Annotated in this window: 60 protein-coding genes, 1 tRNA gene and 1 pseudogene (1 of these 62 cut by a window edge); 20 read left to right on the top strand and 42 right to left on the bottom strand. The window is 63.2% G+C overall.

Annotation, left to right across the window (positions count from 1 at the left end; all coding sequences use genetic code 11):
- Positions 1-263: 263 nt before the first annotated feature.
- The 3 genes from D9V29_RS11565 to D9V29_RS11575 form a co-directional block, all read right to left on the bottom strand.
- On the bottom strand, positions 264-974 hold the full coding sequence (locus tag D9V29_RS11565; protein WP_121673489.1) for a DUF305 domain-containing protein: 711 nt from the start codon (positions 972-974) through the stop codon (positions 264-266).
- A 1-nt stretch (position 975) separates the two neighbouring features.
- A complete protein-coding gene (locus D9V29_RS11570; RefSeq protein WP_121673490.1) occupies positions 976-1,671 on the bottom strand; it encodes a thioredoxin-like domain-containing protein in 696 nt (231 codons plus the stop codon).
- Between the two features lie 434 nt (positions 1,672-2,105).
- Positions 2,106-2,555, bottom strand: coding sequence for a heavy metal-responsive transcriptional regulator (locus D9V29_RS11575; RefSeq protein ID WP_121673491.1), 450 nt, complete (start codon positions 2,553-2,555; stop codon positions 2,106-2,108).
- A gap of 54 nt (positions 2,556-2,609) precedes the next feature.
- Between D9V29_RS11575 and D9V29_RS11580 the strand changes: the two genes are divergently transcribed.
- From D9V29_RS11580 to D9V29_RS11590, 3 genes are all read left to right on the top strand, one after another.
- Positions 2,610-2,909 (top strand): thioredoxin domain-containing protein, encoded by a 300-nt coding sequence (locus D9V29_RS11580; protein ID WP_121673492.1) that lies wholly within the window; start codon positions 2,610-2,612, stop codon positions 2,907-2,909.
- Between the two features lie 112 nt (positions 2,910-3,021).
- Positions 3,022-4,374 carry a dihydrolipoyl dehydrogenase family protein gene (locus tag D9V29_RS11585; protein ID WP_121673493.1) on the top strand — a complete coding sequence of 451 codons (1,353 nt, stop codon included), beginning with the start codon at positions 3,022-3,024 and terminating at the stop codon, positions 4,372-4,374.
- Positions 4,375-4,651: 277 nt separating this feature from the next.
- Positions 4,652-5,089, top strand: coding sequence for a DUF488 domain-containing protein (locus D9V29_RS11590; RefSeq protein ID WP_220699950.1), 438 nt, complete (start codon positions 4,652-4,654; stop codon positions 5,087-5,089).
- On the opposite strand, the gene D9V29_RS11595 is transcribed toward D9V29_RS11590, so the two are convergent.
- The 3 genes and pseudogenes from D9V29_RS11595 to D9V29_RS15245 all read right to left on the bottom strand — a co-directional run.
- On the bottom strand, positions 5,086-5,907 hold the full coding sequence (locus D9V29_RS11595) for a DUF8757 domain-containing protein (RefSeq protein ID WP_121673495.1): 822 nt from the start codon (positions 5,905-5,907) through the stop codon (positions 5,086-5,088). The genes D9V29_RS11590 and D9V29_RS11595 overlap by 4 nt on opposite strands.
- A 217-nt stretch (positions 5,908-6,124) precedes the next feature.
- Positions 6,125-6,424, bottom strand: coding sequence for a hypothetical protein (locus D9V29_RS15150; RefSeq protein ID WP_229790557.1), 300 nt, complete (start codon positions 6,422-6,424; stop codon positions 6,125-6,127).
- Positions 6,425-6,439: 15 nt separating this feature from the next.
- Positions 6,440-6,847 (bottom strand): annotated as a pseudogene (locus D9V29_RS15245) (GNAT family N-acetyltransferase); the annotation flags it as partial.
- Positions 6,848-7,285: 438 nt separating this feature from the next.
- Between D9V29_RS15245 and D9V29_RS11605 the strand changes: the two are divergent.
- From D9V29_RS11605 to D9V29_RS11620, 4 genes are all read left to right on the top strand, one after another.
- Entirely contained in the window at positions 7,286-8,071 is a 786-nt protein-coding gene (locus D9V29_RS11605; protein ID WP_121673497.1) for a hypothetical protein, read from the top strand.
- Positions 8,058-8,624, top strand: coding sequence for a hypothetical protein (locus tag D9V29_RS11610; RefSeq protein WP_121673498.1), 567 nt, complete (start codon positions 8,058-8,060; stop codon positions 8,622-8,624). The genes D9V29_RS11605 and D9V29_RS11610 overlap by 14 nt, the downstream gene beginning before the upstream one ends.
- 376 nt (positions 8,625-9,000) lie before the next feature.
- Positions 9,001-9,624, top strand: a complete 624-nt coding sequence (locus D9V29_RS11615; RefSeq protein WP_121673499.1) for a recombinase family protein — start codon at positions 9,001-9,003, stop codon at positions 9,622-9,624.
- Positions 9,617-10,879 (top strand): PDDEXK nuclease domain-containing protein, encoded by a 1,263-nt coding sequence (locus D9V29_RS11620; RefSeq protein WP_229790556.1) that lies wholly within the window; start codon positions 9,617-9,619, stop codon positions 10,877-10,879. The genes D9V29_RS11615 and D9V29_RS11620 overlap by 8 nt, the downstream gene beginning before the upstream one ends.
- Before the next feature lie 823 nt (positions 10,880-11,702).
- Here D9V29_RS11620 and D9V29_RS14965 read toward each other — a convergent pair.
- From D9V29_RS14965 to D9V29_RS11635, 3 genes are all read right to left on the bottom strand, one after another.
- The gene (locus D9V29_RS14965) at positions 11,703-11,873 is read right to left on the bottom strand and encodes a hypothetical protein (protein ID WP_183084996.1); all 171 of its coding nucleotides are present in this window, start codon (positions 11,871-11,873) and stop codon (positions 11,703-11,705) included.
- Positions 11,870-12,679: a sigma-70 RNA polymerase sigma factor region 4 domain-containing protein gene (locus tag D9V29_RS11630; protein WP_121673501.1), complete on the bottom strand. Its 810-nt coding sequence runs from the start codon at positions 12,677-12,679 to the stop codon at positions 11,870-11,872. Before D9V29_RS11630 ends, D9V29_RS14965 begins: the two co-directional genes overlap by 4 nt.
- Before the next feature lie 353 nt (positions 12,680-13,032).
- Positions 13,033-13,611 carry a hypothetical protein gene (locus D9V29_RS11635; protein ID WP_121673502.1) on the bottom strand — a complete coding sequence of 193 codons (579 nt, stop codon included), beginning with the start codon at positions 13,609-13,611 and terminating at the stop codon, positions 13,033-13,035.
- Between the two features lie 189 nt (positions 13,612-13,800).
- On the opposite strand from D9V29_RS11635, the gene D9V29_RS11640 reads away from it, so the two are divergent.
- Entirely contained in the window at positions 13,801-13,980 is a 180-nt protein-coding gene (locus D9V29_RS11640; protein ID WP_121673503.1) for a hypothetical protein, read from the top strand.
- Here D9V29_RS11640 and D9V29_RS14970 read toward each other — a convergent pair.
- The 5 genes from D9V29_RS14970 to D9V29_RS11660 form a co-directional block, all read right to left on the bottom strand.
- Positions 13,977-14,117 carry a hypothetical protein gene (locus tag D9V29_RS14970; RefSeq protein WP_183084997.1) on the bottom strand — a complete coding sequence of 47 codons (141 nt, stop codon included), beginning with the start codon at positions 14,115-14,117 and terminating at the stop codon, positions 13,977-13,979. The genes D9V29_RS11640 and D9V29_RS14970 overlap by 4 nt on opposite strands.
- A gap of 42 nt (positions 14,118-14,159) precedes the next feature.
- Positions 14,160-14,465: a hypothetical protein gene (locus tag D9V29_RS11645; protein WP_121673504.1), complete on the bottom strand. Its 306-nt coding sequence runs from the start codon at positions 14,463-14,465 to the stop codon at positions 14,160-14,162.
- A gap of 102 nt (positions 14,466-14,567) precedes the next feature.
- The gene (locus D9V29_RS11650) at positions 14,568-15,158 is read right to left on the bottom strand and encodes a single-stranded DNA-binding protein (protein ID WP_121673505.1); all 591 of its coding nucleotides are present in this window, start codon (positions 15,156-15,158) and stop codon (positions 14,568-14,570) included.
- A 28-nt stretch (positions 15,159-15,186) separates the two neighbouring features.
- Complete coding sequence (nrdH, locus tag D9V29_RS11655; protein ID WP_121673506.1) at positions 15,187-15,438, bottom strand: glutaredoxin-like protein NrdH; 252 nt, start codon at positions 15,436-15,438, stop codon at positions 15,187-15,189.
- A 343-nt stretch (positions 15,439-15,781) separates the two neighbouring features.
- Positions 15,782-16,195, bottom strand: a complete 414-nt coding sequence (locus tag D9V29_RS11660; protein WP_121673507.1) for a nitroreductase family deazaflavin-dependent oxidoreductase — start codon at positions 16,193-16,195, stop codon at positions 15,782-15,784.
- A 95-nt stretch (positions 16,196-16,290) separates the two neighbouring features.
- Here D9V29_RS11660 and D9V29_RS11665 point away from each other — a divergent pair, with 95 nt between their 5' ends.
- Positions 16,291-17,838, top strand: coding sequence for an FAD-dependent monooxygenase (locus D9V29_RS11665; protein WP_220699951.1), 1,548 nt, complete (start codon positions 16,291-16,293; stop codon positions 17,836-17,838).
- Positions 17,835-18,344: a GNAT family N-acetyltransferase gene (locus D9V29_RS11670; protein ID WP_121673509.1), complete on the top strand. Its 510-nt coding sequence runs from the start codon at positions 17,835-17,837 to the stop codon at positions 18,342-18,344. Before D9V29_RS11665 ends, D9V29_RS11670 begins: the two co-directional genes overlap by 4 nt.
- A gap of 6 nt (positions 18,345-18,350) precedes the next feature.
- Here the strand turns inward: D9V29_RS11670 and D9V29_RS11675 are convergent, their stop codons facing one another.
- Together D9V29_RS11675 and mca are read right to left on the bottom strand one after the other, a co-directional pair.
- On the bottom strand, positions 18,351-18,665 hold the full coding sequence (locus D9V29_RS11675) for a hypothetical protein (protein ID WP_183084998.1): 315 nt from the start codon (positions 18,663-18,665) through the stop codon (positions 18,351-18,353).
- Complete coding sequence (gene mca / locus D9V29_RS11680) at positions 18,662-19,528, bottom strand: mycothiol conjugate amidase Mca (RefSeq protein WP_229790555.1); 867 nt, start codon at positions 19,526-19,528, stop codon at positions 18,662-18,664. The genes D9V29_RS11675 and mca overlap by 4 nt, the downstream gene beginning before the upstream one ends.
- Before the next feature lie 86 nt (positions 19,529-19,614).
- Between mca and D9V29_RS11685 the strand changes: the two genes are divergently transcribed.
- Complete coding sequence (locus D9V29_RS11685) at positions 19,615-20,034, top strand: DUF4307 domain-containing protein (RefSeq protein ID WP_121673510.1); 420 nt, start codon at positions 19,615-19,617, stop codon at positions 20,032-20,034.
- An 84-nt stretch (positions 20,035-20,118) separates the two neighbouring features.
- Complete coding sequence (greA, locus tag D9V29_RS11690) at positions 20,119-20,610, top strand: transcription elongation factor GreA (protein WP_121673511.1); 492 nt, start codon at positions 20,119-20,121, stop codon at positions 20,608-20,610.
- Positions 20,611-20,668: 58 nt separating this feature from the next.
- Here greA and ilvA read toward each other — a convergent pair whose 3' ends face one another.
- Both ilvA and D9V29_RS11700 read right to left on the bottom strand, forming a co-directional pair.
- The gene (ilvA, locus tag D9V29_RS11695; protein WP_121673512.1) at positions 20,669-21,910 is read right to left on the bottom strand and encodes a threonine ammonia-lyase; all 1,242 of its coding nucleotides are present in this window, start codon (positions 21,908-21,910) and stop codon (positions 20,669-20,671) included.
- Complete coding sequence (locus D9V29_RS11700) at positions 21,903-23,171, bottom strand: AI-2E family transporter (protein ID WP_229790554.1); 1,269 nt, start codon at positions 23,169-23,171, stop codon at positions 21,903-21,905. The genes ilvA and D9V29_RS11700 overlap by 8 nt, the downstream gene beginning before the upstream one ends.
- Before the next feature lie 51 nt (positions 23,172-23,222).
- On the opposite strand from D9V29_RS11700, the gene D9V29_RS11705 reads away from it, so the two are divergent.
- Positions 23,223-24,461, top strand: a complete 1,239-nt coding sequence (locus D9V29_RS11705; RefSeq protein ID WP_121673513.1) for a winged helix-turn-helix domain-containing protein — start codon at positions 23,223-23,225, stop codon at positions 24,459-24,461.
- Between the two features lie 92 nt (positions 24,462-24,553).
- Positions 24,554-26,002, top strand: coding sequence for a zinc ribbon domain-containing protein (locus tag D9V29_RS11710; RefSeq protein WP_121673514.1), 1,449 nt, complete (start codon positions 24,554-24,556; stop codon positions 26,000-26,002).
- An 84-nt stretch (positions 26,003-26,086) separates the two neighbouring features.
- Here D9V29_RS11710 and D9V29_RS11715 read toward each other — a convergent pair whose 3' ends face one another.
- The 4 genes from D9V29_RS11715 to D9V29_RS11730 form a co-directional block, all read right to left on the bottom strand.
- Positions 26,087-26,968 carry a M48 family metalloprotease gene (locus D9V29_RS11715; RefSeq protein ID WP_121673515.1) on the bottom strand — a complete coding sequence of 294 codons (882 nt, stop codon included), beginning with the start codon at positions 26,966-26,968 and terminating at the stop codon, positions 26,087-26,089.
- Positions 26,969-27,038: 70 nt separating this feature from the next.
- Positions 27,039-27,605, bottom strand: a complete 567-nt coding sequence (locus D9V29_RS11720) for a LemA family protein (protein WP_121673516.1) — start codon at positions 27,603-27,605, stop codon at positions 27,039-27,041.
- 112 nt (positions 27,606-27,717) lie between these two features.
- Positions 27,718-29,031: a D-arabinono-1,4-lactone oxidase gene (locus D9V29_RS11725; RefSeq protein WP_121673517.1), complete on the bottom strand. Its 1,314-nt coding sequence runs from the start codon at positions 29,029-29,031 to the stop codon at positions 27,718-27,720.
- Positions 29,028-30,278, bottom strand: a complete 1,251-nt coding sequence (locus tag D9V29_RS11730; protein WP_121673518.1) for an alanine racemase — start codon at positions 30,276-30,278, stop codon at positions 29,028-29,030. Before D9V29_RS11730 ends, D9V29_RS11725 begins: the two co-directional genes overlap by 4 nt.
- Positions 30,279-30,410: 132 nt before the next feature.
- Here D9V29_RS11730 and D9V29_RS11735 point away from each other — a divergent pair, with 132 nt between their 5' ends.
- Positions 30,411-32,525, top strand: a complete 2,115-nt coding sequence (locus tag D9V29_RS11735; protein ID WP_147436270.1) for a hypothetical protein — start codon at positions 30,411-30,413, stop codon at positions 32,523-32,525.
- A gap of 45 nt (positions 32,526-32,570) precedes the next feature.
- On the top strand, positions 32,571-34,235 hold the full coding sequence (locus tag D9V29_RS11740) for a bifunctional 3'-5' exonuclease/DNA polymerase (protein WP_121673520.1): 1,665 nt from the start codon (positions 32,571-32,573) through the stop codon (positions 34,233-34,235).
- 21 nt (positions 34,236-34,256) lie between these two features.
- Here D9V29_RS11740 and D9V29_RS11745 read toward each other — a convergent pair whose 3' ends face one another.
- From D9V29_RS11745 to D9V29_RS14800, 3 genes are all read right to left on the bottom strand, one after another.
- Positions 34,257-35,072 carry a class I SAM-dependent methyltransferase gene (locus D9V29_RS11745; protein ID WP_121673521.1) on the bottom strand — a complete coding sequence of 272 codons (816 nt, stop codon included), beginning with the start codon at positions 35,070-35,072 and terminating at the stop codon, positions 34,257-34,259.
- 531 nt (positions 35,073-35,603) lie between these two features.
- Positions 35,604-36,098 (bottom strand): hypothetical protein, encoded by a 495-nt coding sequence (locus D9V29_RS14795; RefSeq protein WP_147436271.1) that lies wholly within the window; start codon positions 36,096-36,098, stop codon positions 35,604-35,606.
- Between the two features lie 301 nt (positions 36,099-36,399).
- Positions 36,400-36,798: a hypothetical protein gene (locus tag D9V29_RS14800; protein ID WP_147436272.1), complete on the bottom strand. Its 399-nt coding sequence runs from the start codon at positions 36,796-36,798 to the stop codon at positions 36,400-36,402.
- 396 nt (positions 36,799-37,194) lie between these two features.
- On the opposite strand from D9V29_RS14800, the gene D9V29_RS11765 reads away from it, so the two are divergent.
- Positions 37,195-38,163 carry a hypothetical protein gene (locus D9V29_RS11765; protein WP_147436273.1) on the top strand — a complete coding sequence of 323 codons (969 nt, stop codon included), beginning with the start codon at positions 37,195-37,197 and terminating at the stop codon, positions 38,161-38,163.
- Between the two features lie 3 nt (positions 38,164-38,166).
- Here D9V29_RS11765 and D9V29_RS15270 read toward each other — a convergent pair whose 3' ends face one another.
- The 8 genes from D9V29_RS15270 to D9V29_RS11800 all read right to left on the bottom strand — a co-directional run bounded on the left by D9V29_RS15270 (position 38,167) and on the right by D9V29_RS11800 (position 42,360).
- Entirely contained in the window at positions 38,167-38,496 is a 330-nt protein-coding gene (locus tag D9V29_RS15270) for a terminase small subunit (protein ID WP_444543326.1), read from the bottom strand.
- A gap of 497 nt (positions 38,497-38,993) precedes the next feature.
- The gene (locus tag D9V29_RS11775; RefSeq protein ID WP_121673527.1) at positions 38,994-40,196 is read right to left on the bottom strand and encodes a phage major capsid protein; all 1,203 of its coding nucleotides are present in this window, start codon (positions 40,194-40,196) and stop codon (positions 38,994-38,996) included.
- A gap of 260 nt (positions 40,197-40,456) precedes the next feature.
- Entirely contained in the window at positions 40,457-40,726 is a 270-nt protein-coding gene (locus D9V29_RS11780) for a hypothetical protein (protein ID WP_121673528.1), read from the bottom strand.
- Entirely contained in the window at positions 40,713-40,991 is a 279-nt protein-coding gene (locus D9V29_RS11785; protein ID WP_147436275.1) for a hypothetical protein, read from the bottom strand. The genes D9V29_RS11780 and D9V29_RS11785 overlap by 14 nt, the downstream gene beginning before the upstream one ends.
- Before the next feature lie 13 nt (positions 40,992-41,004).
- Positions 41,005-41,454: a WhiB family transcriptional regulator gene (locus D9V29_RS15250; protein ID WP_183084999.1), complete on the bottom strand. Its 450-nt coding sequence runs from the start codon at positions 41,452-41,454 to the stop codon at positions 41,005-41,007.
- Between the two features lie 81 nt (positions 41,455-41,535).
- Complete coding sequence (locus D9V29_RS14975) at positions 41,536-41,688, bottom strand: hypothetical protein (protein ID WP_183085000.1); 153 nt, start codon at positions 41,686-41,688, stop codon at positions 41,536-41,538.
- Positions 41,679-42,023 (bottom strand): helix-turn-helix domain-containing protein, encoded by a 345-nt coding sequence (locus D9V29_RS11795; protein ID WP_121673531.1) that lies wholly within the window; start codon positions 42,021-42,023, stop codon positions 41,679-41,681. The genes D9V29_RS14975 and D9V29_RS11795 overlap by 10 nt, the downstream gene beginning before the upstream one ends.
- A 43-nt stretch (positions 42,024-42,066) precedes the next feature.
- Positions 42,067-42,360 carry a hypothetical protein gene (locus D9V29_RS11800; RefSeq protein ID WP_121673532.1) on the bottom strand — a complete coding sequence of 98 codons (294 nt, stop codon included), beginning with the start codon at positions 42,358-42,360 and terminating at the stop codon, positions 42,067-42,069.
- Between the two features lie 586 nt (positions 42,361-42,946).
- Here D9V29_RS11800 and D9V29_RS11815 point away from each other — a divergent pair.
- Positions 42,947-43,525, top strand: coding sequence for a hypothetical protein (locus D9V29_RS11815; RefSeq protein ID WP_121673535.1), 579 nt, complete (start codon positions 42,947-42,949; stop codon positions 43,523-43,525).
- Positions 43,518-44,669, top strand: coding sequence for a tyrosine-type recombinase/integrase (locus tag D9V29_RS11820; RefSeq protein ID WP_121673536.1), 1,152 nt, complete (start codon positions 43,518-43,520; stop codon positions 44,667-44,669). The genes D9V29_RS11815 and D9V29_RS11820 overlap by 8 nt, the downstream gene beginning before the upstream one ends.
- Before the next feature lie 37 nt (positions 44,670-44,706).
- On the opposite strand, the gene D9V29_RS11825 is transcribed toward D9V29_RS11820, so the two are convergent.
- The 6 genes from D9V29_RS11825 to eno all read right to left on the bottom strand — a co-directional run bounded on the left by D9V29_RS11825 (position 44,707) and on the right by eno (position 50,103).
- A tRNA-Leu gene (locus D9V29_RS11825) sits at positions 44,707-44,782 on the bottom strand.
- 116 nt (positions 44,783-44,898) lie between these two features.
- Positions 44,899-46,323: an NAD(P)/FAD-dependent oxidoreductase gene (locus D9V29_RS11830; RefSeq protein ID WP_121673537.1), complete on the bottom strand. Its 1,425-nt coding sequence runs from the start codon at positions 46,321-46,323 to the stop codon at positions 44,899-44,901.
- 46 nt (positions 46,324-46,369) lie between these two features.
- The gene (locus tag D9V29_RS11835) at positions 46,370-47,629 is read right to left on the bottom strand and encodes a S8 family peptidase (RefSeq protein WP_121673538.1); all 1,260 of its coding nucleotides are present in this window, start codon (positions 47,627-47,629) and stop codon (positions 46,370-46,372) included.
- Positions 47,630-47,637: 8 nt separating this feature from the next.
- A complete protein-coding gene (locus D9V29_RS11840) occupies positions 47,638-48,165 on the bottom strand; it encodes a DUF501 domain-containing protein (RefSeq protein ID WP_121673539.1) in 528 nt (175 codons plus the stop codon).
- Between the two features lie 17 nt (positions 48,166-48,182).
- Positions 48,183-48,722 carry an FtsB family cell division protein gene (locus D9V29_RS11845; protein ID WP_121673540.1) on the bottom strand — a complete coding sequence of 180 codons (540 nt, stop codon included), beginning with the start codon at positions 48,720-48,722 and terminating at the stop codon, positions 48,183-48,185.
- Positions 48,723-48,822: 100 nt separating this feature from the next.
- Positions 48,823-50,103, bottom strand: a complete 1,281-nt coding sequence (gene eno, locus D9V29_RS11850; protein WP_121673541.1) for a phosphopyruvate hydratase — start codon at positions 50,101-50,103, stop codon at positions 48,823-48,825.
- A gap of 467 nt (positions 50,104-50,570) precedes the next feature.
- On the opposite strand from eno, the gene D9V29_RS11855 reads away from it, so the two are divergent.
- Positions 50,571-52,694 (top strand): YhgE/Pip domain-containing protein, encoded by a 2,124-nt coding sequence (locus D9V29_RS11855; RefSeq protein ID WP_121673542.1) that lies wholly within the window; start codon positions 50,571-50,573, stop codon positions 52,692-52,694.
- Positions 52,695-52,800: 106 nt separating this feature from the next.
- Here the strand turns inward: D9V29_RS11855 and hisS are convergent, their stop codons facing one another.
- The 3 genes in view from hisS to D9V29_RS11870 are tightly spaced (at most 36 nt apart) and all read right to left on the bottom strand, a layout consistent with a single transcriptional unit that may run on beyond the window.
- A complete protein-coding gene (gene hisS, locus D9V29_RS11860) occupies positions 52,801-54,093 on the bottom strand; it encodes a histidine--tRNA ligase (protein ID WP_121673543.1) in 1,293 nt (430 codons plus the stop codon).
- A 36-nt stretch (positions 54,094-54,129) separates the two neighbouring features.
- Positions 54,130-54,816, bottom strand: coding sequence for a nucleoside triphosphate pyrophosphohydrolase (locus D9V29_RS11865; RefSeq protein WP_121673544.1), 687 nt, complete (start codon positions 54,814-54,816; stop codon positions 54,130-54,132).
- On the bottom strand, positions 54,813-55,615 hold the 3' portion of the coding sequence (locus D9V29_RS11870) for an aldehyde dehydrogenase family protein (protein ID WP_121673545.1). It continues 628 nt past the right edge of the window; 803 of the gene's 1,431 nt are visible here — the last part of the coding sequence; the start codon falls outside the window, past its right edge; the stop codon is at positions 54,813-54,815. Before D9V29_RS11870 ends, D9V29_RS11865 begins: the two co-directional genes overlap by 4 nt.

Consider the following 55,615-nt stretch of genomic DNA (forward strand, 5'->3'; position numbering starts at 1 on the left):
ACCGGAGGTCCTCACCTCATTCGCAGCAACTACAGCGAGTCGTCACACCGATTCAACCAACCTCCCTGGGCAGTACAACTAGTTGATGGTGTATCGCTTCGGACGGTTCGTCGATCTAGGACTGTGCGAGTTCCGCGTCGAGATCCTGTCGATAGTTACGGCAGTTCGGGGGTGGGGGCTGCGTTGCCAGGAACGGCTGCTCCGCGGCGAGTGGTCCAGCCATGTGGGGCCGAGCAACGGTTGGCGCGCGGCGTCGCAGGGCACTACGGGGCCGGGCGCTCTTCGAGCATCGACTCCATGAGGTCGATCTCGGACTGCTGGGCCTTGACGACATTCGTCGCGAAGGCACGCACCGTCGTGTTCGTGCTGCGGTCGAGCACGGCCTTGGCCATCTCGATCGCACCCTGGTGGTGGGCGACCATCAGCTCGAGGAACATGCGCTCGGCGGCGACGCCCTCGAGCGTCTTCAGTTCTACGATCTGCTCGGGGGTCGCGAGCCCGGGCATCGGGTCTCCTGGCTTGTGTGCATTGTCTCCGCTCCCGTGACCATGACCTTCCCCCTCGAGCGTCGGCCGGGTCATCCACGTCATCGACTGTTCAGACGAGGCCTGCTTCAAACCCCACGCCGCGAGCCACCCACGCATCATTCCTGACTGTGCGCCCTGCGTCGTTGCGATGTCGTATGCCATCAGCCTGACCTCGTCATCGTCCGTCAGATCACGGGTGATGAACGCGAGTTCGACACCTTGGTTGTGGTGGGTCTGCATGTCGCGCGAGAAGCCGGCCTCGGCGCTGTTCGCCGTCGGCGTCGGATTTTGCAGGGTCGACAGCCGACCGCCCGAGAACGCCACGACACCGACGACAACGATCGCGACGGCCGCCAGCAGGATCAGTACGACCGGGGACCGGCGCCGGGACTCGTCGGCCGGTACTCCCGCGGACGCCGCGGCATCCGTCTCGAAACCGGCCGTCACGCTACGCCTTGCCCGGTCCGTCGAGAGCACCGGTGCACGGCGCCGTCGGCTCTGGTGCGTCCTCGCTCTGCCAGTACTCCTCGATGAACGCAGGGATGCGCTCGTCGCTGGCCTTGTCGACCTGCAGCTGAACGTTCCAACCGCTCAGCACAATCTTTGAAGGGAGATCCTCGAACGGCGAGAGGATCACGTACGTGGAGGGCAACGTCGACCTCAGAGTCGTGAGCTCCTCCTCCGAGATGGACGGGTCGTAGGTGACCCAGATCGCGCCGTGCTCGAGTGAGTGAACGGCGTTCTCATTCGTCTGCGGTTCGCTGTAGATGCCGCAGTTCAGCCATGCGGGGTTGTGTTCGCCTCCGGCTGGTGGCGTCTGGGCGTACTCGACGGCGCCTTCGACGTGGTTGGCAGTGTTCTCAAAGCTCTCCACGCCTTCGACATCAGCCCCCGACCCACCGGCCGAGTAGGTCGGATTCTTCGGCATCGTGAGCACCAGTGAGGTCACGAGGAGGGCCACGATTGCCACGCCACCGATGATTGCCGAGATGATGCCGATCTTCTTATTGCGGGCCTTCCTGGCGCGCTCCTTCTTGTACGACTCCACCTTCGCTGCACGCTGCTCGGCGCGCTGCTCCTTGATGGTCAACTGCCGAGCGGGGTTGCCACTCCTGGTGCTGGAGGAATCGCTTCGGGGGGTCACAGGGGCCTCTCATCTCTGGGGATGCTCCCAGCAAACCTCTATGCGCACGCATATGCCGGAGTCCTTCCAGTTTATGGGCCGCCGCCACGGTTGTCTGGGAGCATGCGGTGAACGCTCGCCTGCACAGCGGCAAGCGGTCGACCATGCCGTCGCCTGTGACAGACGGATGCCAGCGGCTGGGTGTATTGAGTCAGGACGCTGGTGACTGAATCGCACTGGGTTCGTCGTCCACGGTTCGACCCCCACGCATTCGCGCGGAGCAGCGACACGATCTACAGCCTCTCCAAGGAGGGAACCTTCAGCGGCCAATCCGGAAACGAGTCGCTATCCAGAACGCGCACCGTCGACAGATATAGGTGCCGCTCCCACTGAGCGCATGAACTTTTCGTCGGGACCGGTCCCGCCCGCAACAGGAGCATAAGACGGTTGGTTCACTAGCCACGATCCTCGATCGCCTCCAACAGCTGGGCTGCCTTCGGAGCACCGGTGGAAGTAGCGATGATGTGACAGATATTTGCGTCGACGCAGTCAGTTGGATCGAGGTTCTGACTGGTATCGATGACTTGCTCAAGTTCCGCGGCGAGGGCGGCAAGCTCGCGTTGACGCGCCCGGACGTCGTCGAGCTTTCGGTGAAGGAGGAGTGAGACGTGCGCGCAGGGAGTCTCCCCGACATCGCGAAGGCGGAGGATGCCGGCAATCTCGGCCAGAGTGAGGCCGGCAGCTTGGGCGGCTCGAACGAATTGCAACCGACTGATCACAACGCTGTCGTACCTTCGGTATCCGTTAGGTTCGCGCTGCGGGGCCGGTAACAGGCCCTGACGTTCGTAGAATCGGATGGTTTGACTGTCTACGCCGGTCATAGCGGCAACTTCTCCGATGAGCACGGTTTCACTTTACCCTTGACCTTGTATCACGCTGCAAGGTTTACGGTCGACTGTATGGATATCACGCTGCAATACTTCGACGGCTGCCCCAACTGGAAGATCGCTGATGAGCGGCTCATGCTGCTCGCTGCGGAACGACTCGACATTGCCCTGACGCGTCAGAGGGTCGACACGGTAGAAGAGGCCGAGCGAGTAGGATTCCGCGGTTCTCCCAGCATCCTGATTGATGGAGTCGATGTGTTCGCTAATGCGTCCCCGCCGGTCGGCCTGGCGTGCCGCAGGTACATGACTGACGACGGACCCGCCGGCGCTCCCACCATCGAGCAGATCAGGGCGGCTCTGCCCTCCTCGTGATGCCGGCCGCCGGATGTCGGCGAACAGTTCGACTGCCGTTCAGCGCCAGTCCTCCCTGCAAGCAAAACCAACAAGCCCCACCGGATGACATGAGTGAGAGAAAGCTTTTGAGATGACTGATGACTATGACCTGCTGGTAATCGGTGCCGGGATGGCGGGAATCGCTGCGGCAACCAAATGCTCCTCGCAAGGCTGGCGTGTCGCGATCGTCGACGAACTTCCCTACGGCGGCACGTGCGCTCTGCGCGGATGTGACCCGAAGAAGATCCTGCGCCGCGGCGCTGAAGTAGTAGAAAGTGCTCGGCTCATGCGCGACAAGGGAGTCGATAACGGGACGCTAGCCATCAACTGGGGCGAGCTGATGAAACATAAACACGGATTCACTGATCCCGTCCCACACAGCATGGAAGAGAACCTTAACGCGCGCGGCGTGAACACTCTCCACGGGACGGCTACTTTCACCGGTCCCACACACATCGACATCTCGGGGACCACCCACAAAGCCTCGAAGATCCTCATCGCCTCCGGCGCCACGCCCAGTCCCCTCGACTTCCCTGGTCAGGAGTACCTGATTGACAGCACCGACTTTTTGAACTTAGAGAAACTTCCTTCCCGGATCGTCTTCGTTGGCGGCGGTTTCGTCTCATTCGAGTTCGCCCATATCGCCGCCCGCGCAGGAAGCGTCCCGACCATCATCGATCGTGGTGCACGGCCGCTGAAGGCTTTCGACGCGGACCTTGTCGAGCTGCTGATCAACCGCGGCTCCGACGTCGGCATCGAAGTACAGCGCCGAACGAGCATCACTCGAGTCGAGCAAACCGGTAGCGGGTATCGGGTACACGTAGACGGCGCCGGCGGCCCAGCAACCATAGACGCGGATCTCGTCGTCCACGGTGCCGGACGGACCCCGGACCTGTCCCGCTTGAATCTGGAGACCGGCGGAGTGGCGTACAACGGACATGGTGTCGACGTCGCCGGCCATCTGCAAAGCACCACGAATGCTGATGTCTACGCAGCCGGCGATTCCGCGGACACCGCGGGCATGCCACTGACCCCGGTGGCCGTGATCGAAGCGAAAGTTGCAGCGTCCAACATGCTGAAATCCGACTCCATGGCTCCGGACTACGCCGCCATTCCGACAGCAGTCTTCACGATTCCCGAGCTCGTCCGCCTCGGCATGCTCGAACACGAGGCAAGAGACAGCGGCCTCGACGTGGACGTTCGATACACCGATACCAGCCAGTGGTACTCGAACTATCGGATCGGCGAAACCTCCGGCGCGACCAAGATCCTGGTAGATAGATCAAATGACCGTATAGTCGGCGCGCACCTTTTCGGAGCCGGATACGCCGAACTCGCGAACACCATCAGCATGGCCATGAAACACGGCCTAACCACCCGTCAAATGAAATCGACGACCGCCACTTACCCAACAATCGGGTCAGATCTCAGCTCAATGATCTGACACTGACAAGAAGGGCGCCCATCCCGGGTGCCCAAAAAGTCGCCACGATCGGCAATCCCTTGAGCCGGACGCTCAGCCGGTCTCCCTGCTAGATAGAGCAGCCTCGTCGAGGAACCCTCAACGCGACATCGTCCCAAGAGGCGATGAGACTATGTCGTTCTCTCACTGGGTGACGCGTGGCATCGAGGGACCGCCACGGTCCGGTTTCAAATCGTGAGCGCGATGCGTTTCGAGCTATCAGCGGAAGAGACGGCAGCCCATGGGAGACTTAGGACCCATGGGCATCAACGTGATTGGCATCGGCTATGAAGGACTCGATATCCAAGGGTTGCTCGCGCGGCTTCGCCTTCGAGAGGTTCTTACAGTGGTAGACGTGCGCCTCAATCCCATTTCTCGAAAGCGAGGGATGTCGAAGAACGCATTGAGGGAAACTCTAGCCACGGCAGGAATCGGTTACGAGCACATTCCGGCGCTGGGTAACCCTCGAGATAACCGTGACGGCTTCGCCGATGGCGACGCACAATCCGGTCGTGACGCGCGCATGCGCTTCGAAGAGATCTTGGAATCCACGCCGGCGCAGGCTGGACTTGACCGCGTCTTGCACCTCGCCGGAGACGGGCTTGTAGCGCTTTTGTGTTTTGAAGCAGACCAGTCCACATGTCATCGCGAAATCGTTCTTGCGGCCGCATCAACTCGCGAGCTGGCCAAGGCCTAGAACAAAGTAGATCCCCAATCGGATTCGCGTGGCGGCTTGTAAACACCAAGCACGGAGTAACTCCGCCGTTTAGCGATGTCAGCGAAATTCCCCACAAAGAAATAGGTCCGCACTTTCGCGTTCCACATTTCGTCGTAAAACTTCGTCGAGATCAGAGATCGCAAATCGGCGTCGCTAGCATGGCGGTTGTGATGTTGTAGCGCGTTCAACTCCCAGTCCAAGATGCGTTGCTCATGCCAATTCGAACATGCAGCTGAAGCACATTTATATTTGTACTTGACCTTGTACCGCGGCGGCACCAGCTCAGGCGAGTCGTCGACTTCTCCAAAGAGTTCAGGCTGACTCATGAAGCTGGTCATGGCCTGCACTTGCTTCGGAGTCCACGGCCCGTGCTTCTCAAATATAAGCGGCCGCATCTCCGCTACCTCTACTAACCCGAGCGACTGAGCGGTCAAGTCTTGCTCGACTCCCTTGCGGAGATCACACATGGTCGGCCCGATGAGCTGTTCCAGGATCGGCCCACGTGCTTTCGTGGTGAGGGGTTTAGCACTTTGTCTCCGAAGCGTTTCCCAATTTGGCCTGTAGCTCTCATGACGGGTATCAGAGGGCGACCGCGTCAGGTCCACCTCGATCACCTCGTACTTCCTGAATTGTTGTTCACTTTGCAGATGCCGAAAGGCGACCGGGTAGATCCGAACCCATTCAGGACTGCCGTCGCGAAGCCACACGCCCGCCACACAAACCGTGTCCCCATAAGTCTTCGACGGCTCCGGTGACGCCTTCACAGTGATCATCACATGCGCTCGCGGCTTGAGCATCTTGAACCTCCAGGGTCACATCACTTTACAAATCACCAGCTTTTGGGGATGGGAGCCGCTCCGACACAAATGAAACGCGAGATGAGTCGAGTCTTCAGGAGCCGTTCTAAGGGTCAGAAGAGCAAGGGGAAGCGAGGTCGCTAATCACGGATGGTCCGGACGATTGAAAGAGGCGGATATGAAGATCTAGTCAACAGCTGACTGGCATGAGCTGGCGCTAGACGATTTGACCGAACGCCCCGCGCACTGGTGCACCAAATACGCCGATTTGTGCTGTGACGATGGCGGGCAGTGATGCCCTCAATTCCGAATCGTTGCGAGCTAGCTCCGCAAGGCGGCGCGCTGCGTCGAGCACTGGCTTCGTTGTATTCACGACGAATGTGAAAGTTTCTACCTTTTCTGGCCGCAGAGCGATGTAAGCGAGTCGACTCCAGCGCGGATCATCGTCGGGGCTGTCCGCCTTGATCGGTACATCCGCACCATTTTGGGTCCACCCGAGGCCCGTGCGCTCAGGCAAGACCGTCCATCCGAGCCCGCTATAAAACGTCTCGAGGTGAGCCGGAACGTGTGCAAGTATGAGGTTGCTTCCTCGGCCCCGAACGTCTGCCTCAACCCACCGAACGAGCTGGGAACCGATCCCTTGATTCTGTTGCTCGCGAGCTACTGCAACGTAACTCAGTATGAAATCTGTGTATAGGTCGCGCGGAAAGTTCCTGGGTGCCCAGGGCTGGGCGAACGCGAATCCCGCTACTTGGCTATCTACCGATGCAACGGGGGCAGACGCCTTTCGCTGAGCGAGAAGAGGGTCAACGGCGGGGCCGTCGAATACAAAGCCCCCGTCTGCGCCTGCTTCAGGAAAAAACTCTTGTTCCAGCGGTAAGAGGCTTTCACGATGACCCGGTGATGCGGCAACTATGGAAGCTGTCATGAGCGAAAGCATAGAGCTAGATGGCTGCGTCCGTGCGGTTTCGGCATAGAGCTAGATGGCTGCGTCCGTGCGGTTTCGGCATGGAGGCGTGCGAGGCACCGCTGTGCGGCGGAACGCAGCAAGGGGGGAAGCACGTCCGGCGCGTTCCATGCACGATCCGGATTTTGTGTTTAGCGCTGCACGGCGGACTATCGGACCTACTCCACTCGAGCGTCTGCGGGACAGAAGGGTGCTCGGGTCATGGCGCCAGAGTACTTAAGTCCTCCGACGCTCCTTGCGGTGAACACAATCAGCGGGACCTCCGAGGACTCGGAAGCGGGGCCATGCCGACGGATCGCTCGAAAAGACACTCTGGGACAACGGACCGCGCGAACTGGGGACATTTGCACAAGCGTCGGCCTGCCCCCTCGGCGATATCGTGGCGTAAGCGCCCTTTCAAGGAGGAAATAGATGGTTCCCGTCAAGACCTCGGTCGAAGATATCCAGAAGCTGCTCGGCTATCTCGGCAAACAGATCGGATGGGTCGAACAGTCGAAGATTGAGAAGGCGCTCGGGTCGCTCGATGACCGGAAGGTCGGCGCGATAGTGGAGTTCGGCCTCATCCTCCGCGATGGAGGGAATCTTCGAGCCACGGAACGGGGGCAGCTGTTCAATAGCGATCCTCAGGCGGCTCTTCGAGAGGTACTTGATTCGGTAGAGCTGTACCGTGCCACGCTGGAGTGGGTGCATTACGGAAGCAGGTCGGAAGCGACAGCGGCCGAGATTGGTCAGTACTGGGAGGCGTCTCACGCTGACACCCTCGGCGCCCGGCAGGGTTCGACGCTCAAGGATGGAGCGGTCTGCTTTGGGCGGATCGTCGACGGCGCGGGACTCGGCTCCTTCACCGTGGGACGCGGCGGCAAGGAGACTCGGGTCTCGTTCGCAGCAAGTGGTGTCGATTCACTCGTCAACGGTGTGACAGCACCCTCGGCGACAGACGACGCCGAGGATGAGCCGGACAGTCCCGCTCCTGCGACCCCTGAAGCACCCACGCGGGCATCGAGTATCCAGACCGTCCTTCCATCGGCCGAGGCTTTCGCTCCCACCCCCTCGCTCTCCGTCTCGACGAGCCCCAGCGTTCACGTGAATGTCGAGATTCATATCGCCGCAGATGCGACCTCCGACACCGTTCGCGAAATCTTCAAGAACATGGCTCGCTACGTACTAGACAAGCCCATCGCAGATGACGGCGAGTGAGGACTGGGTCTATAACCTCGAACGGCTCCGGGAATTCCAAGAGGCGTACCGTCTTCCTGTTTCGGATATCGCACGCCAAGCACCCGCGCAGGCCCTCCACTCGCTCCGGGAGTCCGCGGCGAACGCTCCAGGCAACTACCGGCAGTATCTTGAAGAAGCCATCGATTGTTACGAGGCAAGTGCATATCGCGGGGCTGTACTCATGGTTTGGGCCGCAACGATCGAGCATATCTACTCGGTGATTGAGGGCCATCAATCCGGTTTCAAGCTCATCGAGGTTGAGAACTTCAAGAGGTTTGAGAAGTCCAACGGTTACCGAAAGATCAGTAAGAAGAACGACCTGCTTTACGTCAATGACAAGAACTTCTTCCTGATATGCGAAGACGCAGGCGTATTCAACAAGAATGCTCGAAGTATCTTGGACGATGCACTGAACACCCGAAACCGGTGCGGCCACCCCACCGGCTACGCGGTCGGTCGCGAGGAGGTTGTGATCTTCATCGAACGCTTGATTAACAATTTCATCAGCGGCGCGATGATCGACTGGGACTAGGAGCGCTAGGAGTCGCGATCAAATCCCCAGCTGTTCGCAAACCGGACCCTGAGCAGGGCACGCCCCAAGCGGCACGGACCTGACGATTCTCCCCCGTCTGGGAGTCGCAGATGACCCGCCCGCATGAGAATCTCACTCAGGTATCTTTCACGGACGTGTCATTTTCCGAAGTCGTCTGCACTGGATGTCAGAAGTCCTCTGCACAACTTGCAGCGTTGAGCCACTCCAAGGGCAGCGTCTCAGTTCCTTGGTAATGGGACGCCCCGCTTAGGTCCTTGAATTTTTGCGCTGGGCTGCCTTTTGGTATTCCAGAAATCGGGTTCAAGAGGGTGTTTCTTTAGCCGGGTACGAATGTGACTTCCGGTACGTTCGGGTGATGGACATCGGCTACGCGCGCGTCTCGACGGCGAAACAAGATCTCGATCGTCAGCTCGACGCCCTGGGCGCGATCGGAATCCCGTCGGGTCGAATTTATGTCGACAAGAAATCCGGTGCGACGACGAATCGCCCTGGGCTCACTGCCGCGCTCGACTACGCCCGCGACGGGGACGTCATCGTTGTGCACACCCTGGACCGGCTGGGCCGTACCGTGCGTGACACCCTGAACTTGATCTACGAGCTGAAGGAGCGCGGTGTCGGGGTTCGGAACTTAGCCGATCCGATCCGAGTGGACTCGGCCAATCCGGAGGATCCTATGTCCCAACTCGCGGTCGTAATGCTCGCGTTGTTCGGTCAAATGGAGCGCACCTACGCGATCGAACGCGCCGCTCATGCCCGCGCCGTCGCCGTGAGCAAAGGCCGACAGGTTGGCCGGCCCTCGGTGGTCGACCCGGCCAAGCTCGCCTATGCGGCGCACTTGCGGGACACCGGTTTGACAATGCCCGAGATCGTGGCCAAATCTGGCATCACCCGGTCCAGCCTGTACCGGCATCTGCCCCCGCGACCGGTTGACCAGCTGACGGCCGGGGCCGACCAGGTCGGTGCGGAACGCGATGGCTGAGGCGTCGCAGAGAATAGAGAACATGGCCATCGATGCTGCTCTTGCCCTTCCGAACGGATATGCCGAGTTCCTCGGTGCGTTGAAGACTCGTGTCCGGGACGCGCAGGTCAGGGCGCAGCGTGTGGTCAACACTGAACTGATTGAGCTGTATTGGGAACTCGGGAACGAGATTCTTGACCAGCAGGGTCAGGCAGGGTGGGGGAGCGGGGTGATCCGCCGTATGGCCGAAGATCTTCGCGTGGAGTTCCCTCAGATGAAGGGGTTTTCGGCGTCTAATCTTCAGTACATGCGAGCATTCGCCGTCGCATGGCCGGGACCAGCTCCAATTTCCCAGCAGGCTGCTGGGAAATTGCCCTGGGGCCATGTCATGGTCCTGATCGACAAACTTGATGACCCCGCGACGCGCGACTGGTATGCCGCGGCCGCCGTCCAACACGGGTGGTCCCGGAACGTGCTGATGAACCAGATCATGAACCGCACTCACGACCGGATCGGATCGGGTCCTTCCAACTTCACCAGGCAGCTCCCTGCTGCCGAGTCGGAACTCGCGCAGCAGATCGCGAGGGATCCCTATGTCTTCGACTTTCTCGAGCTGACCGACCATGCCGCCGAGCGGGATCTGGAACAGTCACTGATGGATCGTATTGTCGAAACACTGCGGGAGCTCGGCGCCGGCTTCGCGTTCGTCGGTCGCCAGGTGCACTTCGACGTGGGTGGCGATGACTTCTACCTCGACCTATTGTTCTTCCACGTCGTCCAGCTCCGCTATGTCGTCGTCGAGCTTAAGACGGGAAAGTTCCAACCTGAGTACGCCGGCAAACTCGGCTTCTATATCGCCGTCGTCGACGACAAGCTCCGTCTCGCTACCCACAATCCAACGGTCGGGAAGAGTGGCTTGGCGGCCCCAGTTCGTTTTGATCGACGGACGAGTAGAGAGAAGAAGGTTCAGTACGTAGCCCCAATCTGCCCCCGGTGTCAGATCGTTCAGGGTGACGGTCATGTGAAGACCGAGGCAGGACGCTGGACCGAATACTCAATCCCGTATCGGGCAGTTTTCCCATTCGAGGAGAAGTCCCTAGCTGGCCAACATCTATGCCTGGATCGAGGGAACGGGTTATGCGATCAGATGCCGAGGGTACATCCGGTTTCATTCCCTGGAGAGACGCGCTTTTGGCTCCGGAGTCCTAAGTACGACCGCGGGGACCCCTTGCCGCCACGGCGCCCGTTCCGGGGCAAATCTTCACGAAGTTCCTGAGCGTCGCGGATCGCGCGTACTCCCGGTTCTGAAGTGTTACAGCCGGTGGATCTCGGAGTCGAGGGTAGTCATCCAATCCTCCGCCAGGGACCGAATCGCTGGTCGGCTCGTCGTCGTACTCACCGTCGCCTAGCTTGGTCACTCTGGCCATTTTCTGAGGCTAGCGGCCGCACGCAGAGCGAAGGCCTGTATCCACAGGGGAAGGTTCGGAGCATTGAGCAACAAGAAGGGCCGGCAGTCGGAAGTGCCGGCCCTTCTCGCTCACCCTGCTAGACGCGCTGGGTGATTGTGCCTCCCGGGTTGTTCTTGGCGGTGCGAGCCGTTACGAACTTTCCCGTCGACGCGGAGCGGTTCACAGCGCGAGCATTGCTCGTGCCCTTCCCGACGCGTTCAGTTGTTGTTTTGGCTGGCGAACGCTTAGCGGTCGCCTTGGATACGAACTTTCCAGTTCTTGCGCTGCGATTGACAGTGCGTCCCATGATTGGGCTCCTTCGGAGTTATGGGGAGGTCCAGGTAGGACCTCCCCGGCTGTTACTTGATACGGCGAGTGGTCGTGGTGACCGTGACTCGGACAATGACGGGCTTGGTGCGGATGCGCACGCGGCGGATGTTTGCCATGTCTAAACCTCCTTCCTCAGGGGTTTTGCCTGAGGAGGAGAGCTATTCCGTAACAGCTGGGGACTCCGGTATAGTCAGTCTTCGTCACAAGGACTGTCTAATCTCAGGACTTGCAGGTCGACCCGTTACAGCGGGTCGGCCTTTTTTTATTTGTAGTTGTACACACTCGCTAATGCGCTTGCGACTAGCTATATGTGCTCGACTTTCATTTCCCCCCAAGTTTTTTGGGGGGATTTTTGCGGACAGTAATTTGGCCCGAAGTATTGGCCTTCTTCACGATCTCGGCAGCGGTTCTCGTGCTCACGGTGCGGCGAGCAGCTTGGCTCATAGGGGTGCCGATGGAGGATTGCTCAACTCGCGCTTTGAAACTCGTCATGCCAGTTCTCCTTTTTGTCTCCGTTTTGAACGTTCGTAATGAAGCATCCGCTCAACAGCTTTCGGTGTCATCTCCAGGTGCTGGCCGATCTCTTCGTGAGTGTGCCCTGCGGCCGCCAGCACGTAGGCCTTTTTTGCTCGCGGGTCTTTGACCGCCTCCAGTGCACGATCGATCTCCGATTGGATGGTCACCGTGACCGCAACATCTTCGCCGTTGGCGAGCAGATCCTCGTCAAAGTTCTCGTCATCATTGATGCTCTCAGCTCGCATGCTGGCTTGGTCGTAAGTCTCGGTATGCCACTTGCGGTAGATGTTGGGGAACTGCATCAGACACTGGCCGATGAAGAAAGTCTTGATTGATGCGCCCTTCGAGGGATCCCACTTGCCTGGAATCAGTACTCTCTCGCGGAAGGCACGAAGTGAGATAGCGACCACTTCCCCTGCCAAAGACTCAGCGGTTTGGTGATCTCTCAGCGCGTCGTCTATGGGTTGCGGCAGGCCACCAAATGAGTACTTCTTCACTCGATCAAAGATGAGACCGCGCATGGTCCAACCTGTGAGCACCGCCAATCCATATTTCGCAAGCTCGGTGGCGTAGTAGTTCCAGTGGAGGCCTGAAAAATTCTGGGCACGGAGCTCCTCGACCAGCTGACGGTCGGTATCGAGCCGAGCCAGGTTCTCGGCCGGCGAAAGCTTCTCGAATTGAGTCAGCCATCCGGGTTCAGCCGGTGCTGCCTCCCCCTGTTCTACGGGCACGCTGGAAAACCCGACGCGCTGGGCGTCCTGGTTATTTCCAGCGGTATCCATCCGATCCCTTTCGGTTATTGAGGGGCTGCAGAACTTTGTTCGGCGTCCCGTCTTATGTGCCGGATTCTGATTTCCCCCCAACCTCGCTCAATTTCTGGTTGGGTTACAGCGCCTTCAACCCATTGTGGCGTCCGCATCCGACACCTAGAGGATGCTGGAAGGCCGAATTTGATTGTGAGATCGGCGTAATCACGCCGATCACGGGTCATCCTCACAGGTGATAAGAGTGCTTCGGCTCGATGGTGTCAGGACAGAATTACGACCACTACGGAACGTTGGCAATCAATACGTGGATGGAGCTGTATCCACAGGTCGAATTCGGTGGTGACAGACCCACTCTGATTCGTCCTGAGCTACGCCGCCGGCAGTGTGATCTCCTCTACGTCGAGCATCGCATCGACAAACGAATACTCAGGCGCGCCGTCGACGTTGAGCGCGATCTCAATCGCTTCAGCCATGGCAGCGAAGCTTAGGAGGGTCGCGCGCTCTGGGAGGTCGTACACGGTGCGCCAGGCGCGCTCGTTCTTGCGGATCACCTGGCTAGGAGCGACGACGATGATTGGCAGGCCACCGTGTGCCATATGCGCGAATTGGTAGAGCGTCTTCCCACATTGTTGCGGGCAGGACCTTCCGTGCGAGATCTGTGTTTTCTCTCCTTTGGTCTCAACGAAGCCGAGGGCGCGCCTGCTGGTCGTTGTGCATCCCGCGATATCGCCCTCACCGTGACCACCCCGGCGCCAGAGGAGATGTAGTTCTGGATCGAGCTGGAACTGCTTCAACACGTAGCGCTGGAGGCTCGGCAGATAGGCGAGGGCGTTGTGGAGCACGGCCGTCGTGCGTGATTCCAGCTTCCCTCGAGGAGCAGCGTCGTACTTCCGAAGCGCGTTCGGGATCCGGTGCCAGGACTGGTCGCCCAGGAGGAGATTGCTCATCGGTGACTCCCTTTTCGAGGTGAGGCCGAGGCTACGCCGGACCTCCGACACCTGGCTGCGCAGCTGCCGACCAAGTTGCCGCATAGAAGAACTGCCGAGTCACCCGGAACCCTGATCAATCGCTCTCCAGCGGCGTATCAGAAAAGAGAAGGAACTCAGCAGTCCTCTGTAGCCGAACGAAAGAACCCAATGGATCTCACCCCGCACGACCTCTACGAACTGATCAACCTGCTTTACGAGCTGTGGACGCTGTACCGCCGCGCTTCAGCGCGGGCCAGGATCATCATCCTGCTCAAGCGTTTCATCGAGCGGCTCCGCAAGGAACGAAACGGGGGTGACGATCAGAAACCCCGTGAGCCTCGGCGCTAGCCGTATGCGCGGTAGGCGATGATCTCCCAGCCTTCGGGAACCATCGCCTCCGCAGCTGCGCGGACCGAAGCATAATCGTTCCCCTCAGCCTCAAGGTGCCTAGTTTCTTCTTGACGGATAGTGACGATGACCTTCATTGCTCGCTCCAGATGTATAGCGACTATAGAGAATCCGGTAAATCAGAGCTTGTCGACGGCCGAGGCCCATACCCAGGCTCGCTGAGTCACTCCCCCGCTGTCCTCCCACTCGATCTGCACGGCCCGGGTAGTCCAGGCGATCGCCCGCCCCTCGACCCTCGCCGGTGTCTCCGGGTAGCGCGCCCAGGCACGCACCGGTATCGGCTTTTGAGCTGCGATCACCGGGTCGTGTTCAGCGTCGATCTCCGCGGCCGAGAGACTCACCGGCTTCGGCTTGATGAGCACCTCAGTTACGCGGCGCTTCATGAGCTTGTCGTATTGAACCGCGTAACGCTTGTTGGTGCCCATCTATCAACTAGAACATATGTTCGAATTGCTGTTTAGGACGAAGTGAAGCCCCCGGCCGGGAGAGGACGGCCGGGGGCTGGCTTGGGGGTTAGGCGGTTGGCGTTAGCCGCGTCCCTCGTCGGCGCGGTCGAGGTCGACGATCGCGCGGGTCCAGTAAGTGATGGCTTCGTAGTCGTTGAGGGCCTGGGCGCTGGCGAGCTGCGCACGGGCGTTTGCCAATTCGGCAGTGATATCCCCGCCGAACCCGACGAATCCGCTCGAGGCGTCATTTTCGCTCGCGCCCTGGCCGATGGGTGCGACGTTCCACTTTGGGGCACCCCCGGCGCTCTCAGCGCTTCTCGCGCCCTTTCCGGTGCGCCGCACCTGGGCGGTTGCACGGCTGAGGTCGACACCGACGTTGTCTGCTTCGATGATCCGCCCGTACTGCTTGGAGCCGTCGCTCCCCCAGCTGGTGGTGCGTTCGCGGCCGACGACGATTACCGGGTCTCCCTTGTGGAGTGTTGCTGCGACGTTCTCTCCCAACTCGAACTTCGCTTCCACAAAGTGGGTGGTGGCATCCGGGTGGGCCTGCCACTTGCCTTGGCGGTAGTCGCCGGTGTTCTCGATGATTCGGAGCTTCGTGATCTGGATATTGCCGGCCTGCACTACTTCTGGGTCGGCGGCCAGATTCCCGGTGACGGTTCGTGTGGACATTGCTTCTTCCCTGTCTGCGGTGCTCGGTCTAGGTGGTTTTCATCGCTGCGGCCAGCGCGGCGATCTTGTCTGGGCGCAACCCCGACCAGTGGTTGTGGTCATCTACGACGACGACGGGTGCCTGTGAGTACCCGAGATCCTCGGTGACGTACTCAAGTGCGCTTGGTGTTTCGTTCAGGTCGACGACCCGGTATTCGATTCCTGCGTTGTCGAGGAAACGATAGGTCCCGGTGCACTGGACGCAGTTGGGCTTGCTGTAAACCGTGACTGTTTCACTCATGTTCCTATCCCTCCACCAACAATTTTTTTGCCCTTCTGGCGAGAGAAATCGAAAGCGACCGAGAGTGCTGGAGTGCGCCGAATCTCGGGCGAAATAAGCCCGTAGGGCGCGTCCGAGAATCTGCGAACGCAGGCACGGTGGGAGCTACGATGACCGGCCAGAAAGGTGAAAAATGAAAAGGCTCTACTGCGCCGCACTGCGGCTCGATCAGCGGCCGGCCTCCGTGCCGGTCGGCTGCGTCCCCCTCCCCCGTCGTTCCCAACCCGCCCGGTGCTACAGAATGCCGACCGAATGAGTGAGAAGTGCCGCGGAACATGTTGCCTTTCGCTGGAGAATTACAGAGTTACAGACCGACAGACTTCCGTAATCCTTGGTAGTCCGCGTACGGCGGGTATGCCTCAACGGCACGTTCCCACCACACGGCCTTCTCGTCTCCGAACACTTCACGGGCCGTGTAGTCGTGCCGCTCGGTTTCATCCTGCAGCTCGACATGCGGATGAGCGAGGATGTTGAAGTACCAGACCGGATGCTTCGGTGCGCCTCCCAGCGACGCAACGATCGCGTATTCGCCGTCGTGCTCCACCCGCATGAGTGCGGTCTTGCGGAGTTTGCCGCTCTTGGCGCCGAGCGTGGTGAGGACGATGACGGGGCGGCCGTGAAGCGTCGTCGCTCGGGTGCCGCCTGATGCCTCGTATTCTTCGACCTGATTCCTGGCCCAGGTGCTCGTGCTCGGTTCGTATTCGCCGGTCAGTGGCATGGTTCTCTCTCCTTCCGGCGCATCCGCACCGCTCGATCAGTTTAAGTCGATCAGACTTCCTATCGCCCTTCGGCGGAGCGTGCCAGCATGGGGGTGTGAATGCGCCACCCGCGCGGTCGACCGACGTGCTCGTTGCAGGGGCCGGTCCGACCGGCCTCCTGCTCGCTGTCGCGCTTGCGTCGCTCGGCGTGGACGTTCTCGTGGTGGACCGCAAGCTCGGCCCGACCCGCGAGTCCCGCGCTCTCGGCATCCAGGCGCGGACCCTCGAGATTCTCGACCAGCTCGGCATCGTCGATGAGTTTCTCTCCCTCGCCACAACGGCGTCCGCCGTGAGTCCGGGGTTCGAACGCCGATCGTTCGGGACGGTGCCGATCGGCCGACTCGGCGCCGTGGTCTCGCCGTTCCCCGGCATCCATGTGCTGGAACAGTCGCGGACCGAGCGCATCCTCACCGACCGGCTGACGGCCCTTGGCGTGACCGTTCTCTGGGGTCACTCGATCACGGGCCTCGACCACAGCCGCTCGGGGATCGATGCCGTCGTCGAGGGGCCGGGGGGTCGCGAGGCAGTTCACGCCGCGTACTGTGTCGGTGCGGATGGCGCATCGTCGTTCGTACGCAAGCGGACGGGCATCCCCTTCGAGGGAATCACCAACGAGCACATCTTCTATGTGGCGGATGCACACGGCGTGAGCGGGCTCCCCGCCGACCGCATCAACGTCCGTCTCGGCACGGAGGACTTCCTCGTCACCTTCCCGATGGGCCCTGGCGGGCATGTTCGCGTGCTCGGGACGATCCGGTTGACCGGATCACAGGAAGCGGTGACCGAGCCGGAGGCCCGCGCGAGACTCGCTGCCGTTTTCGGGGTGGAATACGACTCGACGTCGTGGTTCTCGACCTACCGGATCTCGCATCGGGTGGCCGCAACGTTCCGTGAAGGCAGGGTGTTCCTCGCCGGCGATGCCGGGCACGTACACTCGCCGGTCGGAGCGCAGGGAATGAACACCGGACTTCAAGACGCCCACAACCTCGCGCTCAAGCTGGCAAACGTGCTGCGGCACGACTACCCGCCCGCAACCCTGAACCAGTACGACGCTGAGAGGCGACCGGTCGCGCTGCGCCTCACGTCGACGACGGACCGGGCATTCGGCGCAGTCACGAGCAGTGCTCGGAGGGCAGTGTTCATTCGCCGCCGCCTCCTGCCGCTCGTCCTCCCGGTCGCCGTGCGGCTGCTGCCGCGGCTGCCTGGAGCGCCGCGACTTTTCGAGTATGTCTCGCAGGTCCGGATTCACTACTGGATGAGCGAGGAAGCTCGGCGGACCGGACGGCGGGGCTCCGTGGTCGGCAGGCGCCTGCCGTGGACGGGGACGAACTTCGACGTGCTTCGAAGCCTCGAGTGGCAGGTTCACGTGTACGGTCCTGTCGCCGCGCGAGACGCCATCCGGGTTCGCAGTTTCGTGTCGCTGCCGGTGCACCAGTTCGAGAGCACGGGGAACACCCGGCTCGTCCCGGGATGGTTCTATCTCATTCGGCCGGACGGCTTCGTCGCGGCGGAGGCCGCGGGCGGGGCAGCGGCCCGGAAGTTCCGCCGCGCGCTCGACGCGGCCGGGGTACCGCGACGACCCACCGAGAGAGTTCCCGGATGAGCGGCGTGACGATTCTCTCTCCCACCGAAGATGACTGGCACCGGGTCCGGGATCTCCGGCTCGAAATGCTCCGTGACACCCCGATCGCCTTCATGGAGACCGTCGAAGCCGCTGAACAACTGACCGAAGAGACCTGGCGGATGCGAGCCAACCGCGGCTCAACACCAGAGAGTATTCAGTTGGTCGCCGTCGATTCGTCCGGTGCGTGGGTGGGCACCATGAGCGGGTTCGTCGATCGCATCGATGTCGGCGGCCCGCTACTCGTCGGGGTCTTCGTCTCGCCCGGCTCCCGCGGCAGGGAGGCAGGCGTGACGGATGCTCTCCTCGACGCGATCGAGGACTGGGCACGCGGGCAGGCGGACAGCCTCACCCTCCAGGTGCACGAGGACAACTCGCGCGCGATCGCGTACTACCGACGCCGCGGATACGAGCTGACCGGGCACGCGATTCCGTACAACCTCGACCCGACACGGAACGAACTGGAGATGCGCCGCCTGCTGCGCTGACCGCTGTCAGAGCGGACGGTCGCCCTGGCGCGGATCGGTTCCGGGATCCCCATCGGTGTCGGTGCTGGACGCTACGCCGTCACGCTCGTCCAGTTCCGCCTGCAACCGATCACGAATCTCGGCGCGATGATTGACGCGACGAATCCGGCGCTGCATGTCGAACACGATGAGGAACACGGCCACCGCGATGAGCGCGATGATGAAGAAGCCAGCAGGACCGGGGGTCACGTCGTTGGGGTCGATCTGAAGTGACGGTGTCGGTGACGGTGTCGTCGCCAGCCGCCACGCGGCATCCGTCACGGTGTTCCAGCTGGCGCTCATTCGGTGTCCTCGATTCCGGCGAACAAGTCGCTCTCGTTAGCGATGGGGGGCACGATGCTGCGCGCCCGTTCGAAGTCCTCGTACGGCCATGCGGCTCGCTGCAGGTCGTTGGACCAGAAGAAGAAACTGGAGTCGGCGGCCACCTGGCTGGCGTGCGCGCGCAGTGCTGCGTCGCGCACCTCGAAGAAGTCCCCGGCGGGTACATGAGTGGTCGAGCGATTGGGACGCTCCTTCATCCAGGAGAGCATCTCCGACATCTGTTCCACGAGCGGAGAATCCGGCTCCTGCTTGAGCAGCTGGTCGAAGTTGGCCTGCATGCGTTCCGCGTTGAAGATGTGGTCGTAGTACAACTTCGACACCTGCCAGGCCGGACCGGCGTCCGGGTAGGCGGATGCATCGGCGGCGGCTTCGAAGGCGGCAACGGAAACCTCATGGCATCGCACATGGTCGGGGTGCGGATACCCGCCGTTTTCGTCATAGGTGACCATGACCTGCGGCTTGTACTCGCGGATGATCCGGACGAGGGGTTCCGCAGAAACGGCGACGGGAATCGCGGCGAAACTATTCAGCGGGAGACTGCCGTCTTCCCGGCGCATTCCGGAATCGGTATATCCCAGCCAGCGGTGCTGGATGTCCATGATGCGGGCGGCCTCGGCCATCTCGCGGCGACGCAGGCCGGCGAGGTCCCGCTCCCCCATCGCCGTGGCTTCGAGTTCGGGATTGAGGATGTCGCCACGTTCGCCGCCTGTACAGCTGACGACCATCACCTCGACGCCGCGCGAGCGGTAGTAGGCGTTCGTCGCTGCACCTTTGCTGGACTCGTCGTCCGGGTGCGCGTGGACCGAGAGCATGCGGAGGGTCACGGTGATCTGGTCTTCCGGTGAGAGAGCGGAGGCTGGGAAGCGATTAGCCTTATCTGTACAGACTAACGTTCGCAGGATGAGGGTTGATGGTTTCGAACACGGGGCACGACACATCCGTTCTTGACGAACGATACGGGCGGTCGTCGGACGCCAGGAAGAAGCAGCGCCGCGTGGCCTGGATCGTCGGGGGCATCTTCGCGGCGATCTTCTGCGCCTGGGTGGTGTGGGCGGCGCTCGACGCGGTCGGACCGGCCGCGCTCGACGTCCGCGATACCGCGCACGTTGTCGTCGACGACCGCACGGTCGAGGTGACCTTCGAGCTGTCCGTCGAGCCCGGAACGACGAGCTACTGTGCGGTCCAGGCTCTCAATGACACCTTCGCGATCGTGGGGTGGAAAGTCGTCGAGATTCCGGGATCGGATCAGCGAACGCGCACCTTCACCGAGACCCTCACGACGACGGAACTCGCCTCGACGGGTTTGATTTATCGCTGCTGGTTGGCATAAGCTCCTCTGATACCCGAACGCCGGGTCGCTTTGATACGCCCTGACGCACCTCGTCAGGGCGTCCGTTTATGTAAGGAGTTCGCCATGGCTGTTGACACTCAGGTCACGTTCCTGACCCAGGATGCTTATGACAGACTCGCCGGCGAACTTGAGATGTTGTCCACAGTCGGGCGCGAGGAGATCGCGAAGAAGATCGAGTCGGCTCGCGAAGAGGGCGACCTCAAGGAGAACGGCGGATACCACGCTGCGAAGGACGAGCAGGGTAAGCAGGAGGCACGCATCCGCACGCTGACCCAGCTTCTCCGGGATGCCACCGTCGGTGTCGCCCCCGAAAGCCACGGGGTCGTCGAGTCCGGCACCGTCATCACCGCGACCGTCGCCGGAGGCGAAGAGGTCTTCCTGCTCGGTAACCGGGAGATCGCCTCCAACTCCGACCTCGACGTGTACAGCGAGCAGAGCCCGCTCGGTGCAGCGATCCTCGGCCTCAAGGTTGGCGCGAGCACGAAGTACACCGCTCCGAACGGCAAGGAGATCACGGTGAAGATCACGAAGGTCGAGACCTACACCGGTCAGTAGACCTCGGCAGCGAAGAACGGCCCGGTGAGTTTCTCGCCGGGCCGTTTTTACGAGACGCTCAGTCCTCGACGATGCGGGGATCGTATCCCGCCGCACGAAGAGTCTCCACGACGAGGTCGCGGTGCTCAGGCCCTCGTGTCTCGACGCTGAGTTCGAGTTCCACTTCTCCGATCTTGAGGCCGTGGCCGTGACGGGTGTGGAGTACCTCGATGACGTTGGCGTTGGCCTGGGCGACGAGTTCTGCCGTGCGGGCCAGTTGTCCGGGACGGTCAGGCAGCGGGATACGGAGGGTGAGGTAGCGGTCGGATGCCGCGAGGCCGTGGCTGATCACGCGCTGCATCAGGAGTGGATCGATGTTGCCGCCGGAGAGGATGACCACCGTCGGGCCGCTCGGCTCGATTTCGCCAGCGAGGATCGCCGCGACGCCGACGGCGCCGGCCGGTTCGACAACGAGCTTCGCCCGTTCGAGCAGGACCAGCAGAGCCTTGGCGATGTCGTCCTCGGACACCGTGACGACGTCGTCGACGACGTCCCGGATGATTTCGAAGTTCAGGGTGCCGGGTTTGCCGACGGCTATTCCATCAGCGATGGTTGCCTGCACGGGAACCTCGGTCGCGATACCTGAGGCGAGCGAAGCCGGGTAGGCAGCGGCGTTCGCGGCCTGGACGCCGATCACCCGGATGGTGCGCCCAGCCGCGGCTGCACGCAGTTTCATGGCCGAAGCGACCCCGGCGATGAGGCCGCCACCGCCGATGGGAACGATGACCGTCTCAACGTCGGGAACGGCATCCCAGATCTCGAGTCCGAGGGTGCCCTGACCGACGATGACGTCTTCGTGATCGAACGGCGGAATGAAGATCGCACCCGTTTCTTCGGCGTACGCTGCGGCGGCAAGGAGCGGTTCGGCGACGGTGTGGCCGCGGAGCACCACCTGCGCGCCGTATGCCTTGGTCGCCTGCAGCTTGGGCAGGGGAACTCCGATGGGCATGAAGATCGTCGACGCGATCCCGAGTTCCCGTGCAGCGAAGGCCACTCCCTGTGCGTGGTTTCCTGCTGATGCGGCGACAACACCGCGCGCCCGTTCGGCGTCGGTGAGCTGAGCCATGCGGTTATACGCGCCGCGAATCTTGTATGACCCCGTCCGTTGCAGGTTCTCGCACTTGAGATAGACATCGGCGCCGAGGAGTTCTGCCAGGTAACGTGAGCTCTCGGTCGGGGTCTCCTGGGCGACTCGCGACACGACGGTCCGCGCCGTCTCGAACTGTTCCAGGGTGGGGCCCGAGGGCGCGGCATCAGTCATTCGGTGTTCCCTTAGGGTTGGGGCTCGGCACCGCGGGCGCTGCTCCCGCGGCCTTCCGGGTGTATCGGGCACTCGGAACTGTTCGCCAGATCACGTCTCCGATCGCGAGCGGCGATGGTGGTGTGACAGCGCGCCAGGCGCCGGACGAGATGTAGCGGAACATCACATTGATGACAGCGGCCACCGGTACAGCGAACAATGCTCCGGGGATGCCGGCGACGAGCGTTCCGGCGGCGACGACGAGAACGACGGCGAGAGGGTGCACCTTGACGGCGGCACCCATGAGCAGGGGCTGCAGCACATGACCCTCGAGTTGCTGGACGAGGAGGACGACGCCGAGCATCAGGAGGGCGACAACCCATCCGTTGTAGACGAGCGCGATGAACACCGCAACGATCCCGGTGACCACGGCACCGACGATCGGCACGAACGCGCCGAGGAACACGAAGACACCGATGGGAATGGCGAGCGGGACTCCGAGGAGGAACGCACCCAGTCCGATGCCGACGGCATCGATCGACGCGACGAGGATCTGCGTGCGCGCATAGTTCGTCAGAGTGAACCAGCCCGCCTGTCCCGCTCCGTCGATCGCGGGCTGGGCCTTCTTCGGCATGAGGCGCACGAGCCAGGCCCAGATCCCGCGTCCATCGATGAGGACGAAGAGGAGGCAGAACAGCGCGAGGAACAATCCCGTTGCGACGTGTCCCAGCGTTGACCCGAGAGAGAGTGCCCCGCTGAGCAGTGCCTGCCCGTCATTCTGGACCGCGGAGACGGCATCCGCTATGAAGTCGTTGATCTGGGTTTCGGTGAGGTGAAGGGGTGACTCCAGCAGGGCAGTCTTCAGCTCTTCGAAGGAGGAGACGGTGCGGGCGCGAACCTCGGTGAAATCGCTTGTGATCTGCCAGATCGCGAGCCACAGCAGTCCACCGACGATCGCGACGGTTCCGAGGATGCCCGTGGCGATCGCCAGCCCCCGTGGCCAGCGGTGCTTGGTGAGGAAAGAGATGAACGGGGTGAGGAGCGCTGACACCAGCACCCCGATGAACAGCGGGATGACGATGAGCCGCAGTTGGACGATGAGGAAAATGACCGCTGTGAGCGCTGCACCGATGACGAGGAGACGCCACGACCACGCCCCGGCAATACGGAGCGCTCTCGGGACATCGTCGGAAATCTGTTCCGAACTCACATGGTCCGGCGCGCTGGACTCCGCTGAGCGGAACACCCGGCCGAACCACGTTTTCTCAGTCGATTTCGCCACCGGAACAGTCTATGCCGCGAGTGTCGGCCCCTCGCGCTAACGTCTGTCGGTATGACCAATAGTGTTCCCCCGGCGCTCGCGAGGCGAATCGCGCTCGCGGCGCAAGGCTTCGGCACGCCGCGGTACGACAAGCCGGGGACTCGCCAGTTGAACGCGCTCATCGACCGGCTGGGTGTTTTGCAGATCGACTCGGTCAACGTCTTCGAGCGCAGCCACTACCTCCCCGTCTTCGCACGGCTCGGTGCGTACGACAAGGCGGCCCTCGACCAGCTCACCTTCGCGCAGTCCGGTCGGTACGTCGAATACTGGGGTCACGAGGCGACGATCATGCCCCGCGAGAGCTGGCCGTTGTTCCGTTGGCGAATGGAGGCCTACCGGCAGAAAAGCCTGGGCGATGCCCAGAGCTGGGCGAACTCGAACGAACCGTTCCTGCAGTGGTTGCGTGAGGAGCTGGCAGCAAACGGCCCGATGCCGGCGAGCGCCATCGAGCACGACCAGAACAAGAGAGTGGGCCCGTGGTGGGGCTGGTCGGACGTCAAGATCGGGTTGGAGACGCTGTTCCGCTGGGGCGAGATCGTCTCCGCCGGCCGGTCAGGTTTCGAACGGCGCTACGCCCTGCCGGAGCAGGTGCTGCCGAGCGACGTGATCGACCGGCAGATCGCCCGCCCGGACGCTGTGCGCGAGCTGGTCCGCCGGGCTGCCGTCGCATCGGGAATCGGCACGCTCGACGACCTGGCCGATTACTACCGGCTGTCGACCGCGGACACCGTGATCGCCGTGCGTGAGCTGGAGGACGCCGGGGAGCTTCTGCCCGTGACGGTGGACGGGTGGAAGCGCGGCTCACGGTCGAGGGAGGCGTGGATGCACCGCAACGCCCGCCGCCCGCGCCGGATCGAGGCATCCGCCCTGCTCTCCCCGTTCGACCCGGTCGTCTGGGCACGAGATCGCGCTCTTCGGCTGTTCGACTTCCACTACCGGATCGAGATCTACACCCCCAAACACAAGCGGATACACGGGTACTACGTGCTTCCGGTTCTCCTCGATGACCACCTTTCGGCGCGACTCGACCTCAAGAATGACCGGGCAGCCGACACCCTGCGGGTTCAGGCCGCGTGGCTGGAGCCGGGAGCACCCCCGGACGCTGCGGAACGGGTCGCGGGCCTCGTCCGAGAGGCTGCGGCCTGGCAGCAGAACGAGAACATTTCGATATCCGGCCGTGGGACCCTCGCGCGTGAGCTCGCCGGCGCTCTGGGAGTGATACCGGACGCCGATGGGGAGAACTACCCATAGATCCGCGCGTTTCCGGGCTTCCAGCACCCACGGACGGGGGGCGTTCGATGCTAAGTTTGCTTCGATCACGCTCGATGAAGGGGACTTTTTACATGGCCACGGACGATAAGACACCAGACCCGAACAACCCGGAGGGAACCGTGCCTGACGCCGGTTCCGCCGAAACGGCGCAGCCGGGCTCGCCGGACCAGCAGGCGTACACCCAGGGTGCTGCATACGCACAGGGCGCGTATGTTCAGGACCCGAATGCGGCACAGCACCAGAACCCGTACGGACAGGCTCCCGCGCAGAACCCGTACAGCCAGGGCCAGCCGCAGGCGGGCGACAACCAGGGCGCCCAGGCGGCCGGCGCATACACGCAAGGTGCATACACACAGGGTGCATACACTCCCGGCGCCCAGCAGTTCGGCCACAATCAGGCGTCACAGCCCGGCGCGTACACGCAGGGCGCGCAGCAGCAGCCGGGCGCTTACAACCAGGGTGGGCAGCCGGCTGGCTACCCTCAGGGCGCAACGCCCGCCGGTTACCCGCCTGCGGCCCCGCGGACCCCGATGGACCCGAAGAAGAAGAAGAAAATCATTCTGATCTCGGCGATCGCCGCCGGTCTGGTTCTCCTTCTCATCATCGGCTCGATCGTCATCAACGTGGTCGGCAGCACCCAGTACGGCCCCGAGGCCAAGGTCAAGGCCTACCTCAGCGCCATCAGCAAGGGAAACGCCTCCGAGGCCAACAAGCTCGTCGAGCCAGGTGTAGGCAAGGATGGCGGCGCCCTCCTGACCAACGACGTTCTCAAGGAGTCGAAGGCTCTCATGAAGAACGCGAAGGTCACCGACGTTCAGACCCGAGGCGACGCCGCACGCGTCGAGATTTCGTACAGCATCGACGGAACGGTGTACGACGGCGCGATCGACCTGTCGAAGGACGGCAAGCAGGCCGTCTTCTTCGACAACTGGAAGATCGACAAGCCGCTGCTCGCCGCGGTCTATGTCTACTCCAACCAGGGCACCACGGTGTCGATCAACGGCACGGATGTCGACTTCGGCAAGGAATACGAAATGGCTGCCTACCCGGCTGCCTACGAGGTCGGTGCACCGAAGAGCGACTTCTTCGAAGCCGAGGCGCAGACGTTCATCGCGGCGACGGGTTCCAAGGCGAGCTACGAATCCGTCGAACTGGAAATGACGCCGACTGATGCCCTCACCGAGAGCATCCAGAAGCAGGTCAACGCGTTCCTCGACACCTGCGCCAAGGAAACCACCCCGAACCCCGAGGACTGCAACCTTCGCAGCAACTACTACATCAACTTCAGCGGCGAGCCGAAGTTCGCGTACAAGGTCGTCAAGTACCCCGTGATCACCCTGAACGACACCGGCACCCGGTTCGACGCGGAAGACGGACAGGTCTCGGCGACGGCGACCGGTGAACTCTCCTACCCGGGGGGCCAGGGAACTGGCACCTACACCTGGGACGACTGGGGAATCTCCGGAAACATCGTCATCGACGGTGACAAGGCCACGGTCGAAGACCTCAGCGGTTACTAGACCTTGACGTCCCTGCCCCATCGGCAGGACCTGAGAAGCGGAGTGGGCCTCACGGCCTGCTCCGCTTCTGCGTTTCACGCCGGGTCAGAACCCGCCACCGATCTTGCGGAGCCGGGCAACGCGCTCCTCGATCGGCGGGTGCGTCGCGAAGAGGCGGGCGACGGCACCCGGCTTGAGCGGATCGGCGATCCACAGGTGGGCCATCGACGAGTTCTGCCTCCGCATCGGCCGGCCGTAAGCCTGCAGTTTCAGGAGGGCGCTGGCCAGAGCATCCGGATGCCGTGTGGTCATGGCACCCGTGGCATCCGCGAGGTATTCACGCTGGCGCGAGACGGCAAGCTGAACCATGCTGGCGAGCAGAGGGGCGACCACCATTGCGACGAGACCGAAGACGAGGATGATGGGGTTCCCGCCGTTGTTGTTGCGGTTTCCGCCACCAAACCAGGCCAGGCGGAGGAACATGTCCGCGAGGAAGCCGACCGCGACGACGAGCCCGAAGACGATCATCGACACCCGGATGTCGTAGTTGCGTACGTGACCCATCTCGTGGGCCATTACTCCCTCGAGTTCAGAGTCGGTGAGGATCTCGAGCAGTCCCGTCGTCGCGGCAACGGAGGCGTGCTGTGGGTCACGCCCTGTGGCGAACGCGTTGGGCGCCGGGTCGTCGATGAGGTAGACCTTCGGCATCGGCATGCCCGTCGTGATGGCGAGGTTCTCGACCACGCGATACAGACGTGGGTTGTCGCGTTTCTCGATCTCACGTCCGCCGCTGACGGCCAGGGTCTGGCTCGAGGCGAAGTAGTACTGGAAGATCGCGTACACGGTCGCGCCGACAATGGTGAAGATGACGATCGTCGGGCTGTTGTAGATGTACCCGGCCAGGGCTCCGAGCCCTCCGATGATGAGCAGGAAGAACGCGATGATGAGCACCGTGTTGACTTTGTTCCTGCGGATGGCCCTGTACATTCAGCGTCCTTTCGGGAGAGACAGCAAAGGCTCGGGCGCAGCCAGCGCGCCCGAGCCTCTCACGGATGTTTTAGAACTGCACGCGGGGTGGTTCAGCGATCGCCGCGTTGTCGGTGACCTCGAAGAAGTCGCGCTCGCTGAAACCGAGGTTCTTCGCGATGAGGTTGTTGGGGAACACCTTGATCTTGGTGTTGAGTTCACGGACGCCACCGTTGTAGAAGCGGCGTGATGCCTGGATCTTGTCTTCGGTGTCGACGAGTTCGCCCTGCAGCTGGAGGTAGTTCTGGCTCGCCTGCAGCTGCGGGTACGCCTCGGCGACGGCGAAGATCGACTTGAGCGCCTGCTGCATGTGGTTTTCGGCAGCTGATGCTTCAGCCGGGCCCTGTGCCCCGAGGGTTTCAGCACGCGCACGGGTCACATTCTCGAACACTGCCCGTTCGTGGGCCGCATAGCCCTTGACCGATTCGATGAGGTTCGGGATCAGGTCAGCCCGTCGTTTGAGCTGCACGGTGATGTCGCTCCACGCCTCATCCACACGCACGTTGAGCGAGACCAGGGAGTTGTACGTCACCCAGAAGTAGATACCGACGATGACCGCCAGTGCGACGATGATGAGTACCGGAATGAGCCATTCCATTGCGAGAGCTCCCTATGTTTGCGTGCTGTGCGTGCGGTTGAACAGATTCAGTCTACAAGTGAGCAGAGTCGACCTCCCGTGGGCCGCCGCTCTCTCAGGGCAAATCCTCGGCTCAGGCTCCGAGAACGCGATTCAGGTACGGATTCGTGAGCAGCCGGCGCGGGTCGAGCCGCTCGCGGGCCGCGAGGAAGTCGTCGAAGCGAGGGTACAGTCCCCCGAGCGACGCGGCATCCAGCGTGTGCATCTTGCCCCAGTGCGGCCGGCCTCCGAGGCCGAGGAGGATCTCCTCCACCGCCTGGAAGTAGCGAGCAGGGTTCTCGTGCACGTAGCGATGAACGGCGATGTATCCCGTTGCTCGCTCATACGCCGTCGAGAGCCACAGGTCATCTGCCGCGGTGAACCGGACCTCGATCGGGAAACTGATCCGCCAGCGCTTCTTCGCGATCAAAGCCTCGATCTCGCGCACGGCCGTTGCGACGTTCTCGGCTGGAAGGGCGTACTCCATCTCGCGGAAGCGAACCGTGCGTTTCGTCGTGAAGACCCGGTGGGAGATGTCCGTGAAGCTGCGGTTGCCGGTCAGCTTCTCGGCCATCCGATTCACCGGAGGGATCAGCGGAGGCAGGAGGGTTCCGGCGAAACAGGTCGCCCGGTAAAGGCCGTTGGCGAGAAGAGTGTCGTCGACCCAGCGTTTGAGGACGGGTAACGGTTTACGCCGCGAAGTCAGCGGCAGCCGGGTATTGGTCTTGGTGAGGGCCGTCGACGTGTGCGGGAACCAGAAGAACTCGAAATGATCGACGGATGCCGCGCGCTCCGCCACCGTGTCGAGAACGTCCTCGAGGGGCGCGGCCCGCTCCTCCGCCTGGATCAGGAACCGGGGAACACACGCGAGGGTGACCTCCGCGATGATCCCGAGCGCCCCGAGACCCAGCGCAACAGCAGGAAGTAGCTCGGAATTGTCGTCTTCGTCGATGCGCATCATTTCGCCGTCGCCGGTGATCAGCGTGACACCGCGCACCTGAGTGGCCAGTCCCCCGAAGGTTGACCCAGTGCCGTGAGTGCCGGTTGAGATGGCACCAGCGATGCTCTGCCGGTCGATGTCGCCGAGGTTCGTCATGGCGAGCCCGTATGGTGCGAGCAGCCGGGGGATCTCGTGAAGGCGGGTGCCGGCGTAGAACGACGCCCGTCCGTCCGCTGTGGGGCGGCCGATCATCCCGGAGAGATCATCGAGCGCGAGTTGCACACCGGTCGTGACGGCGATTCCGGTGAACGAATGCCCTGCACCGACCGCCTTGATCGGGATGCCGGACCCCGCGGCCGCGCGGACAGCGCGCTGAACCGCCGCCGTCGATCGTGGACGTTCAACCCTGAGCGGGGTTGCGTGCTCGGTTCGTGCCCAGTTGCGCCAGACCGCGCCGGTCGCTGTCACAGAAATGCCTTTCCTTCACCGCGGTAGGTGGTCAGCCGGTCGACGACACGGTCACCGTCCACCACCACGAACTCGTTGATACGTTCACTCAGTTCACCGGACTTCGCGTGTCGAAGCCAGACCCGGTCTCCCGGTCTGAGCGTTTCAGCTCCGCTTCCGTGCACCGGTGTCTGTACTTCACCCGCCATCTCGCGTCTCACGAAATGGAGGTTCGCCGGCCAAGCGAGTTGCGGCATCCGGTCGTCGCCTGGAGGTCCGGATGCGACCCATCCCCCGCCGAGAATGACGGCCATCGTCGGTGTCGGTTTCCGAACGACGGACAGGGCGAATGATGCCGCAGGAGCGGGGTGGAACGAACGGTACAGGTCGAACAGGTGCCCACCGAGGATCCCGCTGCCTGCGGCGACCTCGGTGATCGAGTCATCCTGGGAGGTCGTCTCGAGCGAACCCGTCCCGCCGCCATTGACGAATTCCAGTTCGGCGACGTTCCGCACGCTGGCAACCGCGAGGCCCCGGCGTTCAGTCAGTTCGGGCACCGACCGGCGTTTGATCCAGCTCTTGGACTTCGACCAGGTTCCCGTCGGGCTGTCGCGGTCGCCGAGTCCGGCGATCTGCGCCTCATAGGCCATCATCCCGACAAGCCGGAAACCCGGCCGCCTCTCGATCGTTCGCGCGAACGCAGCAGCATCTTCCGGCGTGCGAAGTGGCGAGCGCCACACGCCGACGTGCCCGACCGGCACTCTCGAACTCCAGGAAACATCGAGTTCGAGACACGGGCGCAGCACCTCCCGCTGCTGAGGCGCGATACAGGCGTCGATGAAGTCGAGGTGCTCCAACGAGTCGACCATGAGGGTGACCCGCGCTGCGGCGACCGGATCCGACGCGAGCCGGCGGAGAGCGGCGGCATCGGCCGTCGGGTAGCCGACGACGACGTCGTCCACCGTCTCAGCGAGCCAGAGCGCCTCGGGAAGCGTGAAGGCGAGGACGCCCGCATATCCTTCGGTGGCGAGCAACGATTCGGTCAGCCCGCGGATACGGATCGATTTGCTCGCGACTCGGATCGGCTTTCCAGCCGCACGACGGACGAGGTCGTGGGTGTTGAAACGCAGGGCTCCGAGTTCGAGGACACCGAGCGGGCTCTCGAGGCCCTCGGTGGCCGTTGCGAGCGATCCCCAGTAACGTGCCGGGTCGAGCCACGGAGCAGGAGTCTGGTCGGCAGTACCGACAGCAGAGAGCGTGACCGCCATCGGAACTCCTCTCGTCGCTCTCCACGTTAGCGGTTCCCGCTGGCCCGAAACCGGCTCGGACGGCTGTGAAAGACCCCCAAACGGGCGTGGCGGTTTGACTTCGGTCGAGGCGCCATCGTAAATGGAAAGACGGTGGGGATTCTCAGTTCTGCGCGACACATGGGGGGCCGGTCGGCGCTGCTGACCCGGCGACGCTCGCGCGCGCTCGCGGCCCTCGCCGCTGCATCCGTTGCGGTTCTGCTCTCCCTCGCCCTTCCGACCGCCGCGGACGCCGAACCGGAGACCCCTCCGCCGTCGCTTGTCGCACCGGGCCCGACGATCACCTCCCCTGCCAGCGGCGAGTTCCTCGGTTCGGCGAGCGCCGTGATCACAGGCACCAAGTCGGCGGGATCCGAAGTGCAGGTTCTCGCGGGGGCCTCGCGCGTGAACGTCTGCACGGTGAGGGGAGAACGCACGACATTCTCGTGCTCCGTTTCCCGGCTGCCGAGCGGCCCCGGCATTCCCCTCGTTGCCGTCCAACTGCTCGACGGAGAGGACGACCTGCAGTCCGAACCGGTAATCCTCGACATTCTCGCCCCTCCCGCGATCAGCGGGAGCGACGGGATGCTGACAAACGGCTTCATGCAGGGCCGCGGCTATCCGAATGCGACCATCACCCTGACGGTCGGGGGCTCGAGCTGGACCTTCCCCGCCGGTCCGGACGGAAACTGGGCCTACGTCATTCCGCGTTCGATCGGCAGCGGAACCCACACCGTTTCAGCCACCCAATTCACGACGTTCAGCGCTCCGAATTCATCCGACCCCAGTGCCCCACTTCCCATTCGTCTCGACGCGGAGCCACCGAAAGCGCCGACCATGACCACTCCGCGCGGCGGAAGCACCATCCCGGCGACGGGCGCCGTGTACTCGGGTACCGGCGAGAACGGCTCCACCGTCGAGGTGTTCGCGGTGACGTCAGCCGGGCGCGACCTTCAATTGTGCTCCACCGCTGTCTCCGGGGGCGCCTGGAGCTGCTCGGGCTCGACCCTGCCGCCTGGTTCGGCCAGGATCACGGCGTTCCAGACGGATGCTGCCGGTAACGTCGGCCCCGGCAGCGCTCCGCGCGCCCTGACAGTCACCGCGCCGCCCACCACGAGCCCCGATCCTGCTCCCTCCACGGACGCCGGCGACGGGGCAACAGCGACTCCCGCCGCCCCTGCCAATCCTCCGGCGGCGTCGCCCGAACCGAGCGAGACCACCCCGGCTGTGCCGGATGCCACCACCCCTCCCCCCGCGGCAGGTCCCTGGGAGGCCGTGACTCCGTTCACCACCGGAGTGCCATCCGCTCTCGGCGCAGGCGAGTTGTCCTGGTTGCGTGCCCTCGTGCTCGCCGTGCTTGCCGTGCTCTTACTGCTCGTTCCCGCCCGGATGCTCGCCACCACCGTCGGCGCCCGCCGTGTCGCGGCTTCGCCCCTCAGCGTCACCGGACGCAACCGCGTCGCAACGCATGACGACCCGGCTCCGATGGCGTCAGCGCCGGGAGCGGTGACCACGGCCATCCTGCTCGTCGTCATCGCAGGTGGCATCATCCTCTTCGCCAACCCGGTCCACGGCCAGCCCGAATACCTGCGGGTCTTCCTGGCTTCGGTGATCGCTGCGGCGCTTCTCAACATCACCGGAACGCTGATTCCGAGGGCCGTCGCATCCCGACTGGGAATCGGCTCGGCAGAAATCCGTTTGTTCCCGCGTTTCCTCCTGTCCATCGCCGCTGTGGCACTCCTCTCACGCGTCCTCGACCTTCAGCCCGCGCTCCTGTTCGGGGTCGTCTTCACCGTCAGCGCTCTGGCCGGCACCCGGGCTGCCCGCGGTGCTCTCGCGGGCATCCGCATCGCCACCCTCTTCGTCTTCGGCTCGGTGGGGTGGCTGGCGTCAACGCTGCTCGGCGCACCTTCCGGGTTCGTCGACACGCTCCTCACCGAGGTCGCAAACATCGCCGCGGTGGCAGGAATCGGATCGGCCGCGATCCTGCTCATTCCGCTCGGGAAGCTCGACGGCCGCGCCCTGCTTGTCTGGTCCCGACCGATCTGGTTCGCGACGGCGTTCGTCGTCCTCACCGTCTTGTTCGCTCTCCTCGCACCCGTGGTCGATGTCTGGCAGACCAATGGGGCAGTGCTCATCGGCTTCCTCATCGTCCTCGCATTCGGAGCGCTTGGGTTGTCCCTGTGGATCTGGCGCCGGGTCGTTCAGCCGTACCTCAACGCAGACTGAGTCCACCGGTCAGCCGGTGTCGGTAGTTGCCGGAAGAATGGTGGGGTGTTCATCGTCCTCACCGGCTCGCCCCGCACCCGGGTAACCTTCACCGAGGTACGGTCGAACGGGGTGGCCTCGGAACCCGTCGTCCTCCGTCCTGACGATTTCGTACAGGCCGTGGCCGAGCGCGAAACGTCACGCCCGCGCTGGGTCTGGGCAGACACGACGCTGTGGTATCCGGTGCTTCTCGAGTCCGGGGTACGGATCGAACGATCCCACGACCTGCGCCTCGCGCACCGGATTCTCCGGCTGTCGGATGCCACGCGCGGAACCACCCTCCGCGACGCGGTACCCAACGCATGGGATGAGGCACCGGTTCCGGCCGCCGACAACACCAACACCCTGTTCGACGATCACAGTCTCGACGCCGGGGCCGATGCCGTTGCCGAATTCCTGCTGCAGCGACAGACCCTCGACGAGGTGGCCGCGACAGATTCCGCACGTGCGTCCCGGCTGCAGCTCCTGCTCGCTGCCGAATCCTGCGGTGCCCTCATCGCCGAAGAGATGCGGTTCGCGGGCATGCCCTGGCGGGCGGACGTGCACTCGGCGAAACTCGCCGAACTGCTGGGGCCCCGGCCGCAATTCGGCGGAAGACCGGCACGGCTCGAGGCTCTCGCCGGACACATCCGTGCGGCGCTCGACGCCCCTGACCTCAACCCGGACTCTCAACCGGATCTCCTCCGGGCGCTACGGCGAGCGGGCCTGCCCGTCAACGGAACGAGCAAATGGGAATTGCGCGAGCTGCGGCATCCCGCGATCGACCCTCTCCTCGCCTACAAGAAGGGCGCCAGGCTGCTCTCCGCGAACGGCTGGGCCTGGATGGACGCGTGGGTGCGCAACGGCCGGTTCCATCCCGAATACGTCGTCGGCGGGGTCGTCACCGGACGCTGGGCGACGCGGGGCGGAGGCGCCCTGCAGTTGCCGTCCGAGATCCGTGGCGCGGTGATGGCCGATGACGGGTGGACTCTCGTGGTGGCGGATGCCGCGCAACTGGAACCACGGATCATCGCGGCGACGTCACGCGATGAAGCGATGGCTGAGGCCGGCCGGAAGAAAGATCTGTACCAGGGACTTGTCGACGCCGGCGTCGTTGATACTCGAGCGCACGCGAAGATGGCCATGCTCGGTGCGCTCTACGGTGCGACGAGCGGCGAGAGCGCCCGGCTGATGCCCCGGCTGACCCGGGCCTTTCCCCGCGCCATCGGTCTGGTTGAAGCGGCTGCCCGCGCGGGTGAACGTGGCGAGCAGGTCAGCACCTGGCTCGGCAGGAGTTCTCCCCTTCCCGGCGACGACTGGCAGGGTGCCGATGCGGTGCCGTCAACGGATGCCCCGGCGACGGATGGCCGGGTGGCCAGGCAGGCAGCACGCGACTGGGGGCGGTTCACCCGCAACTTCGTCGCGCAGGGCACCGCTGCCGAGTGGGCGATGTGCTGGATGGCGGGGCTGCGGCAGCGGCTCACCGTTCTCGGCGACGAAGGGTCACGACCACACCTCGTGCTCTTCCTTCACGACGAAGTGATGGTGCATTCACCGGCGCATCTCGCCGATGCCGTCAGCGCCGCGATCATCGATGCGGCAAATGAGGCCGGGAAGCTGCTGTTCGGCACGTTCCCCGTCGACTTCGCGCTCTCCGTCGCCGCCGTGTCCAGTTACGACCAGGCAAAATAGCTCGCGGGGCGCTCCACACCCCTACTCGAGTCGCGCAATCATCTGCACCGGTGCCAGAATCCCGGTGACCATCGCGTCACGAAGGTTTTTCATCCGGACGGGGCCATCCGGGCCGAGCACGAGGTGTAACCCCAGCGGCGGCGGCGCGCCACCTGGTCGCATGCTGGCGACGTCGGTCCCTTCCTGGCGGAGCTTCCGGGTGAGTTCGACCGAGAACCCCGCTGCCTCGAGTGCGTCCCGGTAGGCGTCCGGTGCTGCCGGGAACGAAATGTCGACGGATGCCGCCCACGGCAGCGGGTAGGCCGGCTCCCCCTCGCCGACCTCCATGATGTCGTACACGGCCAGGATGCCGCCGGGGCGCAGAACGCGGGCGACCTGCGCGGCAAGAGCTCCTTTGTCCGCGATGTTCATGCCGACGTGGAGAACCGTGGCGATGTCGAACTCGTCATCGGCGAAAGGCAAGGCGAGCGCACTTCCCTCGACGAATGCCACGCTCTCAGCGAGTCCTGTGCGGGCGGTAAGGCTGGTTGCCGCCTGAACGAATTCCGGCGTCAGGTCGATGCCGACAACCGTCGCGCCGTAGTGATGCGCGAACAACCGCGCCGGCCCGCCGATCCCCGACCCGATGTCGAGCACTGAACGCCCCCGCGTGATTCCCGCTGCGACCGCGAGGTCTCGCGTGGCTTGAGAGCCGCCCAGATGAAACTGATCCACGGGGTGGAGGGTGTCGGGATCGAGGTCCTCCGGATCATACCCGCTGTCGCGGATCGCATCGAGGATTCGCTTTTCAAGCTCCGGGCTGCCGTAGTGGTCGGCTACGGCGCCTTCAATCGTCATGTCCGCTCCTTTGCCTGGTGCGGCGAAAGTCTACGCCGGCGACCGCCCTCGCGTCAGTGGTCGCTCCTGCCTTCCGTACCCGTTCCGCGTTGGAGTGACGGTGACCGTTTGGCCGTCCACGAGGTCGTCATCTTCGGCTGCGCCGCGGTCGCGGCGGGCTGATCCACCGCCGGTACTCGAAGCGGTGACCCGCGGTTCATCGGTCCCCTCTGTCGGCTTCCCGGGCTGAAACCCGACATCCGGGACCGATGAACCGAAAAAAGTACCCCCGGTGGGACTCGAACCCTCCTGGTGGCCTCGGGACTACACCGCGGCCCGAGCCGACATGATGATTTCAGCTATTTAGAGTCATCCCAAGCCACTCTGACCACGACGAATTCCCTCAGGTGTTGCCAAAATGTTGCCGCTTCTTCTCAACCAGCGGGCTTTGGGACGAACCCGCTACCCGTTGATCGCAGTGGCTCGACCCAAGAACGACCTACCGCAGCCAGTTCCCTGGTGACTCTCGCCGCCAGACTGGGGACGGGCGTATTACCCGAGTACGGGACCGGCCGGCGGACCCGGGACGAAGAACGAATAGGAGTCGATGAGTTCGTGGTCGATGTGCACACGCCATTGGTATGCCTGGGACACTGCCAGCGGCAGCCCATTGCCAAAGTTCAGCACTACCTGATTGGCCGATTCGACGGCTCCTCGAGGTATGTTCACACCCGGGATCGCTGGCTCGCGGAACTCAATGTTCTGGGCGACACGCATAGCCTGCGGCTCCCCGGCAGGCGTAGGCAACTGAACAGGATCGCCTGACGCATCTGCGAGCACTAACTCGAATGCCCCGGCAGTCTCCGCAACTGGCATTGGACATACAAGATGAACGACGACAGAAAATGGTGCCGTTGTACCCTGTTGCGGATCGAACCCAACGAACTGAAGTCCACCGCCAATGATGTTCACTTTGCCCGACTGATCAACGTTCGCGTAATCGGCCAGAACGATGTTTGCCCGGACCCGCTCAGACAGCGCGCTCACTGAGGGATCAGTTGCTTACTAGGAGCGACGACGCCTGCCGACTTTCCCGCGGTGAATCGAGGAGTAGCTGACGAACACTGCAACGTGTACAGCCGTTGCTGCGGCTTAGGTTCCCATTCCACGTCGAAAAGAACCTTCCGCGACAGTGAGTCAACCTTCGCCACCACTGCCGAATACTTCCGCTCTTCCCCTGGATCCTGGAGAATCACCTTCTCGCCGACAGCCGCGTCAGGGAACCGGCGCAAAGCGCCGACTACACGGCCACCTTTGACGCGGGAGTTCAGGTCTACTTGCACAACTCTCATGATGCGATCCTATGGCTCCTGGCTGGATTCTCGATGGGAGCAGAGAATGCTTCCACAAAGGCGATGGATTGTGATTCTTGCACAGGCGACGTGAAAAGAACATGGTGGTGATGATCGGGCTGTCCATCGGACGTGTCCGGTTCGAGCCGAAATCCCGCCTTCGTCAGGGACGCTTCCGTCGCGACTTGCACCTTGCCGTGTGGAATCTTTGCTTCACCACAAATACGGCGCACAACGTCAGCAAAGAGCTCTCCGTTGAGCGGCTTGGCGGCAAAGACCGACAAGGCAGCCAGCCCCATTTCTTCATTATCGAGGACCAACTCGTGGAGGACAGAGGGGTCGCGGAGGGAACCTCCTCGCACCACCACGAGTTCATCCGGCCCCATCGACTGCACGTGCACAGGTTATCCGAGGTCGCCTTAGCCCAGCGCACCGAAACTCTGCGAGACGTTCGTTAACTCCGCACTTGGTGCCTAGAACTGGGGGTATCAGCTGCCTGACCAGAGAGAGTGTTGCTACTGGAAAGGGTCTGGCGCGTAATCCATCCCAGAGAGATACTTCTGCGATGGAGAGTGACGACTCAGTTTCGTTGAACACACCGAACTGCCCCCATTGCCTCCAACGGCTCGAGATCGCGGGCACAGAGGAACACCCTTACTGGGTTTGTCCAGATTGTCGGGCGGCATACCTGGGGCCACTCCAACACACACAAGGTTCTGGGGGCGATTAGCGCAGGGAGGCTCCCCAACTGGGGCTATCCGGCATCAGCCGATGGCCGGATGATTGGTCGGATGGAATTTCAGACCGACCCGCTCGAATCTTGGCATGACGCGCCCATTCGGTATCTCACTCAACAGCTAAAGGAACTCTCGTCCGGGGCGACATATGACGACGCTAACGCCGTCATGGACGATGAGAGCGCGGTATACCTGCTGTGGTCGACTTTCGATAGAACCGATCGCTTACTCGAAGTAGTCGAGGAGCAACCTGAGGCAATGAACTATGCGGTGGCGTTGCGCGACGCCCTCGAAGAATTCCCTGTTCTAGTCTCCGCTCGGCGGTCCGAAGAATTGCTGCACCTCGCGGAGCGCATGGACTCCATTTGCCAACAGTGGATCGACATACTTCGGATCAGCCGAAAACACGATCCGGACGTAGAAGATCTTTTGCGATCGCTGAAGCAGGAGCATGTTCAGGCCCGAATAATGCGCGAGAACCGGAATCAACAGCGGTACGCAAACGAAGAGGCTCAGGCCAACCTTTTGGTGGCAAAGGAAGCAGCGCGCGAAGCACAAAAATCGGCCGGCATCACGGGCTCTGCAAAATTCTCAGAGTATTTCGGGAACTATGCGGACTCTGAACTCCGGACAGCCAACTATTTCCGCCTGGCAACTATCGCAGTGATCATTGGCGCAATCACGATAGCGTTCACCCGGGCGCCTGAATCCACGGACAGCCTCACTACGCTCGCATATAGGCTCGCGGTGCTCGCTGGAGTAGCCGCATTGGGTACGTACCTCGGGCGTCAGGCAGGACACCACAGGCGGTTGGGAGCTTGGGCACGAGGGCTCGAGGTTCAGACGAAGTCGTTCCCTGCTTTCATGTCCCCGGTAACAGACGATGCCACCCGGAACACCATTTACGAAACGTTCTCGCGAAGAGTGCTGTCCGCTCCCCCGGAAGCGGCCAAGAGCGCTCAAACGGATGCAAACCCGATGCTGGAGTCGGTGGTGGCCGCACTGGTCAAACGCGGGGAATAGGCGCTACAACCGTGGTCGGGACTTTCGAGGCCTCTGAAACTTAGACACGTTCTCCCCAGCCGGTATCGCAGTGCCGCTAGTCGCGCTACGGATGCCTGCGCGCATCGAGCGAAGCTCATGCTGAAGGCGCACAGCAGGCGTCCCGCCCAATTCATGTAGAACTCGCAACAATGATGCCGAAGCGCGCGACTTCTTCTCGAGCAGCGACGTGTTACCAGGCACGGACAGCAGGTCGACCTGGGCCGCGGTCAGACGCGCGAGCTCAACAGCCGCACCGTCCGAGGTAGTCAGCCACTTCATCGCAGCTAGCGATCTCTCCACAGCGTCCTGCATCGTCGTGACAGGCTCGCCGTGCCCATCAGACGCGTCAGCAGCGGCGGCTTCGCGCCCGGCAGCCTTCCGTGCCCTGTAGGCCCGGGAATACGCTCGCTGGCGGGCTTTCCGCTCATCATCCGAGACAGTCACAAAGACCTCCTGAATCTCACGTCTCACGCCTGTTTTCTAAGGAAAGAACTGGGTGGGGAAGTTCACTGCCGGTGGACTGGCCTGGCATCGGGTGCTGCAGAGATTTGTACGCCCCTACCCCTGCCCAGTGCCGGGAATCGTTCGCCGGACTGGAAGCCCGGTACGGGGGTGCACCTCTATGGTTGGGGAGTGCTGGTGGCTTCACCCCTATTCCCCCGCCAGGGGTGAGGCCACCAGCCTTGTTGCTGAGATGCTGCAGGTCGGGTTCGAAAGGAAGAAAGTCCCCCGACCCGCAGCACCTGTCACGGGCTCTCTAATTCCCGTGCTACCGTGGCCCGCTCAAAGAAGAGCCACGGGTGAGTTTGTTACGGCGTGAGGTTCACAGTGATGAAGGCGGACGGCTTGTTCACTGCGAAGCCGTAGCGTCCCTCGTGTCGGAACCGGACCTGGTTCTTCGTGAAGAGGATGCCGGATCCATCGATGTCCAGGTGGTCGTCTTCTCGGACGATCAACTCTGTCTGGTTGAAGTCACCGAGCAGCGCGGTTCCCTGGGAGATCAGCGACGATGTCACGATGGGGTATTCACCCAACACCTTCTCGATGTCAGAGCGTCCAGATCCGAAGAGCAGGGGCCCGGTCGTTCCTCCCTCACGCATGAGCTCGAGGGCCTGCAGGTCACGGGAGTTCATCACCCACGCATTCGGTGTGACGTTCGTGTCCGTGAGCGTGTAGCGGGCGTTGCTCAGCGTCTGCAGGACGCTTGCGACGTACACCTGCGCGAGATGTCCCGATGTTTGCAGGATTCCCTTCACGGGGTCAGCTGTCGCCGTCGGTGCGCCGGTTCCGTTGAGTATGTCGGACTCGAGGGATTCTAGGAGACCCTCGCCCAGCTGTGCTTTTAGGATCTCGATGATCTGGGCATAGTCGTCGAGGAAACGCTTGGGCATGGGGTCTGTCACCGTTGCGTACACCCGGTAGCGGTCCTCCCGGTCCTCGAAGGTGATGTCCGACACCGGCTTCTCAGCTCCGTCCGGGACACCGCGGGCGTTGAGGCTTCGAGCGGTCTGCACCAGGTACGAGAACGTGTTCCCGATGTTGCCGTTGGGGTCGGCGGTCTGGGTACGAGGGCGACGCGGAATGAGATCCAGCAGTGATGTCGGCCGGCCCGAAATCGTGACCGGCTCACTGACGACGGAAGGAATGTCGATCGATCCGCCGATGAGTGCCTTCGCGCCATGCTCGCCAGCCCGCTTCTCGAGTTCGCTGCGAACCTTCTCGCCCCACTGCTCGCTGGCCTTCACCAGCTGGGTGGATCTGTGGGACCCGCCCATGCCCAGGTCGAGCCCGATGTCGGCGAGTTTCTGCGCGATCTCTTCGGACTTTGCGAAGTTGGAAGTGGCCAGGGTCAGTTCGGCCTTCGCATCGGCATGCGCCCTAAGGTGAGTATTCGCGCGGTCGATCTCGCTCTGTGTTAGATCACGCCCTTCGGAATCGGCCTTCGTCGCAATCACGCGAGCAGCCTTTAGTTCCGTGGCCATACGGTCTTTGAGTTCGGCAGTAGTTGCCATGATGTTTCCAATCAGGAAGGGCGCCGCTCAGAGGACGCCAAGAATGAATGATTGAAACGATCCGCGGGCTCATGTGGCCACCCAACTCAGAAACGCTGGGGACGGGTTCACCGCTGCTCGTTGCTGCCGATTCGCTCAGTTCGTCGACCTTCGCCCCGAGGGGTTCATCGGCCTTCACATCGCTACGGTTCAGATCCTCGATCTTGACCCGGACGGATTGGTTACCGCTGGGGTTCATCGATCTTGTCTTACCGTTCGACCTACCTCAATTCTACCTGCGATCCGGCTTTTTTAACAGCAAGTGCGGCAGCTAATCCTGCCGTCATCGCCCGCGCGGTTCCCATCGTCGCGATGCGTTCCTCGAGCTCGTCGATCGTCCAGGGAATGTCATTGTCGGCCATCCACTGGATCTGCGCTTCACGGCGTAACCATGCCACCTCATCCCGGCTCGAGATAGCTCCGTCTTTCCGCAGGTGCTCCGGGCTGCGGCGTCGAGCAGCGTACGGATCCCGGAATTCATGAATTTCCATCATCAGGCTCCTGCTCGCTCTGAGCCGCGTACCGAGCCACCAGCAGCCGGAGAAGATGTGCGGCTTTGTCCGGCCCGTGCACGTCGATCAGGAGCCCCGCGAGATCCTCCGCCATCGACCGCAGCGCATTGATGGTCGACCCCATCCCGCCGAATCCATAGTCGTCGTCGAACGTCTGCTGAACAGCCGTCGCGAACATCTCCGCGTCACCAGTGACCTCCGCGGCGACCATTCGCGCCGCTCGAGCCCGATCAACGGGCCTCATTTGGTTCAGGGACTCAACCACGACGAAGACCCCGAGCGGACTCAAACGGTGACCGGAAGAGAGCGCCCCACGTCTGCACCAAGTCCTCGTCGCGCTGCATCTCCATGCGACGCGCGACCGGCTGCCACTCACGGTGCAACTCCTGCTCCAAACGTGCAGCCTGATTGTGCTGCGGTTCCGCTCGCCAGCGGCACTTATTCTTCCTGGGCATTGCCTCTCCTTCCTTCTGCCGTCCGCCATACCGACGACCGGCCCACATCCCGGCAGCCGGCCGTGTAGCCGCTGCGTACGCTCTGCACACCTCGAACACCGGGCATGCTTTGCAAATCTTTCGACAGGAAACCGCGTCCTCGTTCGCGAGGCTGTCTGCCGTGAACCTGTCATCACCACGACAGCTGGGCTCCCCGTCAAGAAGAGCGGTCACGAGATCATTTGCCGCCGCTCCCGCACGCGTCCCGGCCACATCACTCCTTCGCCATCGCTGATGATCCAAATATCGGTTGCGTCGGGTTTCGAAGAAATCCGACCTGGTCTAAGTGACTGGTCAACTCACTGGTCTTAACTGGTAGTGCGCAGAATCTGCCGGTTCATCATGCAGAATCTGCCGGTTCATCACGCAGAATCTGCCACTGGTGATGTCGAAATTTGCCGTTGATGCGTAGACAATCCGGCAGAATTTGCCGATGGTCAGTTCCACCGCTTCCACTCTGGATCGGTCTCCCGGTAGCTGGCCGGCACGTTGAGCACGTACACGTTGCGCAGCCACCGGCCGCGACTCGACCGTCGCTTCTCCACGCTGAACAAGTGGAGGTTCTCCAACGCGCCGAGATGGTTCTGTACGGTACGAATGCTCTGACACGTCCAGTTCGCGATTGTCTGGTGCGACGGATATGCGAAGCCCTCCTCGGCGTTCTCGAACTCCGCAAGACATAGGAGGGTCAGCTTCTCGCCGGCCTTCATCGGACGCCACTCCCCGGACGCCTCTCTTATCTGCTGGGCCTCCCATGCCCAGTTTCTGGCTGAGATCGTCACGCACGTGCCCCCCTCCCCGCGACGTTGTCCTTCACTGCCGTGATCACTGGGACCCCTCGAGGACGTTCAGAGCCTGAGCGCGTTCCCCAGCTGCCCTAAGCTGCTCGCATAGCTCAAACGCCTCCGCCACATCCAGCTCGGCATCACCCCGTAGGACCGGCACTACTTTCCACTGATCGGTGTTCTCTCTCGAGAGAATCACGTGGCCGCCGTGAACTTCGATGCTGATTTCGACCAGCACGTTTCCTGGTCCAGCTGGCTCGTCAGTCAACAGTTGACCAGCCACAGCGCCCTCGAAAAGGGCCGCGGAGTCGGGGGCGCTTGGTAACATGTTCATGATCGTTTCTCCTCCTGCTTGGTTGAGGTTGCGGTTCTCGCCCTCGTCGCCCGTCCCGGCGCCGGGGGCATTTTTGTGCTCATTTCTTTGCCTCGCGGATTGCGATTCGCTGCAGACTCTGCTCGAGCGCCTTCGTAAGCGTCGGCAGGACGTCGAGCAGAGCATCAGCGCTCACGGGACCACGAAACCTGATGTGGACCGGTATGCGAGTGCTCCCGCATTCGATTGACAGGCGGGCCTCCCCGATCGGAACACCGACCATCAGGAGGCCTCCGGCCCGGTAATACTTCGTTCGCTGGACTCGAGCCATGCAACGACATCCGACCGACGATAGACAACTGTTCGCGGAGTGGGCTTGAGAAATTTGGGGCCGCCTCTGCCCAGGTACCGAAGCTGGCCGAGAAGGCTGCGCGTCATACCGGGGACGAGCGCGCACACCTCGTCCGGGCTCAGATACTGCTCGGCATCCAGGGTCCCAACTGTCGATTGCCCTGCGGTCTCTTTCATGCGTATTCCCTTCATGAGCTATGTATGACCTTGCTGACTCAATGGAAACAGTTTGAGCCAGCTATGTCAAGGGCCAGTCATGACAAAGCTCGTGAAATGTGTCATCATTGGCGGCATGACAAATCCGTCCTCGATCATCGCAGTGGGGTCCGAGACCGCAGACCTCCTTGGTGGCGAAGTTCGCATCCGCACGAATGCAAACGTGATGACAACAGGCGAACTCAACGATGGCGCGACTGTGGACATCGACATCGTGTACGACCCTGACCTGGGTCGCTACGTTGCGGAGTCAGTGAATGTGCGGCGAGGCGGCAACGGAACCGAAGTCACTGCTCGATTGATCCGAGAAGTCCGCGTGCAGGACGCGATCGTCTCGATTGCAATGAGCGATCTCATCGAGGTGCTTAGCAGCGATGAGGACGAGGACTACATCACGGTTTCCTCCGGCCACGATTGGCTCGCCAAGGTCAAACCCGTGCGCGAGCGAAGTGCTTCCGATGACGCACTTAGAGATGCGGCCGTTATCTACACGATCGCGCGTCTCGGGAACTGGCCACCCCTTGCGACAGTGGCAAAGCATCTCGGAGTCAGCCAAAGCACGGCGACCCGGCTAGTCGCCGACGCACGCGCACGAGGGCTCTTCTTCGATCATGGGTAGCGTCCAGGCTTACGAAACCGCGGCCGGAAAGCGGTGGCGCGTCCTCTACCGGCGCCCCGACCACCAGCAAACCCAGAAGCGCGGGTTCCCGAACAAGAAGGCCGCAGAGCTCTATCTGGCGTCAGTGGAGATCTCGAAAGCAAACGGCGAATACGTCGACCCTGCGGCCGCGCGAGCCGTCGTCGGGGATCTGGGTGTCGAATGGCTCGCCAGACAAACGCACCTGAAACCATCGGCGTTCCGCTCGCTCGACAGCGCCTGGCGGGTCCACGTCGAGCCGCGATGGGGCGCCACACCGATCGCAGCCATCATGCACACCGACGTGCAGAAATGGGTGTCAGAACTCGGCACAGGAACGAAGAACGAGAAGCCGAAGGGCTCAACCACCGTAAAGCGCTCCTACGGGGTACTCGCTGCAATCCTCGACGACGCGGTTCGGGATCGTCGACTCTCGAGCAACCCTGCCCGCGGGGTCAACCTGCCCCGCAAGACCTCGAAGAAACGTGTCTACCTCACGCACGCCCAGGTGCAGTTGCTCGCTGATTCTGCCGGCGTCCAGTCCACGCTCGTCCTGTTCCTCGCCTACACGGGTCTGCGGTGGGGTGAAGCAACCGGGATGAGGGTCCAGGACCTCGACGCGCTCAGACGGCGCGTGAGCGTCCACGAGAACGCTGTGAACGTCGGCGGTCGCATTGTGGTCGGCACCCCCAAGAGCCACGCCAGCCGGTCAGTGCCGTTTCCCGATTTTCTGTCCGAGCCCCTCGCCCGCCTCTGCGAGGGTAAAGAGCGCAGCGCGCTACTGTTCGGGAATGGCCGCGATCACCTGCGCTCCCCCGACGTGCGCGACGGCTGGTACGTGTCCGCGATCCGCAAGGCGCAGAGAATCGACCCCACGTTCCCGACGCTCACCCTGCACGACCTCCGCCACACGGCAGCATCCCTGGCCATCAGTGCCGGCGCAAACGTGAAAGCCGTGCAGAGGATGCTCGGACACGCATCCGCAGCCATGACACTTGACACCTACGCCGACCTGTTCGACGACGACCTCGACGCGGTTGCGACAGCACTGAATCACGCTAAGGCGAACTCAACTGTTGCCAAAGTGTTGCCAATTCGACCCTCGAGCGCTGCCGAGAAAAGCTGACTGCCGCATATTTGCTGACCTGTTGCACCGCTTGAATTGGTACCCCCGGTGGGACTCGAACCCACACTGGAGCGATTTTAAGTCGCCTGTCTCTGCCATTGGACTACGGGGGCGTGCGGTTCCAGCTTATTGCGATCGTGGCAGCGACCCAGACGACTAACGGATGCTCCGGGTCGCGTTAACCGAAGAAGCCCGGTCCGAATCGGACCGGGCTTCTCTCGTGCACGTCTTACTTCGAAGCGGTGACGGCTTCCTTCTCGACCGCAGGCTTCGCGGCCTTCTTGGTCGCCGGCTTCTTGGCCTCGACCGGCTTCGCCGACTCAGGAGCAGCCGGCGGCTTCGGACGGGAGGCGAACTCCTCGAACGCAGCGCGCGGGTTCTGCACGGCGCTCAGGCTGACGATGTCGCGACCGAGGAAGACATTGCCGACCCAGCCGGCGATGACCCGGAGCTTGCGCTCCCAGCTCGGCATGGCGAGGCCGTGGTACCCGCGGTGCGCGAACCAGGCCGGGAAGCCCTTGATCGCGATCTTGCCGGACTGGAAGACACCCACACCGATTCCGAGGCCAGCGACGGCACCCATGTTCTTGTGGAAGTACTCCTTGGGCTCTTCGCCACGGAGGACGGCGACGATATTTTTCGCCATGAGCTTGCCCTGGCGAACAGCGTGCTGAGCGTTCGGCACGCAGAAGCCGCCGACGCCACCACCGGAGAGGTCGCGGATCGCGGTCACGTCGCCGGCACCCCAGGCATCCGGGATGATCTCGTCATCGGTACCGACGCGGAGGTCGGGGCGAACGACGAGGCGGCCGCGCTCTTCGATCGGAAGGTCCGTGTTGCGGACGATCTGCGGGTTCGCCATCACTCCGGCGGTCCAGACGATGAGGTCGGATTCGAACGTCTCACCGGTCGACAGCTCGATCTTGCCGCCGACAGCGGACGAAAGCTGGGTGTCGAGGTGCACGAGCGCTCCACGCTCGGCAAGGTTCTTGAGAACCCAGTGGCTCGTCTTCTCGCTGACCTCGGGCATGATCCGGCCCATGGCCTCGATCAGGTGGAACTGGATGTCGTCGAACGAGATCTGCGGGTAGTTCTTGAGCAGTGCGCTGGCGAACGAACGAAGCTCCGCGAACACCTCGATGCCGGCGAATCCTCCGCCGACGACGACGAAGTTGAGCAGACGGTCGCGCTCAGGACCGGCTGGGAGATTGGATGCCTTGTCGAAGTTCGAGAGCACGCGATCGCGAATCGCGACGGCCTCTTCGATCGTCTTGAGGCCGATTGCCTCATCGGCGACACCCGGGATCGGGAACGTGCGGGACACTGCACCCGCGGTGACCACGACGATGTCGTAGTCGAAGTCGTATGAGTCACCGACGGGGGGAACGATCGTCGCCTTCTTCTCGGCGTGGTTCACATTGGTGACCTTGGCGGTGATGACGTTCGTCTTCTTGAGGTGACGGCGCTGGGCGACGACCGCGTGACGCGGGTCGATCGAGCCCGCGGCGACCTCGGGGAGGAACGGCTGGTACGTCATGTACGGAAGCGGGTCGACAACGGTGACCTCGGCTTCACCGTTACGAAGCCACTTTTCGAGCTTCCATGCGGTGTAGAAACCGGCATATCCGCCGCCGACGATCAGAATTTTTGGCACGGTGAGAATTCTCCTACTGGGGGGTCGCAAGGACTCAAACAGGCTACTACCTGCGAGCCACCCGCTTGAGATGCCGGGTGGCGCCGATGGCACCGAGCAATACTAGGGTACCAGTTCCCAGGAACAGGGCGAGCGGGAGGCTGATATACAGCAATGTCTCCCGGGTGGGCAGGAACGGGTTGGGCGCGGGAGGCGCTGCGTCGAGCGGCGGCACATCGGGCACCGAACCGGTGTCCTGCGGCACTGATTCCGGCGTCGCGTCTGCCTTGCGGTGCTGGGTGATCCAGGCGGCGAGGTCACCCATCGGGTTCTCCTCGACAGGAGCGACCTCTGCCGTGAGGGCGGCGGCGGCGTTCAGGTAGCCGTATCCGTAGACAGCGTTGGGCAGCGACTCACCTTCGACGGGACGGGCCGTACGGATGATCCGGTTGATGACGTTCGCGGCATCCATCGAGGGGTATCGGGACCGCACGAGGGCGGCGACTCCGGCGACGATGGGTGACGCGCCGCTCGTGCCCGCCCACTGGACGTAGCTTCCATCCGGCGAGACACCGACGAGTTCCTCGCTGGGAGCCGCAACCGACAGCGTGATTCCCTGGCTGGAAGCGTCGTAGCTGGCTTTCCCGGCGGGGTCGACGCCGGCGACGACGAGCACACCGGGGATGGTCGCCGGTGCGCCGACCTCTTCGGTGCCGCTCCCGCGGTTGCCTGCGGCAGCCACGACGATGACGTCTTTCTCGTAGGCGTAGGTGAAGGCTTCGTCCCAGCTCTCCGGCCAGTCCTTCGTGTTCGTCGTGAGCGACATGTTGATGACGTCTGCGCCGTTGTCGACGGCGAATCGGATGGCGTCGGCGATCTGGTCGGCGAACGGGATCGTCGAGCCGCTCGAGCCGAAGCCCACCGAGATGGAGATCAGATCGGCACCGGGCGCGGCACCGATGACACCGTTCCCCGAGCCGTTACCGCGACCGGCGGCGAGGGATGCCACCCAGCTGCCGTGCGGGTTCTCATCAGCGCTGCCGACCGGTGTCCGCCCGTTTGCGCTACCCACTCCGGACGCGTCGTGCCCGGCGATGACTGCACCGGAGAACTCGGCGGGCCCCTCGGCGATGCCGGTGTCGATGACCGCGATCGTCGCACCTTCCCCGGTGCTGTAGCCCCAGGCATCCGCTATCCCGTAGTCGGCGAGCCAGTACTGCGCGTCGCGCACCGGGTCAGCGGCGGCAGGAACCGTTCCAGCGGCGACCGTGCCGAGCACGATGATGGCCGTGAGGCCTCCAGCAAAAATCCCCCGTCGTTTCTGCATACGCAGTGTCACTCCCCCGTCGGATCGGGCTGTTCGGCGATGCACTGGCACACCGTCGGTGACCAGTCCGCCCGCGCGAGTGCGCGGTCACCGATCGGGTTCACTCCCGGGCCGGCAGCGAGGGCGTGGCCGACGAGAGCGTGCAGGCATTTCACGCGTACCGGCATCCCGCCTGCGGAGATGTTCGCCAGCTCGGGAACGACGGCGACGCTCTCCCTGTCAGCGAGGTACGCGTCGTGCGCCGAAGCGTACGCAGCGCGGAGTCCCTCATCCGCCGCGAGGTCGTCGTTGTACTCGTTCATCACCTTGGTGGCCTCGAGGGTCGAGACAGCGGCAGTGGCCGCAGGGTGGGTGAGGTAATAGAAGGTGGGGAACGGCGTTCCATCATCGAGCCGGGGTGCCGTGGAGACAACGGTCGGGGCTCCGCAGACACACCGCGCCGCAATGCCGACGACGTTCCGAGCCGGTCGGCCGAGTTGGGCGGAGACCGCCCGGATGTCGTCGGCCGTCACAGGATCGAAGGGCGGTGTCGTCATGCGTCCATTATCCCTGCTCAGGGTGTGGGCGCCGGCGTCGGAGTCTCGCTGGGCGAAGGCGCGGTCGACACATCGGCAAGTCCGGCACTGATCAGGGACGCGAGCATGGATTCGGCCCAGTTGACCCGGGTCGATGTCAGCTCGGTGCTCACCGGACCCTCGTCCTCGCCGAACAGCGCCGCGTCGACGTCGTTGAGCACGATGAAACTCACCTCGCCCGGATTGACGTAGAAGAGACGGTCGCGCGCCTGGGTCTTCACATAGGTGCTGTCGTTCCAGCGCTCGCGCTCGGCACTCAACCGGTCGATTTCCTTCTCAGCGGCGTCGACGGATGCCTGCAATTGCGCGATCTGTTGCCGCTGCTCCACGTAGGCCTTGAGATTGGGGGCGATCACGATGATCCCGAGCACGAGAAGGCTCATCATCAGCAACCCGAATCCTGAGAAACGGATGCCGCGGATCCAGCTGCCCGCCTCGACCTCGGCCGGGGCGGCCTCCCGCGCTGCAGCGCGCCAGACTGTCGACGCCGCTTCCGTGCGTCCCGGTCGTCTCTTCACGCGCCGTTCCCCTCTGTGATCTCGGCTGTTCGGGCCTGACGGTTAAGCACAACTCCCGGCAAGCGTCTGTCGACGCGTACCGGGAGTTGTTCGAAACGGTTTACGCCGAGAACCGCGGGAATGCGGAGCGACCCGCGTAGACAGCGGATTCGCCCAGCTCTTCTTCGATCCTCAACAGCTGATTGTACTTAGCTACCCGCTCCGACCGGGCAGGCGCACCGGTCTTGATCTGCCCTGCGTTGGTCGCAACGGCAAGATCGGCGATGGTGGTGTCCTCTGTCTCACCTGAACGGTGGGAGAGGATCGCGGTGTAGCTGGAACGCTGTGCGAGAGCGACAGCATCGAGCGTCTCGGTGAGAGTTCCGATCTGGTTCACCTTGACGAGGATCGAGTTGCCCGCCTTGAGCTCCAGGCCCTTTGCGAGGCGCTCGGGGTTGGTGACGAAAAGGTCGTCGCCGACGATCTGGACCTTGTCGCCGAGTTCGGCGGTGAGGTGCTGGTAGCCGGCCCAGTCCTCTTCTTCCAGCGGGTCCTCGATCGACACGAGCGGGTAGGCCGCAACGAGCTCGGCGTAGTACGCACTGAGGTCCTCGGCTGAGAGCTGCTTGCCCTCGAAGTGGTACGAGCCGTCCTTGAAGAATTCGGTCGCTGCGACGTCGAGCGCGAGCGCGATGTCCTTGCCTGGGGTGTATCCAGCGTTGGTGATCGCCTCGACGATGAGGTCGAGCGCGGCACGGTTGCTCGGGAGGTTGGGCGCGAAGCCACCCTCGTCGCCGAGGCCGGTGGCGAGACCCTTGGACTTCAGCAGCGCCTTGAGCGCGTGGTAGGTCTCGACGCCCCAGCGCAGGCCCTCGGAGAAGCTCTCAGCGCCCAGCGGAACGATCATGAATTCCTGGATGTCCACATCGTTGTCGGCGTGTGAGCCACCGTTGATGATGTTGAGCAGCGGCACGGGCAGCACATGCGCGTTCGGCCCACCGAGGTAACGGTAGAGAGGAAGGTTCGCGGCCTGGGCTGCAGCCTTGGCGACGGCGAGGCTCACGCCCAGAATGGCGTTGGCACCGAGGCGTTCCTTGTTGGGGGTTCCGTCGAGGTCGCGCAGGGTCTTGTCGACGAGGCGCTGGTCGTCAGCCTCGAGGCCCTCGACCGCGTCGCCGATTTCGTCGAGAACACCGTCGACGGCTTTCAGGACGCCCTTGCCCTGGTAGCGGTCGGCGTCGCCGTCGCGAAGTTCGTACGCTTCGAACGCTCCGGTCGATGCACCGGAGGGAACAGCCGCGCGCTCCACCGTTCCGTCGTCGAGGAGGACCTCGACCTCAACGGTGGGGTTACCGCGGGAGTCCAGAATTTCGCGAGCGCCTACAGCGTCAATGAGTGCCACAGTTTTTCTCCTGTTCAGGGGTGGTGCTGGTGGAATGTGTGGAGCGACGTTGACCCGAGGTTCAGTCTAGCCATGCGCTTTACCGGCGTTACGAGTGCAGTTTTTTCGCCACCCCCCGAACGCCCGGATTCTTGCACCCCGTGCACAAAGAACACTGATCAGGCTTGGATTCCTCTTGTGGAGATCCCCAACAAAGCGGAGCATTCCTCGTTCACCATCACTAACGCTGCTACGTTCGCCCTGCACAGGGAGCATCCCGGCAGCACTGGTCAGAGACGACAGAGCGGCCAGGGTCAACGGCCACAAGTCGGCTCCCGAGAGCACAGCCCGACACCCTGCCGGTTCACCGGCACCACGAACTAACGCACGTCAAAGAGGACTTTTCGCGTTCCGCCGTCGCCTGCCCCGGCGACGGCACCGTTTCTTTGTCATGCCACGGTTCCTTCGGAATACTTCAGGAGAGTTTCGTGAGCAGCAGTTCCCAACACGGCCAGTCCCCCGTTCTCGCGTGGAAGATCGCCACGATCTTCCTGAGCATCCTCATGATCGCCGCGATCGCCTTCTTCTTCTTCTTCACCCAGAAGATCAGCGATGGAGCGCAGCGACTCGATGATGGCGCATCCCTGGCCGCTGCGGGATCGGGCGAGCTCAGCGACGGTGCGACGGCCGTCGACGAAGGCGCTGGCACGCTCGCCGAAGGAGCAGAAAGTGCCGCCGCCGGCGCCGAGAAGCTGGAAACGGGAGCCGTCAGCGCAGCCGCGGGCGGCGACAAGGTGGCCACGGGCGCGCGCAGTGCAGCGGACGGCGCTCTGACGCTGTCCAACGGAGCCACGAGCGCTGCCGCAGGAGCACAGAAGCTCGCAGCGGGCGCTGAGAAGGCGGCGACCGGCGGAACAACCCTCGCCAACGGTGCCGCTACTGCTTCGTCGGGCGCGGGACGCGTCGCGGCAGGATCGTCGGACCTCTCCGCTGGAGCCTCCTCGCTCTACTCGGGCCTCAACGGCAAGGTCGCTCCGGGAGCAACCCAGGTGTCCGACGGCGTCGACAAGATCAAGGCAGCCGTCGAAGGCAAGCTCGCTCCAGGTGCCGCCCAGGTGTCCGGGGGCGTTGACAAGATCAAGGCGGCCGTTGAAGAGAAGCTCTCCCCCGGTGCCAGCCAGGTCGCCGACGGGGTCCAGAAGATCACTGTTGCGGTACAGACGAAGCTCTCTCCCGGTGCCACCCAGCTGGCACAGGGAGCCGCGAGCGTGCACTCCGGAGTCGTCGCATTGAGCGACGGGGCCAACACTCTTGCCGCTGGTACGGGTCAGCTCGCTCCCGCCGCTGCCGCGCTCAACGCAAACCTTCCCACCATCACGACGGGAGCAGGCAACGTTGCAGATGGCGCGACAACGGTCGCTACCTCTCTGGACACCCTCATCGCGGGCCTGAAGCTTCAGGGCGCCAGCCCTTCCCTCATCGGCACGCTCGAGCAGATCTCCGATGGAGCTGACAAGGTCGCGGCCGGTTCCGGCCAGGTCTCCGGCGGACTGACCCAGCTCGCCCCGGCAGCCAAGGGAATGGCGAGCTTCGCTGCGGTGAACACCGGAGCACAGAGTCTCGCCGCCGGCCTCGGAGCAACCGCCCCCATCGAGGGCGCCCTGCCGAACGGCGGACTGCTGTACGCCTCGAACGTCCCTGCTCTCGCAACCGGTGCCGGTCAGCTCGCTGCAGGTCTCGGGACGACCGCACCGACCGCAGGGCTCGAATCCGGCGGACTGCTGTACGCGGCGAACCTTCCGGCCCTCACCGCCGGCTCAGGCCAGGTGGCAGCAGGACTCGGAACGACCGCACCGATCGCAGACGTACTCCCAACGGGTGGTCTGCTCTACGCGGCCAACCTCCCCACCCTGAGCGCGGGCGCGGGTCAGGTCGCAGCCGGCCTCGGAGCGACAGCGCCGATCAAGGATGTCCTCCCAACGGGTGGTCTGCTCTACGCCGCCAACCTCCCGGCACTCTCCGACGGTGCAGCGCAGCTGGACAGCGGCATCCGCACCGAACTTCTCCCCGGATCGGTTCTCCTTCGCAACGGCGCGGCAACCCTCGCAACCGGTGCAGGAGACCTCTCCACCGGTGTCAACAAGTTGTTCGCCGGGTCCACCAGCCTCAACGCCGGACTCAGCACGCTCCTCACCGGATCACAGAGCCTCTCTGAGGGAAACACCAAACTCGCGGTCGGCGCCTCGACGCTCTCCACGGGAACAGAGACGCTGGCTGAGGGCTCTGCGACGCTCAACGCCGGACTGGCAACTCTCTCCGCCGGATCCACCGCGCTCGCCGAGGGAACCACGGAACTGGCCGAGGGCGCTGGAACGCTCAGCGAGGGGACGACCACCCTCTCCGACGGAGCGGCAACTCTCGCCGCCGGTAACACGGAGATCAGCGACGGAACCACCGAACTCCACAGCGGCGCAGCAGCATTCAGCTTCGCAGAGCTCACCAGCTCTCCGATGCTCTGGGTGATCCTCCTGCTGGTGGTTCTCGCGGTGGCGGGTCTCCTCATCCGCCGGATGATCGTGACCACCCGCCAGGAGGCCACAGACGCCGTCTGATCAGACTGACAGGAACGGACCGCGGATGCCGAGAGGCATCCGCGGTCCGTTTCTTGTTTGGCGTGATCACGCGGTCACGGCGGCAGAAGCTCAAGCCCGCAAGAGGTCAGCCGAGTGGCTTGACCTCCAGGTCGGAGACGGATGCCGTCTCGCCGGTCACGAAGGCGAACGCGCGGAATCCTTCACCGGTGACGCGGTCCAGCAGAACCTTGAGGTTCTTCGTCCGCTTCTCCAGCCGAACCCGTTTGCCTGTCGCCACGAGGGCGGACTTCAGCGCGATGAGGGCGCCCGGTGTGACATCGCGGTCGTACACGAGGGCAATCGACTCGCTCGCGGCATCCTCCGGCAGTTCGAGCAGGTCTACGATGCGTTCGAAACCGATCGAGAAACCGGTGGCGGGAACGTCCTGGCCGAGGAAACGACCGATCATGCCGTCGTAGCGGCCGCCGCCTCCGAGCGAGTAGCCGAGGTCCGGGTGCTCGATCTCGAAGATCGGGCCGGTGTAGTAACCCATGCCGCGAACGAGGAACGGGTCGAAGATGACGGGTGTGGTCGTGCCGCTCCCCGACTCGGCCGCTGCGGTGCCGATCGCCGCGAGTTCGGTGATGACGTCGTCGCTGACCCCGGCTGGGAGCTGCGAGCGGATCTGTGCCTCGCCGAACGGCTGGTCCTCCGGTTTCGGTCGCTCGAAGAACGCCTCGAGGCGGTCCACGGCGGCAGCAGTTGCTCCCCGCTCGCGCAGTTCAGCGAGGACCCCGGACGTGCCCACCTTGTCGAGCTTGTCGACGGTGATGAGAACGCTCGCGTGCTCGGCTTCCGCGAATCCGAAGGCGTCGAGCATCCCTACGAGGAGGCGCCTGTCGTTGATCCGGACGCGGCAGCCGGTGAGCCCGAGCTCGAAGAGGACGGCGGAGGTGGCTGTGATCAGCTCGATCTCGGCGATGGGGCCTGCCTCGCCGATGATGTCGATGTCGCACTGGACGAACTGGCGGTACCGTCCCTTTTGCGGACGTTCGGCGCGCCACACCGGAGCGATCTGGATGGCGCGGAACACCGGAGGCAGCTCGGCCCGGTGCGTGGCATAGAACCGGGCAAGCGGAACGGTGAGGTCGAAGCGGAGCCCGAGGTCCGCGAGGGAGTCAAGGCTTCCCTTCCCGGCCGCCGTGACGGCATCCTCGGGGGTCAGTCCCCGCTTGAGGACGTTGAAGGCAAGTTTTTCGTTGTCGCCACCGAGTCCGGAATGCAGCCGCGCGAAGTCCTCGACAACGGGGGTTTCGATCTCATCGAACCCGAACGACGAGTACACGCTGCGGATGACACCGAGCGCGTGTTCCCGCCTGGCCTTGTCCCGGGGAAGAAAATCGCGCATGCCACGGGGCGGAGTTACAGGAGAGGCCATACCTCAATTCTGGCACGGCCTCCCCTGCCGCCCGGTTCAGCCCGGCGCTCCCCCGCGTTCCTGCTCGCGGATGCCGTCCTGCAGGTCGCGGAGGGCGGTGCGGAGCGCTCGTTCCGCGTCGAGGCCCTGGGCGCGGGCGGTGGCGGAGATGTCGAGGAGCACCTGACCGAGTTCGTGCTCGTCGGTGAACCGTGGGCCTTCGGTGCCGCGGATGCGCGGGTCGGGAAGACCGGCCCGCTCCGCCCGAGTGAGGACCTTCTCGGCAAGAGCGAGGGCTGGCATGCTCTGCGGGATGCCATCGAGCGCGCTGGTTCGCGTCGATTTCTCGGCTGCTTTTGCTGCGCTCCACACGCGCCACACGTCCTCGACGGTGTGCGCGGTCTCGTCGCCGAAGACATGCGGATGCCTCCGGATCATCTTCTCGTTCGCGGCACGTGCGATGTCGTCGAGGGAGAACCGCTCGGCAGGCGTCCTTCGCGCGATCTCGGCGTGGAAGACGACCTGAAGCAACACGTCGCCAAGCTCCTCGAGCATGACGTCACGATCCTCCGCCTCGACGGCGTCGATGAGTTCGTAACTCTCCTCGATCAGGTAGGTGACGAGCGAAGCATGTGTCATCGTCTGGCTCCACACGCAGGTGTCGAGCACGACACTCATCGACGCGGCGAGCGCGTCCATGTTGGGGAGCGAGTCCGGCCGGACCGGGTCGACGGCATCCGTCATCGTGTGCGGCGCCAGGTTCTGGCAATCACCGTGCGGATGAGCAGGTCGCGGAGTTGCCCGTGGGGCGGGTAGATGAGCCGGAGAGTGTCCGGGTTGATCGGCTTGGAAAGCACGGCCTTGTGGTGACTGAAGGTGTCGATGGAATATTTGCCGTGGTACTGCCCGTTGCCGCTCGGCCCGACACCACCGAATGGGAGGCCGGGAACCAGCAGGTGGGCGGCGGGGATGCCAAGCCCGACAGCCCCGGAAGACGTCTCGCGCAGGAACCGTCGCTCCACCGACCGGTTCCTGCTGAAGACATAGAGGGCGAGCGGTTTGTCGCGTGCGGTGATGAAACGAATGGCCTCGCTCACCCCGCTGACATGCACGATGGGGAGCAGAGGTCCAAAAATCTCGTCGGCCATGATCGGCGAATCCGGGTCGACCCCGTTGAGAACGGTCGGCGCGATGTATTTCGCTGCCCTCTCCACGCCGCCGCCGATCGCGGGTGTGGTCCCGTCCAGGAGCTCCGACAGCCGGTCGACGTTGTGCTCGTTGACGATGCGCGCGTAGTCCCGGCTCTCCCGCGGCTCGCTGCCGTACAGCTCGGCGATCGCAGATTCGAGGTGTGGGATGAGCGCGGATGCGGTTTTCGGTGTGGCGAGGACGTAGTCCGGTGCGACACAGGTCTGCCCGGCGTTCAGGAACTTGCCCCACGCGATCCGCCTGGCTGCCACGGCGAGGTCGACACCGTCGTCGACGAAGGCAGGGGATTTTCCACCGAGCTCGAGGGTCACAGGAGTGAGGTGCTCGGCCGCTG

It is taken from the genome of Mycetocola manganoxydans (assembly GCF_003667545.1).
GTDB classification, from domain to species: Bacteria; Actinomycetota; Actinomycetes; order Actinomycetales; family Microbacteriaceae; genus Mycetocola_A; species Mycetocola_A manganoxydans.

Excerpts from the sequence above, each read along its gene's own strand:
- D9V29_RS11615 (WP_121673499.1), top strand. The coding sequence starts at position 9,001 with ATGGACATCGGCTACGCGCGCGTCTCGACGGCGAAACAAGATCTCGAT.
- D9V29_RS11720 (WP_121673516.1), bottom strand. The coding sequence starts at position 27,605 with ATGGAATGGCTCATTCCGGTACTCATCATCGTCGCACTGGCGGTCATC.
- D9V29_RS11730 (WP_121673518.1), bottom strand. The coding sequence starts at position 30,278 with ATGGCGGTCACGCTCTCTGCTGTCGGTACTGCCGACCAGACTCCTGCT.
- D9V29_RS11675 (WP_183084998.1), bottom strand. The coding sequence starts at position 18,665 with ATGAGCGCCAGCTGGAACACCGTGACGGATGCCGCGTGGCGGCTGGCG.
- D9V29_RS11840 (WP_121673539.1), bottom strand. The coding sequence starts at position 48,165 with ATGACGACACCGCCCTTCGATCCTGTGACGGCCGACGACATCCGGGCG.
- D9V29_RS11745 (WP_121673521.1), bottom strand. The coding sequence starts at position 35,072 with ATGACGATTGAAGGCGCCGTAGCCGACCACTACGGCAGCCCGGAGCTT.
- D9V29_RS11660 (WP_121673507.1), bottom strand. The coding sequence starts at position 16,195 with ATGCCACTGACCGGCGAATACGAACCGAGCACGAGCACCTGGGCCAGG.
- D9V29_RS11865 (WP_121673544.1), bottom strand. The coding sequence starts at position 54,816 with ATGACGGATGCCGTCGACCCGGTCCGGCCGGACTCGCTCCCCAACATG.
- D9V29_RS11585 (WP_121673493.1), top strand. The coding sequence starts at position 3,022 with ATGACTGATGACTATGACCTGCTGGTAATCGGTGCCGGGATGGCGGGA.
- D9V29_RS11610 (WP_121673498.1), top strand. The coding sequence starts at position 8,058 with ATGACGGCGAGTGAGGACTGGGTCTATAACCTCGAACGGCTCCGGGAA.
- D9V29_RS11670 (WP_121673509.1), top strand. The coding sequence starts at position 17,835 with ATGAGCGGCGTGACGATTCTCTCTCCCACCGAAGATGACTGGCACCGG.
- D9V29_RS11590 (WP_220699950.1), top strand. The coding sequence starts at position 4,652 with ATGGGCATCAACGTGATTGGCATCGGCTATGAAGGACTCGATATCCAA.
- D9V29_RS11645 (WP_121673504.1), bottom strand. The coding sequence starts at position 14,465 with ATGGGCACCAACAAGCGTTACGCGGTTCAATACGACAAGCTCATGAAG.
- D9V29_RS14965 (WP_183084996.1), bottom strand. The coding sequence starts at position 11,873 with ATGACGAGTTTCAAAGCGCGAGTTGAGCAATCCTCCATCGGCACCCCT.
- nrdH (WP_121673506.1), bottom strand. The coding sequence starts at position 15,438 with ATGAGTGAAACAGTCACGGTTTACAGCAAGCCCAACTGCGTCCAGTGC.
- D9V29_RS11765 (WP_147436273.1), top strand. The coding sequence starts at position 37,195 with ATGGAATTTCAGACCGACCCGCTCGAATCTTGGCATGACGCGCCCATT.
- D9V29_RS11775 (WP_121673527.1), bottom strand. The coding sequence starts at position 40,196 with ATGGCAACTACTGCCGAACTCAAAGACCGTATGGCCACGGAACTAAAG.
- D9V29_RS14970 (WP_183084997.1), bottom strand. The coding sequence starts at position 14,117 with ATGAAGGTCATCGTCACTATCCGTCAAGAAGAAACTAGGCACCTTGAG.
- D9V29_RS11650 (WP_121673505.1), bottom strand. The coding sequence starts at position 15,158 with ATGTCCACACGAACCGTCACCGGGAATCTGGCCGCCGACCCAGAAGTA.
- D9V29_RS11630 (WP_121673501.1), bottom strand. The coding sequence starts at position 12,679 with ATGGATACCGCTGGAAATAACCAGGACGCCCAGCGCGTCGGGTTTTCC.
- D9V29_RS11800 (WP_121673532.1), bottom strand. The coding sequence starts at position 42,360 with ATGAACATGTTACCAAGCGCCCCCGACTCCGCGGCCCTTTTCGAGGGC.
- D9V29_RS11620 (WP_229790556.1), top strand. The coding sequence starts at position 9,617 with ATGGCTGAGGCGTCGCAGAGAATAGAGAACATGGCCATCGATGCTGCT.
- D9V29_RS11780 (WP_121673528.1), bottom strand. The coding sequence starts at position 40,726 with ATGGAAATTCATGAATTCCGGGATCCGTACGCTGCTCGACGCCGCAGC.
- D9V29_RS11640 (WP_121673503.1), top strand. The coding sequence starts at position 13,801 with ATGGATCTCACCCCGCACGACCTCTACGAACTGATCAACCTGCTTTAC.
- D9V29_RS11635 (WP_121673502.1), bottom strand. The coding sequence starts at position 13,611 with ATGAGCAATCTCCTCCTGGGCGACCAGTCCTGGCACCGGATCCCGAAC.
- D9V29_RS11710 (WP_121673514.1), top strand. The coding sequence starts at position 24,554 with ATGGCCACGGACGATAAGACACCAGACCCGAACAACCCGGAGGGAACC.
- D9V29_RS11595 (WP_121673495.1), bottom strand. The coding sequence starts at position 5,907 with ATGCTCAAGCCGCGAGCGCATGTGATGATCACTGTGAAGGCGTCACCG.
- ilvA (WP_121673512.1), bottom strand. The coding sequence starts at position 21,910 with ATGACTGATGCCGCGCCCTCGGGCCCCACCCTGGAACAGTTCGAGACG.
- hisS (WP_121673543.1), bottom strand. The coding sequence starts at position 54,093 with ATGGCCTCTCCTGTAACTCCGCCCCGTGGCATGCGCGATTTTCTTCCC.
- D9V29_RS11815 (WP_121673535.1), top strand. The coding sequence starts at position 42,947 with ATGACAAAGCTCGTGAAATGTGTCATCATTGGCGGCATGACAAATCCG.
- D9V29_RS11820 (WP_121673536.1), top strand. The coding sequence starts at position 43,518 with ATGGGTAGCGTCCAGGCTTACGAAACCGCGGCCGGAAAGCGGTGGCGC.
- D9V29_RS11715 (WP_121673515.1), bottom strand. The coding sequence starts at position 26,968 with ATGTACAGGGCCATCCGCAGGAACAAAGTCAACACGGTGCTCATCATC.
- D9V29_RS11785 (WP_147436275.1), bottom strand. The coding sequence starts at position 40,991 with ATGAGGCCCGTTGATCGGGCTCGAGCGGCGCGAATGGTCGCCGCGGAG.
- D9V29_RS15270 (WP_444543326.1), bottom strand. The coding sequence starts at position 38,496 with ATGCAGGACGCTGTGGAGAGATCGCTAGCTGCGATGAAGTGGCTGACT.
- D9V29_RS11580 (WP_121673492.1), top strand. The coding sequence starts at position 2,610 with ATGGATATCACGCTGCAATACTTCGACGGCTGCCCCAACTGGAAGATC.
- D9V29_RS11705 (WP_121673513.1), top strand. The coding sequence starts at position 23,223 with ATGACCAATAGTGTTCCCCCGGCGCTCGCGAGGCGAATCGCGCTCGCG.
- greA (WP_121673511.1), top strand. The coding sequence starts at position 20,119 with ATGGCTGTTGACACTCAGGTCACGTTCCTGACCCAGGATGCTTATGAC.
- D9V29_RS11835 (WP_121673538.1), bottom strand. The coding sequence starts at position 47,629 with ATGCAGAAACGACGGGGGATTTTTGCTGGAGGCCTCACGGCCATCATC.
- D9V29_RS11605 (WP_121673497.1), top strand. The coding sequence starts at position 7,286 with ATGGTTCCCGTCAAGACCTCGGTCGAAGATATCCAGAAGCTGCTCGGC.
- D9V29_RS11685 (WP_121673510.1), top strand. The coding sequence starts at position 19,615 with ATGGTTTCGAACACGGGGCACGACACATCCGTTCTTGACGAACGATAC.